Annotated in this window: 30 protein-coding genes, 3 tRNA genes and 2 pseudogenes; 18 read left to right on the top strand and 17 right to left on the bottom strand. The window is 60.6% G+C overall.

Annotated elements, in window-relative coordinates; all coding sequences use genetic code 11:
- Nucleotides 1–139: 139 nt before the first annotated feature.
- Both pbpG and folD read right to left on the bottom strand, forming a co-directional pair.
- A complete protein-coding gene (gene pbpG / locus CFII68_RS21970; protein ID WP_018602428.1) occupies nucleotides 140–1,078 on the bottom strand; it encodes a D-alanyl-D-alanine endopeptidase in 939 nt (312 codons plus the stop codon).
- 360 nt (nucleotides 1,079–1,438) lie between these two features.
- Nucleotides 1,439–2,293: a bifunctional methylenetetrahydrofolate dehydrogenase/methenyltetrahydrofolate cyclohydrolase FolD gene (folD, locus tag CFII68_RS21975; RefSeq protein WP_014339305.1), complete on the bottom strand. Its 855-nt coding sequence runs from the start codon at nucleotides 2,291–2,293 to the stop codon at nucleotides 1,439–1,441.
- 281 nt (nucleotides 2,294–2,574) lie between these two features.
- On the opposite strand from folD, the gene CFII68_RS21980 reads away from it, so the two are divergent.
- The 10 genes from CFII68_RS21980 (at nucleotide 2,575) to CFII68_RS22030 (ending at nucleotide 13,826) form a co-directional block, all read left to right on the top strand.
- Nucleotides 2,575–2,651, top strand: a tRNA-Arg gene (locus CFII68_RS21980).
- Nucleotides 2,652–2,692: 41 nt separating this feature from the next.
- A tRNA-His gene (locus CFII68_RS21985) sits at nucleotides 2,693–2,768 on the top strand.
- Nucleotides 2,769–2,826: 58 nt separating this feature from the next.
- Nucleotides 2,827–2,911, top strand: a tRNA-Leu gene (locus CFII68_RS21990).
- A 422-nt stretch (nucleotides 2,912–3,333) separates the two neighbouring features.
- Nucleotides 3,334–4,644: a trigger factor gene (gene tig / locus CFII68_RS21995; RefSeq protein ID WP_018602424.1), complete on the top strand. Its 1,311-nt coding sequence runs from the start codon at nucleotides 3,334–3,336 to the stop codon at nucleotides 4,642–4,644.
- A 93-nt stretch (nucleotides 4,645–4,737) separates the two neighbouring features.
- The gene (clpP, locus tag CFII68_RS22000; protein WP_018602422.1) at nucleotides 4,738–5,373 is read left to right on the top strand and encodes an ATP-dependent Clp endopeptidase proteolytic subunit ClpP; all 636 of its coding nucleotides are present in this window, start codon (nucleotides 4,738–4,740) and stop codon (nucleotides 5,371–5,373) included.
- Nucleotides 5,374–5,485: 112 nt separating this feature from the next.
- Nucleotides 5,486–6,769: an ATP-dependent Clp protease ATP-binding subunit ClpX gene (gene clpX, locus CFII68_RS22005; RefSeq protein ID WP_003183176.1), complete on the top strand. Its 1,284-nt coding sequence runs from the start codon at nucleotides 5,486–5,488 to the stop codon at nucleotides 6,767–6,769.
- A gap of 161 nt (nucleotides 6,770–6,930) precedes the next feature.
- Complete coding sequence (gene lon, locus CFII68_RS22010) at nucleotides 6,931–9,327, top strand: endopeptidase La (protein WP_014339302.1); 2,397 nt, start codon at nucleotides 6,931–6,933, stop codon at nucleotides 9,325–9,327.
- Nucleotides 9,328–9,475: 148 nt separating this feature from the next.
- Nucleotides 9,476–9,748, top strand: a complete 273-nt coding sequence (locus tag CFII68_RS22015; RefSeq protein WP_002552737.1) for an HU family DNA-binding protein — start codon at nucleotides 9,476–9,478, stop codon at nucleotides 9,746–9,748.
- A gap of 224 nt (nucleotides 9,749–9,972) precedes the next feature.
- Nucleotides 9,973–11,844, top strand: coding sequence for a SurA N-terminal domain-containing protein (locus tag CFII68_RS22025; protein WP_018602330.1), 1,872 nt, complete (start codon nucleotides 9,973–9,975; stop codon nucleotides 11,842–11,844).
- 1,121 nt (nucleotides 11,845–12,965) lie between these two features.
- Nucleotides 12,966–13,826, top strand: coding sequence for a DUF2242 domain-containing protein (locus tag CFII68_RS22030; protein WP_018602327.1), 861 nt, complete (start codon nucleotides 12,966–12,968; stop codon nucleotides 13,824–13,826).
- Between the two features lie 304 nt (nucleotides 13,827–14,130).
- Here the strand turns inward: CFII68_RS22030 and CFII68_RS22035 are convergent, their stop codons facing one another.
- The 3 genes from CFII68_RS22035 to CFII68_RS22045 all read right to left on the bottom strand — a co-directional run bounded on the left by CFII68_RS22035 (nucleotide 14,131) and on the right by CFII68_RS22045 (nucleotide 17,691).
- Nucleotides 14,131–15,168 (bottom strand): AraC family transcriptional regulator, encoded by a 1,038-nt coding sequence (locus tag CFII68_RS22035; protein ID WP_018602325.1) that lies wholly within the window; start codon nucleotides 15,166–15,168, stop codon nucleotides 14,131–14,133.
- Nucleotides 15,169–15,170: 2 nt separating this feature from the next.
- The gene (locus tag CFII68_RS22040) at nucleotides 15,171–16,301 is read right to left on the bottom strand and encodes a carbon-nitrogen hydrolase family protein (RefSeq protein WP_018602323.1); all 1,131 of its coding nucleotides are present in this window, start codon (nucleotides 16,299–16,301) and stop codon (nucleotides 15,171–15,173) included.
- Between the two features lie 172 nt (nucleotides 16,302–16,473).
- On the bottom strand, nucleotides 16,474–17,691 hold the full coding sequence (locus CFII68_RS22045) for a DUF3422 domain-containing protein (protein ID WP_024619705.1): 1,218 nt from the start codon (nucleotides 17,689–17,691) through the stop codon (nucleotides 16,474–16,476).
- Between the two features lie 239 nt (nucleotides 17,692–17,930).
- Between CFII68_RS22045 and CFII68_RS22050 the strand changes: the two genes are divergently transcribed.
- Entirely contained in the window at nucleotides 17,931–19,970 is a 2,040-nt protein-coding gene (locus CFII68_RS22050; RefSeq protein ID WP_018602319.1) for an FAD-dependent oxidoreductase, read from the top strand.
- Nucleotides 19,971–20,160: 190 nt separating this feature from the next.
- Nucleotides 20,161–21,069 carry a 1-aminocyclopropane-1-carboxylate deaminase/D-cysteine desulfhydrase gene (locus CFII68_RS22055; protein WP_018602317.1) on the top strand — a complete coding sequence of 303 codons (909 nt, stop codon included), beginning with the start codon at nucleotides 20,161–20,163 and terminating at the stop codon, nucleotides 21,067–21,069.
- A gap of 6 nt (nucleotides 21,070–21,075) precedes the next feature.
- Here the strand turns inward: CFII68_RS22055 and CFII68_RS22060 are convergent, their stop codons facing one another.
- Nucleotides 21,076–21,624 (bottom strand): cytochrome b, encoded by a 549-nt coding sequence (locus CFII68_RS22060; protein ID WP_014339294.1) that lies wholly within the window; start codon nucleotides 21,622–21,624, stop codon nucleotides 21,076–21,078.
- 126 nt (nucleotides 21,625–21,750) lie between these two features.
- The gene (locus CFII68_RS22065; RefSeq protein WP_018602314.1) at nucleotides 21,751–23,157 is read right to left on the bottom strand and encodes a type VI secretion system Vgr family protein; all 1,407 of its coding nucleotides are present in this window, start codon (nucleotides 23,155–23,157) and stop codon (nucleotides 21,751–21,753) included.
- 219 nt (nucleotides 23,158–23,376) lie between these two features.
- Here CFII68_RS22065 and CFII68_RS22070 point away from each other — a divergent pair, with 219 nt between their 5' ends.
- Nucleotides 23,377–24,081: a YebC/PmpR family DNA-binding transcriptional regulator gene (locus tag CFII68_RS22070; protein ID WP_018602312.1), complete on the top strand. Its 705-nt coding sequence runs from the start codon at nucleotides 23,377–23,379 to the stop codon at nucleotides 24,079–24,081.
- A gap of 189 nt (nucleotides 24,082–24,270) precedes the next feature.
- Here the strand turns inward: CFII68_RS22070 and CFII68_RS22075 are convergent, their stop codons facing one another.
- Together CFII68_RS22075 and CFII68_RS22080 are read right to left on the bottom strand one after the other, a co-directional pair.
- Nucleotides 24,271–25,596, bottom strand: a complete 1,326-nt coding sequence (locus tag CFII68_RS22075; protein ID WP_018602310.1) for a leucine-rich repeat-containing protein kinase family protein — start codon at nucleotides 25,594–25,596, stop codon at nucleotides 24,271–24,273.
- Between the two features lie 249 nt (nucleotides 25,597–25,845).
- Nucleotides 25,846–26,440, bottom strand: a pseudogene (locus CFII68_RS22080) (extracellular solute-binding protein); the annotation flags it as partial.
- Between CFII68_RS22080 and CFII68_RS22085 the strand changes: the two are divergent.
- Nucleotides 26,432–26,728, top strand: a pseudogene (locus CFII68_RS22085) (IclR family transcriptional regulator C-terminal domain-containing protein); the annotation flags it as partial. The pseudogenes CFII68_RS22080 and CFII68_RS22085 sit on opposite strands and share 9 nt — an antisense overlap.
- A gap of 142 nt (nucleotides 26,729–26,870) precedes the next feature.
- On the opposite strand, the gene CFII68_RS22090 reads toward CFII68_RS22085, so the two are convergent.
- On the bottom strand, nucleotides 26,871–27,623 hold the full coding sequence (locus CFII68_RS22090) for an anti-sigma factor (protein WP_018602304.1): 753 nt from the start codon (nucleotides 27,621–27,623) through the stop codon (nucleotides 26,871–26,873).
- Nucleotides 27,620–28,126 (bottom strand): sigma-70 family RNA polymerase sigma factor, encoded by a 507-nt coding sequence (locus CFII68_RS22095; RefSeq protein ID WP_018602303.1) that lies wholly within the window; start codon nucleotides 28,124–28,126, stop codon nucleotides 27,620–27,622. Before CFII68_RS22095 ends, CFII68_RS22090 begins: the two co-directional genes overlap by 4 nt.
- 168 nt (nucleotides 28,127–28,294) lie before the next feature.
- Between CFII68_RS22095 and CFII68_RS22100 the strand changes: the two genes are divergently transcribed.
- Complete coding sequence (locus tag CFII68_RS22100) at nucleotides 28,295–29,377, top strand: catalase family peroxidase (protein WP_018602301.1); 1,083 nt, start codon at nucleotides 28,295–28,297, stop codon at nucleotides 29,375–29,377.
- Nucleotides 29,374–29,910, top strand: a complete 537-nt coding sequence (locus tag CFII68_RS22105) for a cytochrome b (protein ID WP_003199979.1) — start codon at nucleotides 29,374–29,376, stop codon at nucleotides 29,908–29,910. The genes CFII68_RS22100 and CFII68_RS22105 overlap by 4 nt, the downstream gene beginning before the upstream one ends.
- Before the next feature lie 211 nt (nucleotides 29,911–30,121).
- Here the strand turns inward: CFII68_RS22105 and CFII68_RS22110 are convergent, their stop codons facing one another.
- Nucleotides 30,122–31,273, bottom strand: coding sequence for a M14-type cytosolic carboxypeptidase (locus CFII68_RS22110; RefSeq protein ID WP_018602293.1), 1,152 nt, complete (start codon nucleotides 31,271–31,273; stop codon nucleotides 30,122–30,124).
- 493 nt (nucleotides 31,274–31,766) lie between these two features.
- Nucleotides 31,767–32,108 carry a DUF6124 family protein gene (locus tag CFII68_RS22115; RefSeq protein ID WP_018602291.1) on the bottom strand — a complete coding sequence of 114 codons (342 nt, stop codon included), beginning with the start codon at nucleotides 32,106–32,108 and terminating at the stop codon, nucleotides 31,767–31,769.
- Between the two features lie 131 nt (nucleotides 32,109–32,239).
- On the opposite strand from CFII68_RS22115, the gene CFII68_RS22120 reads away from it, so the two are divergent.
- A complete protein-coding gene (locus CFII68_RS22120) occupies nucleotides 32,240–32,887 on the top strand; it encodes a LexA family transcriptional regulator (RefSeq protein WP_024616054.1) in 648 nt (215 codons plus the stop codon).
- Nucleotides 32,888–32,915: 28 nt separating this feature from the next.
- Here the strand turns inward: CFII68_RS22120 and CFII68_RS22125 are convergent, their stop codons facing one another.
- The 4 genes from CFII68_RS22125 to CFII68_RS22140 are packed head-to-tail and all read right to left on the bottom strand — an operon-like array spanning nucleotide 32,916 to nucleotide 38,475.
- A complete protein-coding gene (locus CFII68_RS22125; protein ID WP_018602287.1) occupies nucleotides 32,916–34,865 on the bottom strand; it encodes an acetyl/propionyl/methylcrotonyl-CoA carboxylase subunit alpha in 1,950 nt (649 codons plus the stop codon).
- Nucleotides 34,862–35,680 carry a gamma-carboxygeranoyl-CoA hydratase gene (locus CFII68_RS22130; protein ID WP_018602285.1) on the bottom strand — a complete coding sequence of 273 codons (819 nt, stop codon included), beginning with the start codon at nucleotides 35,678–35,680 and terminating at the stop codon, nucleotides 34,862–34,864. The genes CFII68_RS22125 and CFII68_RS22130 overlap by 4 nt, the downstream gene beginning before the upstream one ends.
- Nucleotides 35,681–35,692: 12 nt before the next feature.
- Nucleotides 35,693–37,300 carry a carboxyl transferase domain-containing protein gene (locus CFII68_RS22135; RefSeq protein ID WP_018602283.1) on the bottom strand — a complete coding sequence of 536 codons (1,608 nt, stop codon included), beginning with the start codon at nucleotides 37,298–37,300 and terminating at the stop codon, nucleotides 35,693–35,695.
- An 11-nt stretch (nucleotides 37,301–37,311) separates the two neighbouring features.
- Complete coding sequence (locus CFII68_RS22140; protein ID WP_014339274.1) at nucleotides 37,312–38,475, bottom strand: isovaleryl-CoA dehydrogenase; 1,164 nt, start codon at nucleotides 38,473–38,475, stop codon at nucleotides 37,312–37,314.
- A 211-nt stretch (nucleotides 38,476–38,686) separates the two neighbouring features.
- Here CFII68_RS22140 and CFII68_RS22145 point away from each other — a divergent pair, with 211 nt between their 5' ends.
- Entirely contained in the window at nucleotides 38,687–40,384 is a 1,698-nt protein-coding gene (locus CFII68_RS22145; protein WP_018602280.1) for an AMP-binding protein, read from the top strand.
- Nucleotides 40,385–40,930: the final 546 nt, after the last annotated feature.

Genomic DNA, 40,930 nt, shown 5'->3' with positions numbered 1-40,930 from the left:
TACCGCAGCAACGGATATACACACCAAAACAAGTACCGCAAAAAACCAAAAAAAACGACACTTCCCCATTTCTGAAAGAAGCGCCGCTTTTTCTAAGTGAACAGCATTACAACGGGTCAGAGCTTTTAGGGTTCGCGGATTACTTGGAAGCCTCCACCACACCACTCTGGCGGCTCTTGAGATTCTTGGCAGCCTTGTATTGCAGGGCCACTGACGGCACTGCGGCGCTTTTTCCGGTTTCCACCCAGCTACGAATCCGACTGGCATCGGCGAAGTGCGTGTATTTGCCGAACGCATCGAGAATCACCAGTGCCATCGGGCGATTGCCCATCTTCGTCACCAGCACCAGGCAGTGGCCAGCCTGGTTGGTGAAGCCGGTCTTGGTCAACTGGATATCCCAGTTGGCCTTGTGGACCAAGTGGTCAGTGTTGCGAAAGCCCAGGCTGTACGCCGGCTTGCGGAAGGTAACGGTCTTTTCCTTGGTGGTGCTCAGTTCGCTCAGCAGCGGATACTTGCGAGCAGCGATCAGCAGCTTGGTCAGGTCCCTGGCGGTCGAGACGTTGTGGATCGACAGGCCCGTTGGCTCGACGTAATGGGTGCTGGTCATGCCCAGCGCCTTCGCCTTGGCGTTCATGGCGGCAATGAACGCCGCGTAGCCGCCCGGATAGTGGTGGGCGAGGCTGGCGGCGGCACGGTTTTCCGAAGACATCAGGGCGATCAGCAGCACGTCTCTGCGCGACAGTTCGCTGTTGAGCTTGACCCGGGAAAACACGCCCTTCATCTCTGGGGTGTTGGCGATGGTGATGGAAATGTATTCATCCAGGTTCTGTTTGGCATCCAGCACGATCAGGCCGGTCATCAACTTGGTTACCGATGCGATGGGCACCACCACGTCCGGGTTGCTCGAATAGACGACTTTGTCCGTCTGCAGGTCCAGCAACATCGCGCTGCCCGAGGCGACTTGCAGCTTGGTCGTGTCCCGAGGGGCCGCGATGGTTTCCTGTGCAACGACATTTTGCGTGATAAAGCTGCCTGTGAAAGCGATGAATAGGCTGATGATGGAAAGACGGATTTTCACGCGAGTAGACTCGATAGAGTTGAAGGTGCCGTTGAGCAACGACTTTTAAAAAAAACGTCGCATTTTAGGAGTATGGGCGACAGCAGCGCTATATGCCTGTACCGCCGAGGGTTGTGAGTAAATAAAGTTTAATGAAGGGGGGTTTTGGCGGACCGAATCTGAAAAAGTTCGTAATTTGCGCGATCCAGGGAGTCGCGGCATAGGCCAGCGCCTGCCGATAAGGATCAGGCGACAAAAACTCTTGTGGGAGCGAGCCTGCTCGCGATAGCGGTGTTTCAGCCAGCATTGATGTTGGCTGATCCCAAGCTATCGCGAGCAGGCTCGCTCCCACAGGGTTTATGGCTGGATTGAAGCGGTGTGTCAGCTATGCAGCGTCTCGGCCGCGTACAAGGTGTTTTCCAGCAAGCAGGCGCGGGTCATCGGGCCTACGCCGCCGGGTACCGGCGTGATCCAGCCAGCGCGGGGCAGGGCGGTCTCGTAGACCACGTCGCCCACCAGCTTGCCATCTTCCTGGCGATTGATGCCCACGTCGATGACGATGGCGCCTTCCTTGATCCACTCGCCCCGTACCAGGCCGGGTTTGCCGGCGGCCACCACCACCAGGTCGGCACGGCCGACATGGCCGGCCAGGTCCTTGGTGAAGCGATGGGTCACGGTCACAGTGCAGCCGGCCAGCAGCAGCTCCATGGCCATTGGACGGCCAACGATGTTGGACGCACCCACCACTACGGCGTCGAGGCCATACAGGTCCACGCCAGTGCTTTCCAGCAGGGTCATGATGCCTTTAGGGGTGCAGGGACGAAGCAGCGGGATACGTTGGGCCAGGCGACCGACGTTATAAGGATGGAAGCCATCGACGTCTTTGTCCGGGCGGATACGCTCCAACAGCTTGGAGGCGTCGAGGTGTTCAGGCAGCGGCAGCTGGAGCAGAACGCCATCGATGTTCGGGTCATCGTTCAGGCGATCGATCAGATCGGCCAACGCTTGCTGGGTGGTTTCGGAAGGCAGGTCGTAGGCCTGGGAAAGGAAGCCGACCTCTTCACAGTCTTTACGCTTGTGCGAGACATAAACCTGAGAGGCAGGATCGCTGCCGACCAGGATCACCGCAAGGCCGGGCGTACGCAGGCCTTGCTCGCGGCGCTCGGTGACTCGTTGGGCGATCTGCTGGCGCAGGCTGGCGGCGATCGATTTGCCGTCGATAAGTTGTGCAGTCATTGCGCGTGGTTAACCATCGAGAGGGGAAAAAAAGAGAACGCATTCTCGCATGCCGGGGCGTGAGGGCAAAGGCGCTTGGTCTGCAAATTCCCCTAACCCCTTTAATTAAATGAATTTTTTTTAAAAAAGAGTTGACGACCTATCAGGCCGTCTATAACATTCGTCGCACTTGTCGGGCACAGCCTAGCACTGGTTAAGAAGGTGGAGCGGAGTTGGTTGTTTCAACTCGGCAAAACTGAAAGCACTTAGTTTGTAATCGTCCAAGAATACAGATTAAAAAGGCGCCCGTAGCTCAGCTGGATAGAGCATCCGCCTTCTAAGCGGATGGTCGCAGGTTCGAGTCCTGCCGGGTGCGCCAATTAGGCAGCTTTGGCACAAGTAAGGCAACAAGGCAATATGGTGGGCGTAGCTCAGTTGGTAGAGCACGGGATTGTGACTCCCGTTGTCGTGGGTTCGATCCCCATCGTCCACCCCATATTCTAGAGAGGCGCCAGATCTAACAATCTGGCGCCTTTGCTTTAAAAGCTTGATACGCGGATGTGGTGGAATTGGTAGACACACTGGATTTAGGTTCCAGCGCCGCAAGGTGTGAGAGTTCGAGTCTCTCCGTCCGCACCATACAAGTCGCTATTTAAATAGCAGAAAACGGCGCAGTACCTGAAAAGGGCTGCGCCGTTTTTGTTTTCAGTGGTTCTGTGTTTGGCATTGGCGCTGTTTTTTTGGGTGCGCGCTGCGGTCGGGTCCTCGCGAATGTGTTTCGTGATGATGCGCGGCATGTCCGTCGGTCTCCTTGTGGGGCTGGGCGCTGCGCGGCCGGGCCAGCCGCTTCTATATATAGAAGCGTTGGCGCAGAGCCTTGGGCTGAATCGACTGTATTTGCAATCCGGGTGGGGCATGACCGTTTGTCCCGTCCTAAATCCGGCGCCTGTTTCCAGCGCGTTTTCAGTAGGGTGACTTCTTGAGTTTGACCTACTAGAATGCATGCCCTTGATTCTGGGGTCGGAAACGCCCGGCCAACGTCTGTGCAACGAGGAATATCCATGCAAGTTTCTGTTGAAAATACTTCTGCTCTTGAGCGCCGCATGAGCATCACCGTGCCGGCTGAGCGCATCGAGACTCAGGTCAACAAGCGTCTGCAGCAGACTGCCCAAAAGGCCAAAATCCCAGGTTTCCGCCCAGGCAAAGTGCCAATGAGCGTGATCCGTCAGCGTTACGAAGCTGATGCGCGTCAGGAAGCCGTGGGCGACGTGATCCAGTCTTCGTTCTACGAAGCGGTCGTCGAGCAGAAGCTGAACCCGGCCGGCGCTCCGTCCGTCGAGCCTAAAGTGCTGGAAAAAGGCAAGGACCTGGAATTCGTCGCTATTTTCGAAGTGTTCCCTGAGTTCAAGGTTGCCGGTTTCGAATCCATCGCCGTCGAGCGCCTGAGCGCTGACGTGTCGGATGCCGACCTGGACAAGATGCTGGACATCCTGCGCAAGCAGAACACCCGTTTCGAAGTGACTGAGCGTGCAGCCCAGAACGAAGATCAACTGAACATCGATTTCGTCGGCAAGGTCGACGGTGAAGTGTTCGCGGGCGGTTCCGCCAAGGCTACCCAGCTGGTGCTGGGCTCCGGTCGCATGATCCCTGGCTTCGAAGATGGCCTGGTTGGCGCCAAGGCCGGTGAAGAGCGCGTTCTGAACGTGACCTTCCCTGAGGATTACCAGAACCTGGACCTGGCTGGCAAAGCCGCCGAGTTCACCGTGACCGTCAACACCGTTTCCGAGCCGAAACTGCCTGAGCTGAACGAAGAGTTCTTCGCCCAGTTCGGCATCAAGGAAACCGGTCTGGAAGGTTTCCGCACCGAAGTTCGCAAGAACATGGAGCGTGAACTGCGCCAGGCTATCAAGTCCAAGGTCAAGAACCAGGTCATGGACGGTCTGCTGGCCTCCAACCCGATCGAAGTGCCAAAGGCCCTGCTGTCCAACGAAGTTGACCGTCTGCGCGTGCAGGCTGTTCAGCAGTTCGGCGGCAACATCAAGCCGGACCAACTGCCGGCAGAGCTGTTCGAAGAGCAAGCCAAGCGCCGCGTCGTGCTGGGCCTGATCGTCGCCGAAGTGGTCAAGCAGTTCGAGCTCAAGCCTGACGAAGCCCGCGTTCGCGAGCTGATCCAGGAAATGGCCTCGGCCTATCAAGAGCCTGAGCAAGTCGTGTCCTGGTACTACAAGAACGACCAGCAACTGAACGAAGTCCGTTCGGTTGTGCTGGAAGAACAAGTTGTGGATACTGTTCTGCAGAAAGCTAGCGTGACCGATAAAGCGGTCTCTTACGAAGAAGCGGTCAAGCCGGTGGAAGCTCCACAAGCCGATTGATGGTTCTGCGGTAAGAAATACACACCCATAAGCCAGCCTTCGTGCTGGCTTATGCGTATTCAAGACATAACTATTTGGGAGTGACTGCGAGACATGTCCCGCAATTCTTTTTATCAGCATAGCTCTGACATCCAGGCCGCAGGCGGCCTGGTCCCGATGGTTATCGAGCAGTCCGCCCGCGGCGAACGTGCCTATGACATCTACTCGCGTCTGCTCAAGGAGCGCGTCATCTTTCTGGTGGGCCCGGTAGAGGACTACATGGCCAACCTGATCTGTGCGCAACTGTTGTTCCTTGAAGCCGAAAACCCGGACAAGGATATCCATCTCTATATCAACTCCCCTGGCGGTTCGGTGACGGCGGGCATGTCGATCTACGACACCATGCAGTTCATCAAGCCTAACGTTTCGACGACCTGTATCGGTCAGGCGTGCAGCATGGGTGCGTTTTTGCTGACTGCTGGTGCCCATGGCAAGCGTTACTGCCTGCCGAACTCGCGCGTGATGATTCACCAGCCACTGGGCGGTTTCCAGGGCCAGGCATCGGATATCGAAATCCATGCCAAGGAAATCCTCTTCATCCGCGAGCGCCTCAACACCTTGATGGCCAAGCACAGCGGGCGCACGCTTGAAGAAATCGAGCGCGATACCAACCGCGACAACTTCATGAGCGCTGAAGCCGCACGTGAATATGGCCTGATCGATGAAGTGATCAGCCAGCGCCCCGCTTAAAATAAGCAGCTCAAAATGAGGTTGATCGGCTGGTCCGATCACCTGCGGGCTTGAAAAAGCCCGCAATTGCCTTCATCTTGTGTTGCAAGCCTATCGGATTTGGATCGATCGAATGACTGACACCCGCAACGGCGAGGACAACGGCAAACTGCTTTATTGCTCCTTCTGTGGCAAAAGCCAGCATGAAGTGCGCAAATTGATTGCCGGCCCCTCGGTCTTCATTTGCGACGAGTGCGTCGACCTGTGCAATGACATCATCCGCGAGGAGGTGCAGGAAGCCCAGGCCGAGAGCAGCGCGCATAAATTGCCTTCGCCTAAAGAAATCAGCGGCATCCTTGATCAGTATGTGATTGGTCAGGAACGTGCGAAAAAGGTACTGGCCGTAGCGGTGTACAACCACTACAAGCGCCTGAACCAACGTGACAAGAAGAATGACGACGTCGAACTCGGCAAGAGCAACATCCTGCTGATCGGCCCGACAGGCTCGGGTAAGACCTTGCTTGCCGAAACCCTGGCCCGCTTGCTGAACGTTCCGTTCACCATCGCCGACGCAACCACCCTCACCGAGGCGGGTTATGTAGGTGAAGACGTCGAGAACATCATTCAGAAGTTGTTGCAGAAGTGCGACTACGATGTGGAAAAGGCCCAGATGGGTATTGTCTACATCGACGAAATCGACAAGATTTCCCGCAAGTCCGACAACCCGTCCATCACCCGGGATGTTTCCGGTGAGGGCGTGCAGCAGGCCTTGCTCAAGTTGATCGAAGGTACGGTCGCTTCCGTTCCACCCCAGGGTGGTCGCAAGCATCCGCAGCAGGAATTCCTGCAAGTCGACACCCGTAACATCCTGTTCATCTGCGGTGGTGCGTTCTCCGGCCTGGAAAAGGTTATTCAAAACCGTTCCACCCGCGGTGGCATCGGTTTCAACGCCGAAGTGCGCAGCAAGGAAGAAGGCAAGAAAGTCGGTGAGTCCCTGCGTGAAGTCGAGCCTGACGATTTGGTCAAGTTCGGTCTGATCCCGGAATTCGTCGGTCGTCTGCCTGTCCTGGCAACGCTGGACGAGTTGGATGAAGCAGCGTTGATGCAGATTCTGACCGAGCCGAAAAACGCCCTGACCAAGCAGTATGCCAAGCTGTTCGAAATGGAAGGTGTAGACCTGGAGTTCCGTTCCGACGCGCTGAAATCGGTCGCCAAACGTGCCCTGGAGCGTAAGACCGGTGCCCGTGGATTGCGCTCGATTCTTGAAGGCGTATTGCTCGACACGATGTATGAAATCCCCTCGCAATCCGAGGTGAGTAAAGTCGTGATCGATGAAAGCGTTATAGAAGGCAAGTCCAAGCCACTGTATATCTATGAAAACAGTGAGCCGGCTGCCAAGGCCGCACCGGACGCTTAAGCGTCCCGCTGCCGGAATAAAGAAGGGGCCTTCGGGCCCCTTTGCTTTTAGCGCGTTTTAGACGTGTCTTAGCGCTTGTTTTTTTTCAAGGCTGCCCCCATCTTGGTTTCAAGCTTACTTCCATCTGTTTCCGGCCCTAGGGCCGCCGTAGAGGCGAAATCATGAAGACAACCATCGAATTGCCTCTCCTGCCATTGCGCGATGTCGTGGTGTATCCGCACATGGTTATCCCGCTGTTCGTGGGGCGCGAGAAGTCCATCGAAGCCCTTGAGGCTGCGATGACGGGTGACAAGCAGATTCTTCTGCTGGCCCAGAGAAATCCAGCCGACGATGATCCCGGCGAAGACGCACTGTATCGCGTAGGGACGATTGCAACGGTTCTGCAATTGCTCAAGTTGCCCGACGGCACCGTCAAGGTCTTGGTCGAAGGCGAGCAGCGCGGTACTGTCGAGCGTTTCAGCGAAGTGGACGGCCATTGCCGGGCCGAGGTGTCGCTGATCGAAGAAGTCGATGCGCCCGAGCGTGAGTCGGAAGTGTTTGTCCGCAGTCTGCTGTCGCAGTTCGAACAATACGTGCAACTGGGCAAGAAGGTGCCTGCAGAGGTCCTGTCGTCGCTTAACAGCATCGACGAGCCGGGACGGCTGGTCGATACGATGGCGGCCCACATGGCCCTCAAGATCGAGCAGAAGCAGGAAATTCTCGAGATTATTGATCTGTCGGCCCGTGTCGAACACGTGCTGGCATTGCTCGACGGCGAAATCGATCTGTTGCAGGTCGAGAAACGCATTCGCGGTCGCGTCAAGAAACAAATGGAGCGCAGCCAGCGCGAGTACTACCTGAATGAGCAGATGAAGGCCATTCAGAAAGAACTGGGCGATGGCGATGAAGGCCACAACGAAATCGAAGAGCTGAAAAAGCGCATTGATGCCGCCGGCTTACCCAAGGATGCACTGGCCAAGGCCCAGGCCGAGCTGAACAAGCTCAAGCAAATGTCGCCGATGTCTGCCGAGGCCACCGTGGTGCGCTCCTACATCGACTGGCTGGTCCAGGTGCCATGGAAAGCCCAGAGCAAGGTGCGCCTGGACCTGGCGCGCGCCGAGGACATCCTCGACGCCGACCATTACGGCCTGGAAGAGGTCAAGGAACGCATCCTTGAATACCTCGCCGTGCAGAAGCGCGTGAAAAAGATTCGTGGTCCGGTCCTGTGCCTGGTCGGTCCTCCAGGGGTCGGTAAAACCTCCCTGGCGGAGTCGATTGCCCATGCCACCAACCGCAAATTCGTACGCATGGCCCTTGGCGGCGTGCGCGACGAGGCGGAAATTCGTGGTCATCGTCGTACCTACATCGGTTCGATGCCGGGAAGATTGATTCAAAAGATGACCAAGGTCGGCGTACGCAATCCGCTGTTCCTTTTGGACGAAATCGACAAGATGGGTAGCGACATGCGTGGCGATCCCGCCTCTGCGTTGCTCGAAGTCCTCGATCCTGAGCAGAATCACAACTTCAACGATCACTACCTGGAGGTCGATTACGACCTGTCGGATGTGATGTTCCTCTGCACCTCCAACTCCATGAATATTCCGCCAGCGTTGCTGGACCGGATGGAGGTGATTCGTCTGCCGGGCTACACCGAGGACGAGAAGATCAACATCGCGGTGAAATACCTTTCGCCCAAGCAGATCCAGGCCAACGGCCTGAAAAAAGGCGAGCTGGAATTCGACGAGGAAGCGATTCGCGACATCATTCGCTACTACACCCGCGAAGCCGGTGTGCGTGGCCTGGAACGGCAGATTGCCAAGGTCTGCCGCAAGGCGGTCAAGGAACATGCGCTGGAAAAACGCTTCGCGGTCAAGGTCACTGCGGACCTGCTGGAGCATTTCCTGGGCGTGCGCAAGTTCCGTTATGGCCTCGCCGAGCAACAGGACCAGATCGGCCAGGTGACTGGCCTGGCCTGGACCCAGGTCGGTGGTGAGCTGCTGACCATCGAAGCGGCCGTGGTACCGGGCAAGGGTCAATTGATCAAGACCGGCTCCCTGGGTGATGTGATGGTCGAATCGATCACCGCAGCGCTGACGGTGGTTCGCAGCCGCGCCCGCAGCCTGGGCATTCCCCTGGACTTCCATGAGAAGCGCGACACGCATATCCACATGCCCGAAGGGGCCACACCCAAGGACGGCCCGAGCGCTGGCGTAGGCATGTGCACGGCCCTGGTCTCGGCATTGACCGGTATTCCGGTGCGCGCCGATGTCGCCATGACAGGTGAAATCACGCTGCGCGGCCAGGTCCTGGCGATTGGCGGCCTGAAGGAAAAACTGCTGGCGGCACACCGGGGCGGGATCAAGATCGTGATCATTCCCGAAGAGAATGTCCGCGACCTGAAGGAAATTCCTGACAACATCAAGCAAGATCTTCAGATCAAACCCGTTAAATGGATTGACGAGGTCCTGCAAATTGCGCTGCAATACGCGCCGGAGCCCTTGCCGGATGTGGCTCCGGAGATTGTCGCGAAGGAAGAAAAGCGAGAGTCTGACTCTAAGGAAAGAATTAGCACGCATTAATACGCATTTGCCTGGGGGGCTTCCTTGACAGTTTTTTAGAGCCCTTGTTATAAAGCGGCTCTTAAGTGTCTGCAGGCCATTCAGCACTCGTTTTTGCTTTCACCAAAAAAACTTAGAATCATCTCAAATAGATATAAGGGGACTTAGAGTGAACAAGTCGGAACTGATTGATGCTATCGCTGCATCCGCTGATATCCCGAAAGCTGCTGCTGGCCGTGCGCTGGACGCTGTAATCGAATCCGTCACTGGCGCTCTGAAGGCTGGTGACTCCGTTGTTCTGGTCGGTTTCGGTACCTTCTCCGTGACCGATCGTCCTGCTCGTATCGGTCGCAACCCGCAGACCGGTAAGACGCTGGAAATCGCTGCTGCCAAAAAGCCAGGCTTCAAAGCTGGTAAAGCACTGAAAGAAGCCGTTAACTAAGGTTTCGTTGAGTTTATCCGGGTCGGGGTCATGCCTGGCTTGGCAGCGGAGCGGTAATACGGCCGGTTGCAACCGGTCTGGCACGCCAGGGCTTGCAGGTTCGAGCCCGGTCCGCTCCGCCAGTTACGAGAAGGCGCATCCTCGGATGCGCCTTTCTTCTATCCGGATTCTACCCACGCTCCACGGTTGCCTAAATTTGAAGTTCAACCGTTTCTGGGGGACGCATGCTGCAGAATATCAGGGACAATTCACAAGGCTGGATTGCCAAGACCATCATCGGGGTCATCGTCGCATTGATGGCGCTGACCGGTTTCGATGCCATTTTTCAAGCCACCACCAATAGCAACGAGGCGGCCAAAGTCAACGGCGAAAACATCAGCCAGAACGAGCTTAGCCAAGCCGTCGACATGCAACGCCGTCAGCTTATGCAACAGCTGGGCAAGGATTTTGACGCCTCCCTGCTGGACGAAAAAATGCTGCGCGATTCAGCGCTCAAGGGCCTGATCGACCGCAAGCTGCTGCTGCAAGGCGCACACGATGCGAAGTTCGCTTTCTCCGAAGCGGCGCTCGATCAAGTGATCCTGCAAACGCCTGAGTTCCAGGTCGATGGCAAATTCAGCGCCGAGCGTTTCGATCAGGTGATCCGCCAGCTGGGTTACAGCCGTATGCAGTTCCGCCAGATGCTGGCTCAGGAAATGCTGATTGGTCAGTTGCGCGCCGGCCTGGCAGGCAGCGGTTTTGTCACCGATGCCCAAGTGCTGGCATTTGCCCGCCTGGAAAAACAGACGCGTGATTTCGCCACCTTGAACATCAAGGCCGACCCGGCCTCCGTCAAGCTGACCGAAGACGAGGTCAAGGCCTACTATGACCAGCACGCCAAGGAGTTCATGACGCCTGACCAGGTGGTCATCGATTACCTCGAGCTGAAGAAAGCTTCTTTCTTCGACCAGGTCAGCGTCAAGGACGAAGACCTGCAAGCGGCCTACCAGAAAGAAATCGCCAACCTGTCCGAACAGCGTCGGGCTGCGCACATCCTGATCGAAGTGAACGACAAGGTGACCGAAGCCCAGGCCAAGGCGAAGATCGAAGAAGTCCAGGCTCGCTTGGCCAAAGGCGAGTCGTTTGAAGCCTTGGCGAAGGAGTTTTCCCAGGATCCGGGTTCGGCGAACAACGGTGGCGATCTGGGCTATGCCGGTCCAGGCGTCTACGATCCGGAGTTCGAAAAGGCCTTGTACGCCTTGAACAAGGACCAGGTCTCGGCACCGGTACGCACCGATTTCGGTTTGCACCTGATCAAGCTGCTGGGTGTCGAAGCGCCTGAAGTGCCTACGTTTGCCAGCCTGAAGGATAAACTGGTCCGCGAGCTGAAGACCCAGCAGGTGGAGCAGCGTTTCGTTGAGGCGACCAAGCAACTGGAGGATGCCTCGTTCGAAGCGTCCGACCTGGCGCAACCTGCCCAGGACTTGAAGCTGACCGTCCACACCTCGGCCCCGTTCGGTCGTGAAGGCGGCGAAGGGATTGCGGCCAATCGTGCTGTGGTTACCGCTGCGTTCAGCCCGGAAGTGCTGGAGGAGGGTGCCAACAGCACCGCCATCGAGCTGGACCCGGAAACCGTCGTGGTGCTGCGTGCCAAGGAACACCGCAAGCCTGAGCAATTGCCGCTGGAAAAAGTGGCGGGCCCCATTCGTGCTCAACTGGCCAAGGAACACGCCAGCGCAGCGGCCAAGACCCGCGCCGACGAGTTGATCGCCAGCCTGGGTGACGGCAAGACTGCACTGGACAAGCCGGTCGACGGCCAAGGCTGGAAAGCCATCCAGGCGGCCACCCGCAACCAGGAAGGCATCGACCCGGCGGTGCTGCAAGCACTGTTCCGCATGCCTAAGCCTGAGTCCAAGGACAAGCCGACGTTCAGCAGCGTGACCTTGCCTGACGGCAGCCTGGTGGTCGTGCGTCTGAACGGCGTGAACGAAGCGGCGGCACCGACTGACGAAGAGAAGGCGGAGTATCGCCGCTACCTGGCGTCCCGTGTTGGTCAGCAGGACTTCGCGGCGTATCGCAAGCAGTTGGAGAGTCAGGCGGATATCAAACGTTTCTAATGGCTTGATGTTTGGGTAAACCTGGCTGTAATGCTGTTCACTTAGAGAAAACGGTGCTTCTTCAGAAATGGGAAGCGCCGTTTTTTTTGGGCTTGGGTTTGGGTGTATATCCATTTCTTCGGTAACGGCTACTTATGGTTCCGCTCTTACAGCGGCTCACTTTTGAGAAGCCCGGAAGTCGGCCCAGTCAAAAGTAAGCAAAACGCTTTATGCCCCACCACTCGGTGCCTCGCCTAGGCTCGGCATGCCTGAACGAAGGCATTGCTCCGTGGGCCGCCGCGAAGGGCCATCCATGGCCAAGCGCGGCTAACCCGGCATCCATGCCGGGTTGCCCACTGCGCAATACCTTCGTTCAGCCAGCGTGGTTAACGGGGCGCCGAGATCAACGTCCACCGCGAGGCGGCCTAACAGCCGACCTGGCTCTCCCGGTCGTACACCCATTAGATCTGTGGGAGCAAAGCCTGCTCGCGAAGGCGGTGTTCCAGTCAACGATGATGTTGGATTTGCCAACGTCATCGCGAGCAAGCTCGCTCCCACAGGGGACGCGCGGTCCCGTCAAAATCAGGCCGGCTGTTAGGCCGCCTCGCTTTGGCTTTTGATCTGGGGCGCCCCGTTAAACCACGCTGGCCGAACGCAGGTATTGCGCAGTGGGCACCTCGGCATGGATGCCGAGGTAGCCGCGCTGGGCCATGGATGGCCCTTCGCGGCGGCCCACGGAGCAATGCCGGAGTGAGGGCACACCGAGCCTAGGCGAGGTGCCAAGTGGTGGGGCAAAGCGTTTTTGGTTACTTTTGGCGCTCTTCCAAAAGTGACCCGCCGTCAGGGCGGAACCACCAGTGGCCATCACCGCAGCAATGGATATACACACCAAACTACGCCGCTCTGAACGTGATATCAAAATCTTCATTAACGGCGCAACTGAACAGCATTAAGCTAAATCCCGGATTTTTTTGTGTCTGCTTGTTGCTCGGGGCGGGTATTCGTCGATCTACCGGATCAGCGTCTTTTTCCTGCAAACAACCCCCAGTAAACTTGTAACCCCCTTGAAACAAGATTAGCCACGCGGCCAGGCCGCGTTCTGTTGCACAATACGCCCCGGACCGTTTTTCTCAGGATGTTCAATGTTCAAATCAATTCACATGCGCACCGTCGGGCTTGCATTGGTGCTGGCCGCCGCAGCCGGTTGCTCGTCGAAGAAAACCGCCATCTACGAACACGAGAATTTCGATGACTCCGGCACGTTTTCGCGCACTTATCCAGTGAGCGACGCGGCGACCTGCGAGGCCGGGCGTCGGGCGTTGCTCAGCCAGGGCTACATCATCACCAGCAGCGATCCGAAGCTGGTCAGCGGTCACAAGAGTTTCCAGCAGACCGGCGACACCCACATGGAAATCAGCTTCAACCTGGTCTGTGCCGAAGACGGCGGTACTGGCCAACGTGCGACGATGTTCGCCAACGCCTTGCAGGACCGTTATGCCCTGAAGAAGACCAACAACTCCGCCAGCCTGGGCGTGGGCGTGTTGGGTTCGGTATCGATGCCGATCGGCTCCTCGGATGATTCGATGGTCAAGGTCGCCAGCGAAACCGTGTCGGCAGCCAAGTTCTATGAGCGTTTCTTTGCCTTGGTCGAGCTGTTCCTGCCTCCCGAAGCGAAGAAAGCTGCCGAGAAGACTGAGGAGACCGATAAGCCGAAAACTGAGCTGGGTATCCCGGAAACCAAGGCTGAACCGGCTGCCCTGATGCCGGCTCCTGCGCCTGCGCCAGCACCTGTGCCCGCAGCGGCCACGCCGGTAGAGGAGGCCGCACCGGCCCCCGTCGAAACCGCTCCCACGGTGTCGGAGCCCGTCGCACCGCCGAGCGAGCCAGCGCCAATTGCGCCCGAGTCGTTCGAGTCTGCGCCGACGACGGAAACCGTTACACCTCCACCGTCCAGCTCGTTACCGCCCCCGAGCGAGCCGATCCAGCCGCTGCCGGCATCCTGAGGTCCAGTGGCAGGGAGTTACGCCCTGTCACACTTCACGCGGTAATTTCCCGACCCTGTGCTACGTTTAATTCATGAAGCCTTTGCTTCATGTTTTGTTCATAAAGCAGCTTTATGCTGATGCCAGCGCCATCAGGCATTGGTTTCAATGACAGGGGAAGGACACGCAATGGATGATTATCAGGAAGAGCTGCTGGAATACCAGGCATATGAACTGGACCCGTTGGAACCCGCCGAAGATGCGACGGAGTTGTGAAAACCGCTACGAGCTACAAGTGGTAAGCGCCAAGCCAGGTTCTTGAAGCTCAAACCCCTCGGTGACTACGACGAAACTCCCCGGGCGTCTGGTCGTTCCAGCGCTTGAAGGCACGTTGAAAGGCCTCGGCTGAGGCAAACCCCAGCAGGTAGGCGATTTCGCCGAACGCCAGTTCGGTATCGCGTATATAGGTCATGGCCAGGTCGCGGCGGGTGTCGTTGAGGATGGCGCGAAACTGCGTGCCTTCCTCGGCCAGCTTGCGACGCAGGGTCCAGGTTGGCAGCTTCAGGCGGGCCGCCACTTCTTCCAGGTCGGGTTCCCGGCCGCCGTTGAGCAACGGCCCCAGCAGCTGGATGATGCGCTCACGCAGGCTGCGAGTGCGGGTCAGTTGTTCCAGTTCCCGTTCACACAACTGAAGCAGATGGTGCCAGGTGCTGGGGCAATGCTGTGGGTTGCGCTGGGCGAGGCTGTCCAGGCCCAGGCGCAGTTGATTCTGTTCGGCGCCAAACTGGATCGGGCAGTCGCCGAGCGTGCGGTAGGCCTCCAGGTATGCCGGCGCCTCAAATTCGATTTCGATGCGTTCGGGTCGCAGCGCGATGCCACTGACGCTGGACAGTTGGGCAAGCCAGCCGGCAATGATCGAATCCACGACGAAGCGGTTGTAGGCGTTATACGGGCTGATGGAATAGAACCGTAGCCAAGCACCCCGGGCATCCTCGTGGAAGCTCGACTGACCGCGATAGTTGGAGCCATACAGCGGTTCGAAGCGGATCATGCAGCGGGCGGCCTCGCGCACGGTCGGTGCCTGGGCGGCGGTAACGCCCGCCAGCCCGGCCTGGCTCAAGCGCCCGAGCTGACCCATGCGCAGGCCCAGGGCCGGGTCCTGAGTCTGTTGAATCGCAGCGTGGCCCAAGCGCATGTAGCGTGGAATCGACAGACGTGCCCCGGGCTCGGCCAGGCGCGCGGCATCAAGACCATACTGTTCGAGCAAAGGTCGAGGGTCTTGCCCATGACTGGCGACGGCGTCAGCCAGGCTATGGACGAAGCCCACTGACAAGTCCCCCAGGCGCATGGGCTGCGGTTTCATGTTCACAACCACAGGTTCAGCAGGCGGGCGCCACGGGCGTTGCCATCGGGGAAGTGTTGGCCGTTGTGGCTGATGAAGCTCTGGCCGGCGCTGCCGCTGTCCCAGAACTGGCCCCGTAGGAACACGCTGACGCCGCCCCGGGCCTGGCTGATGGGCAATTGGCCGGTCAGTGTCAGGCGATGCCAGGCTTGTCCCTCGCTCACTTCACCCGGTTTGAGGCTTACCTCGCTCGGCGTGGACAGGCCTTTGTAACCGCTCCAGGGTTTGTCCCACGTATCGCGACCGATGATGAAGGCGGGCACCGCAATGAGTTGCGCGCCCTGGTCGTTGAGTTGCCGGTAGTGGAGCGGGTACCAGCTGTCGCTGCCAATCAGCACGCCCAGGCGTCCGGCGGGGGTGTCGATGACGCGGGGGGCGCCCGGGTGGTCGGCGCCAAGCACATCCTGCTGTTCAAAGACGGGATGTCGTTGGCGTTGTGGCTGGCCGATTGGCCGGCCGTCGCTGCCGAACACCAGGCTGCTGTTATACAGCGCGCCGCGGCCGACTTTCAGTTCACCGTCGCTGACGCTGGGCTCGGGAAGTACGATGGAACCGGCCACCAGGGTGATGCCGAACTCCTTGGCCAGGCCACCGAACAGCGCTTGATAGTCATGGGCCATGCGCTCGGCTTTCATGCGCAGGTAGGCATCGCCCAGTCGGTTATCGCCTTGAGCGCTGACCAGCGCCTGGATAAACGCCAGCGGATTGCTGACCGCCAGCCAGTTCATGGCTTCCTTCAACGTGGTGGCCTGGTACAACTCGTCTTTTTCACCGCCGACCATCAACCAGGTGCCGATGTGCTCGGGCAGGACCACCACGGTCTTGGCATTGAGCAAGCCCTGGTCGCGAGCCGCCTGCAGATAGGCCGCCAGTTTGCGATGCAGGCGCTCGGGGCTCTGGTAGTCGGTGGGGAACAGTTCGGGCTGGATGCCCAGCAGATTGCCGCGGTCGGCGGGCGTGCCCTGGTTCACCGCCAGGTGGATGCGCAGGTCCGACAGGTAATGACCCACCGGACGATCCGTCGTCCACAGTGCGTAGGTGATCAGGGCGGCAATCAAGGCCAAGGAAAACAGCAGGTACAGAAATTTGCGCATGGGGAACAGTCAGCGGCCGTGTGCAGGTTCGTGATTTTTCATCAAGAGTTACGGGGCAGGGTACGGTAAAACAAGGGATTAGCGAAGGGCGGACGCTGATTTGTCCTCACGGCAGGCACACGCAAAGGCGTCCATGGAACCCTTGGACCGCGTGCTGCGCGGGCAAGGCGCGCTAGTGACTTTTGGCCTTCCTGATCCGGATCAGAATCAGCAGCATGATCAACAGCACCGGCGGCGTCATGCCCAGCAGCGCTTCGCGGGCCGAGAGGTTCGCGCCCAAGGTGTGCAGCCCGCTATAGACCAGTTTGAACAGATTGATCAGGTAGTAGGTGATGGCAATGATCGACAGGCCTTCCACCGCGCGCTGGATTTTTATTTGTGCATCGGCGCGGGCATTGAGGCTGCGCAGGATCTCGGCGTTCTGGTCTTCCATCTCGACTTGCACGCGTGCTTGCAGCAAGTCACCCAGATTGGCGACGCTCATGGCCAGTTGTTCGAGGCGCTGTTCGGTGGCTGCGCAATAACGCACCGTGGGTTTGAAGCGCCGTTCGATGAACACGCCCAGCCGTTGGCAATCGCCCAGGTGACTTTCGCGCAACTCCCCCAGGCGCTCGAACACCAGTTGGGCGTAGGCGCGGGTTGCGCTGAAACGGTGGCGATTCCTGACCGTGCTGCTGACCACCTGGCGAGACAGCAGGGCGATGTCCTCCAGCAAGGCCTTGGCATGCACGCCGCTGGCATTGGCGTTGCGCTCGGACAGGCTCACCAGGGTGCGATCGAATTCGTTCAGTTGCGGGTCCAGTGCCTTGGCGGTATTGAGCGACAAGGACGCCATCATGCGATAGGTCTCGATTTCCAGCAGGCGCCGGATCATGCGGCCCTGGCGATAAGCGTTGAGCCGTCGATTGATGAACAGCAGGCGATTGGTGCCGTCCTCGGTCAGGCGAAAATCGCTCCAGACCACTGCATCGCCGCCGCCCACGCACGAGCCGCAAGGGTCCTTGAAACCGTAGCTGGGCAGGTCGAGACCGGCTTCGGCGCGCACCACCACCTGAACGGCATTGATCAGGTGCTGGGAATGACCTTCGATACCCTGGGCAAGGCAGTCGGGCAGCGTTGTCCAGTGCAGTTCATTGGTGCTGGCGGGAACGACGAGGGTCAGGGTGAAGAACTCGGCGTGGCGCTCCCACTTGAGCGGGTGTCCTTCCAGGCGGGTGATGCCTTGTGCGGCTTCTGCTGCGTGGGTTTCAGGGCACAGTCGCTCGAGCAGCGCGTTGCACTGGGCGTTGTCGCCCAGAAACGCCAGGTGGAAGACGTGGGCCGGTTCGTCGAAATACAACGACGGGCGGGCGTGCAACTCGTTGTGCAGCATTTTTCGTTGGGGATGCATGCAAGGGCGACCGTGTGATTAGCGTATTGTTGGTTTGAGCACCTGGGCCAGCGTTGATAGGACTGGTCCATCCCGTCGAGAGTCACGCACGGTTGATCGGCACGCTGCACATTTGGATCATTAAGTTGTCAGTTACGGTCATTGAGCGCCAGCATCCGGACTCTTACGCTGGGGGCCATGACAGACGCAAGCCACAGAGCGTGCGCTTTTCCCCGTGATCGCCCGTTGTGGAGTTACCGATGACCACCTCTCATTACCCGCACCTGCTGGCCCCGCTGGACCTGGGTTTCACCACCTTGCGCAACCGTACCCTGATGGGCTCGATGCACACCGGCCTGGAAGAGAAACCCGGCGGCTTCGAACGCATGGCGGCGTACTTTGCCGAGCGTGCCCGGGGTGGCGTCGGCCTGATGGTCACCGGTGGGATCGGGCCGAACGACGAGGGCGGTGTCTACTCCGGCGCGGCCAAGCTGACCACCGAAGAAGAAGCGCTCAAGCACCAGATCGTTACCCGGGCCGTACACGAGGCCGGTGGCAAGATCTGCATGCAGATTCTCCATGCCGGGCGCTACGCCTACAGCCCCAAGCAGGTGGCACCGAGCGCGATCCAGGCACCGATCAACCCGTTCAAGCCCAAGGAACTGGACGAGGAGGGCATCGAGAAACAGATCAGCGATTTCGTCACCTGTTCGGTACTGGCCCAGAAGGCCGAATACGACGGCGTCGAGATCATGGGCTCGGAAGGTTATTTCATTAACCAGTTCCTGGCGGCCCACACCAACCACCGTACCGACCGTTGGGGCGGCAGCTATGAGAACCGCATGCGCCTGCCGGTGGAAATCGTGCGTCGGGTGCGCGAGGCGGTAGGCCCGAATTTCATCATCATCTTTCGCCTGTCGATGCTCGATCTGGTGGAAGGCGGCAGCACCTGGGACGAAATCGTCCAGTTGGCCAAGGCCATCGAGCAGGCCGGCGCGACGATCATCAACACCGGTATCGGTTGGCACGAAGCGCGAATTCCCACCATCGCCACCAAGGTTCCGCGCGCCGCGTTCAGCAAGGTCACGGCCAAGCTGCGTGGCTCGGTGAGCATCCCGCTGATCACCACCAACCGCATCAACACCCCGGAAGTGGCCGAGCAGATCCTCGCTGAAGGCGATGCCGACATGGTCTCCATGGCCCGGCCGTTCCTGGCCGATCCGGAGTTCGTCAACAAGGCCGCTGCCGGTCGCGGCGATGAAATCAACACCTGCATCGGTTGCAACCAGGCGTGCCTGGACCACACCTTTGGCGGCAAGCTCACCAGTTGCCTGGTGAACCCGCGGGCCTGCCACGAAACCGAGCTGAACTATCTGCCGGTGACCCAGGTGAAGAAAATCGCCGTGGTCGGTGCCGGCCCGGCCGGCTTGTCCGCTGCCACGGTGGCGGCCGAGCGTGGGCACCAGGTGACGCTGTTCGATTCGGCCAGTGAAATCGGTGGTCAGTTCAACGTCGCCAAGCGCGTGCCGGGCAAGGAAGAGTTCTTCGAAACCCTGCGCTACTTCAAGCGCAAATTGCAGACCAGCCATGTCGAACTGTGCCTCGACACCCGTGTAGATGTGGCGCAATTGGTGGCTGGCGGTTATGACGAGATCATTCTTGCTACCGGCATCGCCCCACGCGTGCCGGCGATTCCCGGGGTGGAGCATGCCAAGGTGTTGAGCTACCTGGACGTGATCCTCGAGCGCAAGCCGGTGGGCCGCAGTGTCGCGGTGATCGGTGCCGGTGGTATCGGCTTCGACGTGTCGGAGTTCCTGGTTCATCAGGGCGTTGCCACCAGCCAGGACCGCGAGGCGTTCTGGAAGGAGTGGGGCATCGACACCCACCTTGAGGCTCGCGGCGGCGTGGCCGGGATCAAGGCCGAACCCCATGCACCGGCGCGCCAGGTGTTCCTGCTGCAACGCAAGGCGTCCAAGGTCGGTGACGGCCTGGGCAAGACCACCGGCTGGATTCACCGCACGGGCCTGAAGAACAAGCAGGTGCAGATGCTCAACAGCGTCGAGTACCTGAAGATCGACGACGATGGCTTGCACATTCGCATCGGCGAAACCGGTGAGCCACACGTGCTGGCCGTGGACAACATCGTGATCTGCGCCGGCCAGGATCCGCTGCGTGAATTGCAGGAAGGCCTGGAGGCGGCGGGGCAGACCGTTCACCTCATCGGCGGTGCCGACGTGGCGGCGGAGCTGGACGCCAAGCGGGCGATCAACCAGGGTTCGCGGTTGGCGGCGCAGTTGTAACGTACAGCCCTGTAGACACCCGGATCCCCTGTGGGAGCGAGCCTGCTCGCGATGGCGGTTAGTCAGTTTCAGAAATGCTGGCTGACCCACCGCTATCGCGAGCCGGCTCGCTCCCACAAGTTTTTTCGATGTCAGGGAGTCCGCGACCAGCTGTTAAGATGCCGGCCTATTTCCCCACGGGCCTGCTGCCATGCTGCTTCCCGCCCTCGACTGGCATCCCCAACCCCGACTCGAACCCTTTCACCTGGACTGGCTCGCCCGTGCCGGTGTTGAAGTGGCGGTGTTGCGCCTGGACCGGATCGATCCGCTGATCAGCGGCAACAAGTGGTTCAAGTTGGTCCATCATTTGCGCGCCGCCCATGAGGCCGGCGCCGAGGGGGTCATGAGCCTGGGCGGGGCTTATTCCAACCATTTGCATGCGTTGGCCGCGGCGGGCAAGCGCTTCGGGTTTCCCACGGTGGGGTTGTTGCGTGGTCATCCCCAGGACACGCCGACAGTGCGCGACCTGAAGGCGTTTGGTATGGACCTGCACTGGTTGGGTTTTGGCGGATACCGAGAGCGGCACGCGCCGGGTTTCTGGGCGCCGTGGCAGATCCGCTATCCCTATTTGCATCCGGTGCCCGAGGGCGGTTCGGGGTTGCCTGGCGCACTAGGCTGCATGGCCTGGGCAGCCAATGTCCGTGAACAACTGGCAACGTTGGGATGGGCGGATTATCACGGCTGGTGGCTGGCCTGCGGCACCGGCACATCGCTGGCCGGGCTGGTGCTGGCCGAAGCGGGTGGGCGCCCGGTCTATGGCGTGCTGGCGGTGCCCCAGGACCATGGCGTGGCGCAGCAAGTCGAAAGCATCTTGGGGGAGGCAGGCCTTTGCCGTGCGCTTTATGAACTGTTCGACGGCAGCCGTGGCGGTTTCGCCCGGGTCGATGCCGAACTCGCCGAGTTCATCGAAACCACGGCGGCCATCGAACTGGAGCCGTTGTACACCGGCAAAGCCTTGATGTTGCTTAAAGCGCGGGTCGAGGCCGGAGGCTTTGCCCCCGGCACCCGTTTGATTTTCGTCCACACCGGCGGTTTGCAAGGCCGCCGAGGGTTCGAGTAACAGCGATCAGCCGCGTTTGGGCATCATCCGCAACAGCGTGTTGTCCCGTACCACATAGTGGTGGTACAGCCCCGCCAAGGCATGCAAGCCAATCAACCAATAGCCGATGGTGCCGCCCAGCACATGCCAGCCTTCCAGTTGCTTGGCAAACTCCTTGTCCTGATCGATGAGCAAGGGCAGATCGAAACCGTAGAACATCACTTGATGACCTTCGGCGCTGGTGATCAGCCAGCCCAGCAACGGCATGGCGATCATGAACAGGTACAGCGCCCAGTGCATCAGGCGAGCGAGGACGGTTTGCCACACAGGCGACGCCGGGAAAATCGCCGGTGTCTTACCCATGCTGCGGGCGAACAGGCGCAGCCAGACCAGCAGGAACACTGTCAGGCCGAGCATGAAGTGCGCTTCCTTGATCAGGGTCCGGCCGCCACTGCCCTTGGGGAAAATCCCCCGGAACTCGATGCAGGCATAAACCACGGCCAGCAGCACCAGCATCAGCCAATGCAAGGTCACCGTGACGGTACTGTAGCGGCTTTCTGAGCTTTTCCAGGGCATTGCGGGTATCTCCAACGATCAGGGTAGAGCGCCGTCTAAAGCGGCGTTGTCTATTTACTGTAAGCCCGTTTCGTTGAATTGGCATGAGCCAGATCAGTTTTGCCCGCATGAAGCCACAGGGATGTGTCAGGGTGTGAAGTCCGGCGGATTCAGCAGCCAGTCCAACAGCAACCCGGCATCAGGATTGCGCCGGGGCGGTTTCGGGGGCGCGGCGGTTTGTCCTGCGCCAGTATCGACAGCCCCCGGGCACAGCACCGGTCGATCAGGGTCGCCATCGAGAAAACTCACCAGCACTTCGCTGCCGGCCATCAGGCTGGGGCTGCCATCCAGCGTCAGCCGCGACACGGGCAGCGTGATGCCGTCCTGGTCCGGCGCCCATAGGCTGACACTCACCTGGCCACGCTCATCGGGGCTGGCCGGCTGGCCGGTGCGGCCGAGTACATAGGCCAGGTGGTACCCGGGGATGCAGGGCTTGGGGTGCTTGAGGGCCGGCCTGAACGTGGTGGACCAGGGAATGGCGGTGAACCGGTTGCGGTAGTCACGGGCCGACGGTGTGATGGGCAGGTCCGGTTCCAGGATCGAAAACTGTCGTCCGCGATGCTGGACCTCGGTGATCAGCCATTGATCGTTGAAGGTGGAAACCGGGTGTTCGCAGATCTGCACGATGTCGCCGCCGTGCACGGTCGGTTGGGTGCTGTGGCCATGGATTTCCCGTTGCCGGCAGCGCAATCGTTCAAGGTGGCGGCGACCGGCCTGGTAACGGTGAGCCAAGGCCGGGTTGCTGCGCATGGCTTCGTGATCGATCCGCTCAAGGGGTTGATTCGCTGCCGAGGCCTCGGTTTCGGGCTGGGCCCGGTCACTGAACCCGACAGGCAGGCCAGGCATCATCGGGTGGTGACGCAAATACAAGCGCTTGATGGTCGGTAGCTGGCTGTCGTTCGGGTGCAGAGGCAGCTCGACGGGGCGCGCGGGAAAGCTCTTCGGGTCTTCGGCAAACACCAGGACATGGCCCTGGGGCGCGTGTTCGAAGTGGTAATGGATGCCTTCCTCCTCGCACAGCCGTTGCAGGAGGGTCAGGTCGCTTTCGTCGTACTGGATGCAGAATGGGCGACACGGATACTGCCCATGGGGCAGTTCGAAACGGTAACTGTCGACGGGTAGCGCGTATTCTTCCAGCAGGCGTTGCAGCACCTGTACCACGCTGAGCCGATGGAAAACCCGGCGCCGCGGGCCTTGCTCCAGTTGCTGGAGGTAGGGAACCAACGTCAAGCGATAGCCGATGCGCCGTGGCGCAAGGGCATTGAGGCTAACGCTGTGGACAATCCCATGGACGCCCGATTCACCGTCCAGGCGCAGGAAGGCCGGTTCCCCCAAGAGCAGCTTGGGATCTATCGGTGGGGCCAGGCCGATCAGTTCGAGGTCAAAGCGGTATGGCTGGTTGAGGGCTTCGCGGCCGTTGAAGCGCAAGACTTGCAGTTGCAAGTCGCTTTGCGTGAGCGTCAGGCTGAAGGGACTTTCCGTGTCGTTGCGCATCGCAGCTCCTACTGGCGGGGAGAGAGGCGCAGAGGGTACGAAACCGCGGGGGAAAACGGTGCTTGTGAGGCGCTATTTCAGAAACGCCCTACAACACGCTGTGAAAATGTCGATCCGGCAGGGTGAATTTTTTGGTCGATCAGCCGGTTTAGGCCGTATAAACTTGCGCCACAGCGCCGGCCGGCAGATGTCTCGGCGCGTCAGACAAGAGAGTGAGTAATGGGCGCACAGTGGAAGGTTAAACACAAAGAAGCGGCTGCCAACGCCAAGGGCAAGATCTTCGGCAAACTGGTGAAGGAAATCACCATTGCCGCGCGCAACGGTGCGGATACCGCTACCAACGCGCACTTGCGACTGGTTGTCGAACAGGCGAAGAAGGCCTCGATGCCCCGCGAGACCCTGGAACGTGCGATCAAGAAAGGTTCTGGCCAGCTCGGTGAAACCGTGCAATACCACCGCGTCACCTACGAAGGGTTCGCGCCGCACCAGGTGCCGCTGATCGTTGAATGCGTGACCGATAACATCAACCGCACCGTTGCCGAAATTCGCGTCGCGTTCCGCAAGGGCCAACTCGGCGCCTCGGGTTCGGTGGCGTGGGACTTCAACCATGTCGGCATGATCGAAGCCGCGCCGGACAGCCCGGACGCCGATCCGGAAATGGCCGCCATCGAGGCCGGCGCCCAGGATTTCGAGCCGGGCGAAGACGACGCGACGTTGTTCCTCACCGACCCTGCCGACCTCGACGCTGTCCAGAAGGCCTTGCCGGAGCAGGGTTTCACCGTATTGTCGGCCAAGCTGGGCTACCAGCCGAAAAACCCGGTCAGTGGCCTCACCGACGAGCAGATGGCTGAAGTCGAAGCCTTCCTCGAAGGCCTCGACAACCACGATGACGTGCAGGACATGTTTGTCGGGTTGGCGGGTTAAGCAGTACACCCCTGTGACGAGGGAATTTATCCCTGGGTGCGGTTCATTCTGTGGGAGCAAGGCTTGCCCGCGATGAAGACGACGCGGTCTCTGAGAAAACGGGGTGTCCGCATCGCGGGCAAGCCTTGCTCCCACAGATAAATCCCCTCGCCACAATAGGCGGTGTGCTTGTTAGCTTGGGGTGCTGGTTTAGTCGATGTGTTTGAACTCGCTCAGCAACCTTTCAATCTCATCGAACCCTGGCCGTGCCAGCACCTCCGGCTGACAGCAGCGCGCTTGCAAATCCAGCAGCCACGCAAGATCCTGCGCACCGAGCCCCGGTTCGATCCGCGCCAGCAATTCCCCCAGCAGAATCCCGAAGGCCCGCACTTCGATGCGTTGCAGTGCGCGGGTTTGCAGGTTGTCTGTGGTGGCGTGGAACGACGCCGCGCCAAAATCCCCCAGCAGGCAATCGCCCTGGTCATCGCACAGAATATTGTGCCCGTAGAGATCCCCGTGGGTGATGCCCTGGCGGTGCAGGTGCGCCGCCACCGAGGCGATGCCATGGGCGATGCGCAGGGCTGCCGAAGCGCTCAGGCGCAGTTCATCGGCATAGACGTCGCGGCTGCATGACGCCAGGCTCGGCAGCCCGGCGAGGTTACGGTAGCTGGGCTCGACCAGCGCCATCACCAGCCCGGCCTGTTGCTCGGGGTGCCCGGCAACCTGGCCCAGCACCTCAATCAGGTTCGAGTGGCGACCGGCCGTGATGCAGGCATGCATCTCATGCAGGGGCGAGCCGTCGCTGGTCATCTGGCCTTTGTACAGCTTCACTGCGACCTTTCGTGCCGCCTGGCCGGGCGCCTGCCAGAGCGCCTGATGAATCACCCCCGACGCGCCTTCGCCCAGTGGTTGTTGCAGTTCCAGATGCGACCAGTCGATAGACGTCGTGGTATTCAGCGCCGCCGCTTCTGCCTGGGCTTCCAGCGGGTTGCCGGCGTAGGCCAGCCAACTGAGGCTCGGCAACGTGAGCAGCCATTGCGGCAGTTCGCTCAGTTGGTTGGCGGCGATGCGCAACAGTTCGAGGCGATGACACTGGCTCAGGCTCGCCGGTAATTGCCGCAAGCGGTTGCCGGCCAGCATCAGTTTTTGCAGATCGGGGCGTTGGCCCAGTTCATCTGGCAATTGGCTGACGCAGTTGTCGGTCAGGATCAACCAGCGCAGCTGTGGCGGCAGCGCGGCGCCCGTGACGTGCGCGATGCGATTGGCCTTGAAACCGACCATGGTCAACGCGCTGCAACGGCCCAGGCATTCGGGCAGTTCTGTGAAGCGGTTGTCCGAACAGAACAGCACGCGCAGGCGCGTCAGCCGATGCAGGTCGTCGGGCAGCGTGTCCAACTGATTGCCACTGAGGTTGAGAATCTCGAGGGAGTTGGCCAGGTCGAAGATTTCCCGGGGAAACTCCGTCAAGCCGCAGGCCAGGTCCAGCCGGGTAATGCCGCAGAGCTGGCCGGCGCGTAGTTGGGCGAGGGTGTGCATGGTGGGGGTCGCTGTTGATCAAGGGGAGGGTCTGGCGTCCGTAGCCAGACAGTTAACCAATAATCAGCTCAGTACAACACCCTGTGGCGAGGGGATTTATCTGTGGGAGCAAGGCTTGCCCGCGATGCAGGCGCCTCGTTTTCTCAGAGACCGCGTCATTCTCATCGCGGGCAAGCCTTGCTCCCACAGCATTTGTTCACAGCAGTTTTTCCCACAACAGTGTCGCTCCCCTTGCCACAGTCGATCGCGCTAGCGCTCGATACTGCGGTTCCAGCGGGCGTTCCAGGCCGGGCGTTGTTCGTTGACCTGGTCCCAATCCACGGCAATCGCCGTTTCCAGGTATTGCTTCATCGCCTCCACCTGACCGCGAGTCTTGTCGGTGGTCGGGGGTGTTGGGGTTGGACGGGATCTGGTCGCCTTCTTCCAGGGCGATGGCCTGGGCTTGCGGGGTCAGCAGGAAAGCCGCGAGCTTTTGCGCCAGTTCCGGTTGGGTGTTTTGCGCGATGGCGCATTCGGCGACGTTGAGGACCACGGCGCCTTCCTTCGGCTGGGCATATTCGACCGGCATGCCCTTGAGTTTCAGCGCGGTCACCTGGGTCGGCGTCAGCGGGAACAGCGCGGCTTCGTCGGTCTGCAGCATTTCGGATAGCTTCGCCGAGCTCGGGATGTACGCCAGCACGTTGCGCCCCACCGTGTTCGGCCAGGCCTTGAAGCCCGGCTCAACGTCGGTTTCGCTGTCGCCCTGGATCCGGTTGAACATCAAAAAGCCGTGCAGGCCGAACGTGGACGAGGTCATCGACTGGAACACCACTTTGTCCTTGAGGCGCGGATCGGCCATTTGTACGACGAAGTCTTCCTGCGTTCGGAAGTGGAGAACGTCCGTACGCTGGGCTACGCCGGGCGCAATACAGGCCTATTGCAAGGCATGGCCGGGGTGGCCGTGCCGATTCTCGATCGTGACGGCCGGGCCGTGGCCGCGTTGAGCGTGGCAACCGTGAGCGACCGCCTGGGGCCCGATCGCCTGCCGACGGTGGTGGACATGCTCAAGCGCGAGGCGGCCCTGATCGGACCGCGGATCAACCCGTTCGATCCGTTGCTGCGCAGGCCTTCGCAGGTGTTTGGGCAGGGCTGAACACACTCTCAAGAACAGCCTGTATCCCCTGTGGGAGCGGGCTTGCTCGCGATGGCGGTGGTTCAGTTAGAAATGATGTCGACTGATACACCGCCATCGCGAGCAAGCTCGCTCCCACAGAGATTCCCACCGGGTAAGGGGCTCAGAGCTTCAGGGTCTGCTTGAGCCGCTGCACCGTCGGCGTATCACTGGGGATGACCATCGCATAGTTGTAGCCCGGCCCGGACCAGTACTCGGCTTGCAACTCGCCCTCGCGGCGACTGCCCCGGGGCAGGAGGAAATTTTTCGGGCCGGGTGGGCGCACGTAGAAGCTGATTTTCTGACCGCTCGGGTCCTGATAGACCACCATCGCCGCCGCGCCTTGTTCGGTGCTGAGCAAGCGCCCGCTGACCGGCCTGAAGCCGGCACCCGACAGGTCAGGCAGTCGGTCGGCCTGGGTGAAGTAGCGGTCGAGCCAGCCTTGCATGCTCTGCTCGTCGCCGGTCTGGTAATCGGCCGGAAGGATGCCCTGCTGGGCAATCAAACGGTATGCCTGCAAGGCATCGGCCATGGGGGCTGCGGCGCTGAGCAGGGTCATTTGCCGCGCCTGCCAGCCACCGAAGCCACCCACGCTGACGGCCAGCAGCAACACGGCGGCGTTGGCCAAATGGCGGCGGGAGCGATGTTTCAGGCGCTGGCGAATCATGGCCGGGTCGAGGTCCGGGTTGGGCGGCTGTTGCAAGGCGCCGCTCAGGGCCGTGCGCAGGTGCTGTGCGTCCTGTTGCCAGGCGCGGACCCGGGCGGCGACTTCCGGCTGGTTGGCCAGGTAGGCCTGCACCAGGCGCTGGTCGGCCTCGCTCAGTTGGCGATCGACGTAGGCGTGCAGGTCGCTGTCGCTAGGGGGCATGTTGATCATTTGAGTATCCGCAGGGTAGGGCGGGTGATTTCGCCGTCGCTGAGTTGGCGCAGGGCCTGGCGAGCGCGGGACAGGCGGGACATGACCGTGCCGGTCGGCACGCCGAGGATGTCGGCGACTTGCTGGTAACTCAAGCCTTCCACCGACACCCACAACAACAGCGCGCGTTGTTCCGTCGTGAGTTGGTCGAAGGCCTGCAGGGACGATTGCGCGATCACGCTGCGCTCGGCCGAAGGGTGGGCATCGTCGCGGCCGGTGAAAAACTCCAGCATGCGCGCATACCGTCGGGAGCGGCGATGACCGTCGAGAAACTGCCGATACAGAATCGAAAACAGCCAGGCCCGCAGATCGCCGTCCGGACGCTTGTCGTTCCACTTGGACAATGCCCGTTCCAGGCACATCTGCACCAGATCGTCGGCGTTGCTCGGGTTGCGCGTCAGCGACACGGCAAAACGCCGTAGCCTGGGGATGAGCTCGCGCAACTGTTCGTCGAATGCGTTCATAAGGGTGTGGCTTCTGTGGGCAGTCACTGCGCCGGGACTGGAAAGACGACCCGCAAACGAGATTATTCCAGTGCAGGAAAAATAAATACGAGGCGTGGGAATAAACCTGTCACGCCTTCGTCTGACGGGTCCTTTCCAACAAATGGCCCCGAGCCCTGGAGCTTTCTCATGGTTGATCCTTCACCCTCGTCGAGCCGGCCACCCTTGAGTGCCGCCGGCCTGACATTGCGCCTGAGCGGCATCGCCGTGATTGTTGCCGCGCTGGCCGGGGCGTTTGCCTACGTCAATGGTAGCCTCGACCCACAGCGCCTGACACCGCAGGCATTGGTCAATGTGCTGGAAAAAAACAACGGCGTTCACCCAGGCTTTCGACGCAACCACTCAAAAGGTGTCTGCGTCGCGGGCTATTTCCAAAGCACGGGCGAGGCCAGCGCCTATTCCAGCGCCCAAGTGTTCTCGCAGCCGCAAACGCCAGTGGTTGGGCGTTTCGCCTTGCCCAGCGGCAACCCCTATGCACCGGACGGCGGTGTGCCGATTCGCAGCCTGGCACTGCGCTTTACCCAGGCCAACGGCCAGCAATGGCGCACCGGCATGAACAGCATGCCGGTGTTTCCGGTGGGCACGCCCGAAGCCTTCTACCAACTCCAGCAAGCCCAGTCGCCGGACCCTGCCACAGGAAAACCGAACCCTGCGGCCGTACCGGCGTTCTTTGCTGCGCACCCCGAAGCGGTGCCGTTCCTGCAATGGATCAAGAGCGCCAAGCCGTCGGCCAGCTATGCCACCGAAACCTACAACGGCATCAACGCGTTCTATCTGGTCAACCCTGCCGGGCAGCGCCAGGCGGTGCGCTGGGGCGTGGTGCCGATGAGCCAGGATGCTGCGGATGCGACGCCACCCCAGGGGGGCGACTTCCTCGAGCAGGACTTGGCCAAGCGTCTCGCCGCCGGGCCGTTGCGCTGGCAGTTGAACATCACCCTGGCCAACCCGGGTGACCCGGTGAACGATGCCAGCAAGGCCTGGCCCGCCGACCGCAAGGTACTCAATGCCGGCACGTTGGTGCTTGAGCGCACCCAGGCGCAGGACAACGGCGAATGCCGCGACATCAACTATGACCCGCTGATCCTGCCCCAAGGGATCGAAGGTTCCGAAGACCCGCTATTGGTTGCGCGTTCCGCCGCCTATGCCAGTTCCTACCTGCGACGTACCAGCGAAGTGAGCCAGTTGCCCGCCAAACAGGAGTCCCGCCCATGAGCGCCCCTCGTCACTTTGCACCGCTGGCCCGGCTGCTGCACTGGCTGATGGCAGTGATGATCATCGCCATGCTGTTTATCGGCGCAGGCATGGTCGCTTCGGTGTCCGAACGCCATGAATGGCTGCTGCAGTTGCACAAGCCATTGGGTATCGCGATTTTGCTGTTGGTGATCGTGCGCCTGGTGGTGCGTTTTACTACCCGCCAACCGCCGCTGCCGGCCGATCTACCGGCCTGGCAAGTGCTGGCGGCAAACGCCTCGCATGTGCTGTTGTACGCCCTGATGCTGGTCCTGCCGCTGTTGGGCTGGGGCATGATTTCGGCGGCGGGGGACCCGGTGATGCTCGGCGACTCGTTGCAACTGCCGTCGATTCTGCCAGCCCACGCCCAGACGTTCGCACTGCTGCGCAAGGCCCACGGGTACCTGGCTTACCTGTTGTTCGTGACGGTGCTGGTGCATCTGGCGGCGGCGTTGTTTCACGCTTGGGTGCGCCGGGATGAGGTGTTGGACAGTATGTTGCGCGGCAAAGGCTGATGAACCCTGTGGCGAGGGAGCTTGCTCCCGCTGGGTGGTGTCTGTAGGAGCTGCCGAGCGAAGCGAGGCTGCGATCTTTCCACTGGCGCTTGAGTTTCAAGTGAAAGATCAAAAGATCGCAGGCTTCGCCAGCTCCTACATCGCCGAGCGGGAGCAAGCTCCCTCGCCACAGGTGTTCACCCTAGACGAGGGACATGATCAGGTCGTTGGATCAGCGCAATTCGTCAACCATGGCCTCGATGGTGCTCAACACATCCTTGCCCAGTTGCATCGAGCGTTTGCCAGACCAGCCGGTGATTGGGTTCGGGTGATCGTTGTGGTCCTTGAACGGCATTTCCAGGGTCAGGGACAGGCAGTCATATTTCTGGCCGACCGCGTTACAGGCCAGGGTCATGTTGGCTTGGCCCGGTTCGTCGCGGGTGTAGCCGTAAGCAGTCTGGAAGTCTTTGGTCTGATGCTTGAGATGGCTGCGAAAGCGCTCTTCAAGTTCGGCAATGCGTGGCGTGTAGCCCGGGTTGCCTTCGCAACCGGCGGTGAAGACGTGGGGAATTTCCTCATCGCCGTGAGCATCGAGGAACAGATCGACGCCGTACTTTTCCATTTGCTGCTGGACGAAAAACACCTCGGGGCTGATTTCCGGACTGGCGTTCTGCCAGGCGCGGTTGAGGTCCTGGCCCATGGCGTTGGTCCGCAGATGCCCGTGGAACGCGCCGTCCGGGTTCATGTTCGGCACCAGGTACAGATCGGCCTTGGCGAGCAACTGGTTCAGTTGCGCATCGTCATGCTGCTGGAGGCGTTCGATCACGCCCTCCATGAACCACTCGGCCATGTGCTCGCCGGGATGCTGCTGGGCGATGATCCAGACTTTGCGCCGGCCTTCGGCACCGCTGCCCTTGCGCAGCAGTTGAATGTCACGGCCTTCCACGCTTTTACCGACGGCCAATAGTTCGGTGCCGGCCTTGTGTTGCGCTTGCTCGATCAGCCAATCATGTCGGCCGCGACTGTAGGGTTCGAAGTAGGCGAACCAGGCGTTGGTCTGTTCGGTCTCCAGATAAAAACGCAGGGCGTCGCCTTCAAATTGGGTCGGAACGCGGAACCAGTTGACGTGATCGTAGGAGGCAACGGCCTGATAGCCCGTCCAGGCCTTGTTGTAAGACGATTGACTGGCGTTGAGCAGCCGAAAGGAATACTCCTGGCCGACGTGCAGGCCGCTGGCCTTGAAGTGGAACCACTGGAAATGGGCGCTGCGGGTGTCGGGCCTGATCTTGAGCAACGACTGCAACGGGTTGCTGATGTCGACGACCTCGATGTTGCCGCTGTCGAAACTGGCACTGATATCAAAGGAAGATTTAGCCACGGTCACGATTCCTGGAGAGGATTTTCATGGCCATTACTGTACACGCAAGACGGGGGAACCGAGACGATTTACGTCACGTAAACGAGGGGGCGTCCTCCCTGGACGCCGAGCCAGCTTAGAGAGTCTGCAATTGATTCTCAAGCGCTGGTTGTCGATAGTTTTCGCCTGTGTGGCGGGGCGTCTCTTGCAAACGGATATTCATTTGCTATCATCGCCGCCACCGAATTGGCAGCACCCAAAAGACTTCATTAGCCTGAAGCCATAAGTCGAAAAATCGGCAAAAAAAAGACCCGGCAAAAAGCCGGGTCAAAAACCGTGATTAGCCTGATGAGGAGATATTCCAGAAGTCCGACCTAAGGTCTTCTGATCTATCGACTGATCTCGCGATCAGCTGATGCAATAATAATCATTATCATTTGCAAGTCAAATGGTTTTATCGCACCGATTGGAAAATTTTTCTCGTCGTCCGCGTTCGCGGCGACATTCCCAAGCGTTACCCCTAGCGAGTCGGGTAGCCATCCAGGGATCGGTCAAGCATCACCTTGACCAGATCAATCATGTGCACCACCGAAAATGCCAGGTCACGGCTCGAGCCGTTCAACTGGTTGGCAGACTCGTGGGCGGTCGCCGCTGCACAGCGCAGCAGGTCGCAGGCGTGAACAAGGGCTTCTTCTGCGCTGACGCTGTGGTTGACGTCGAAGAAGCGATGTTCTGACTGTGCCTGGGAAACACTTGGTTTCAAGTAGTAGTCGAGGGCGCGTTTGGCCGCCGGGCAATCCTGAAAGGAAGGGAACGTGCTGTCGAAAGGGCTGCTGGGCTGGTCTTTGTTGGGTGTATCCATGGTGAGGAAAATCTCCGTGTGTGGGGCTGAACTCCTGAATCCAGAATAGTACTTATCGTAATTGTGACGATAATTGAAATACTACAATTTGTGTTTTGAATGGTCGGAGTCATCCACGTATCGTGCCGCACATGGATAAATGGATAGAGTTGGTCAAGGCCAAGATGAAGGAGCTGCGCATCACGCAAGTGGTGCTCGCAGAACGGTTGGGAATGTCCCAGGGCGGCGTCGGCCATTGGCTGACCAGGCGCCGGCAACCCAGTGTCGATGACATGAACCGGGTCCTGCGGGAATTGGGGCTGGAGTTTCTGGAAGTGGCGATGGTGATTCGCGAGCCGGACACCTCCACGGACGAAGGCATGACCCTGGCGCAGAAGTACAACCCGTACTTCCGCTACCCGGTCAGTGAATGGCACGAGGTTGGCGAGGTTCGCGAAGGCGATCCTGGCGCCTACAGCCCGGCGCGCTACGAACTGACGGACTACCACGCCCTGGGGGCCGCGTTCTGGCTGGTGGTGGTGGGCGACGCGATGACCGCACCCAGCGGCTTGAGCATTCCCGAGGGCATGTCGATCCTGGTGGATCCGGCCGTCGAGGCGGTGCCAGGCAAACTGGTGGTTGCCTGCTTGCCCGGCAGCAGTGACGCGACCTTTCGCAAATTGATCGAGGAGAGCGGGCAGCGTTACCTGGTTCCGCTCAATCCGACTTACCCGAAAAACCTGTACACCGAGCAATGTCGCCTCATCGGTGTGGTGGTGCAGGCCACCATCAGGTTCTGACTGGATCGGCCCTGGGACGGGCCGACTCCTATTCTTCGAATGCCACCAGGGCGCTGCCTTCGCTGACCATTTCGCCTTCCTGGCAATACAGCGCCTTGATCACCCCGGCCTTGGGCGCACGAATGCTGTGCTCCATTTTCATGGCCTCCAGGACCACCAGTTGAGCGCCGGCCTCCACCGACTGGCCGACACTCACCAGTACCCGGACGATACTGCCGTTCATGGGCGCGGCCAGGCCACCTTGATGGCTGTGGCTGGCCTCGGCGGCGGCCAACGGGTCGTACAGGTCGATCCGGTGCAGGTCACCCGCCCATTGCAGATACAGGCTGTCGTCCTGGCGAATGGCCCGATGACTGCGGCGCAGGCCGTGGTGCTCGATCACCAGTTGCTCGCCCTCGAGTTCCGCGCAATGGGCGCTAATGTCCAGCGTCAGCGCGCGATCCTGGCCTTCGCAGCTCAGGTGCAAGGTGGTCTCCCTTGGCAGCCCCAGACGCAGCCCGGTGGTGCTGGCCCAGGGCGAGTCGGCATCATCGCCGCGCACGCGCGGTGTCAGGCTCAAGGCGAAGCCCTGGGCGGCTGCGAACCAGAATGCGTCATCCAATTCGCCCGGCTCTGGCAGCAATTGCGCCTGGTAACGTGGGATAAATCCGGTGTCCAGCTCTGCTGCCGCGAAGGCGGGGTGGGCCACGATTCGGCGCAGGAACCCGATGTTGGTTTTCAGCCCGCCAATGGCAAACTCGTCGAGCATGCTCAACAGCCGCAGGCGCGCCTGTTCACGGTCTTCACCCCAGGCAATCAGCTTGCCGAGCATCGGGTCGTAGAACGGCGAGATTTCATCGCCTTCTTCAACCCCGCTGTCGACCCGCCGGCCTGGGCCCTCGGCCGATTCTCGATACAACGCCAGGCGCCCGGTGGCCGGCAGGAAATCGTTGACCGGGTCTTCGGCATACAGCCGCACTTCGATGGCGTGACCGAGCAGCGGCACTTGCGCTTGAGTGATCGGCAAGGGTTCGCCTTGGGCGACGCGGATCTGCCAGGCTACCAGGTCCAGTCCGGTGATCGCTTCGGTGACCGGATGCTCGACCTGCAACCGGGTGTTCATTTCCATGAAGAAAAACTCGCCCCGCGCATCCAGCAGGAACTCCACGGTGCCGGCCCCGACGTAACCAATCGCCTGGGCTGCGCGCACGGCGGCTTCACCCATGGCCCGGCGTAGTTGCGGGGTCAGGCCGGGGGCGGGGGCTTCTTCCACGACTTTCTGGTGGCGGCGCTGGATCGAGCAATCGCGTTCGTTGAGGTACAGGCAGTTGCCGTGTTGGTCGGCAAATACCTGGATTTCCACATGGCGCGGTTTGAGCAGGTATTTTTCCACCAGCATCCGTGAGTCGCCGAACGAGGACTGCGCTTCACGCTGGGCCGAGGCCAGGGCTTCGGCCAGTTGGCTGACGTCCTCGACGACTTTCATGCCCTTGCCGCCACCGCCGGCCGTGGCCTTGAGCAATACCGGGTAGCCGATGCGCTCGGCGGCGTCGCGAAAGGTCTCCAGGTCCTGGGCTTCGCCGTGATAACCCGGCACCAGGGGCACCCCGGCGGTTTCCATCAAGGCCTTGGCCGCCGATTTGCTGCCCATGGCATCGATGGCCGAGGCCGGTGGGCCGAGGAAGATCATCCCGGCGCTTTCTATCGCTCGGGCGAACCCGGCGTTCTCGGACAGAAAACCATAACCGGGATGGATGGCTTGGGCGCCGCTGGCTTTCGCTGCGGCGATCAGCTTGTCGATTTGCAGGTAGCTGTCGGCGGCCTTGCTGCCGCCCAGGTCGACGCGGATGTCGGCTTCACGGCTGTGGCGGGCATCGCGGTCGGTGGCGCTGTGGACGGCAACGGTGGTCAGGCCCATGGCCTTGGCGGTGCGCATCACGCGGCAGGCGATTTCGCCACGGTTGGCCACCAGCAACGTGGTGAGGGCAGGGGCGCTCATCGACGCGGCTCCTTGTTATTCGATTCGGCTTGCCAGTTCGGCGCACGCTTTTGCAGGAACGCCCGCAGGCCTTCCTGGCCCTCCGGGCTGACGCGGATGCGGGCGATGGCATTTTCGGTGTAGCGCCGCAGCGCCGGGGTAAGGGCGCCGTTGCCGACTTCACGCAGCAGTTCCTTGCTGGCGCGCATGGCCGCCGGGCTGTTGAGCAACAGGTTGTCGATCCATTGTTCGACTTGATAATCCAGGGCCTCGGCCGGGTAACTTTCCGACAGCAAACCGATTTCTTTCGCGCGTTGCCCGTCGAAGCGTTCCGCCGTCAGGGCATAACGACGCGCGGCACGCTCGCCAATGGCCTGCACCACGAACGGGCTGATCACCGCCGGCGCCAGGCCAATGCGCACTTCCGACAGGCAGAACTGTGCTTCATCGGCGCCAATGGCCATGTCACAAGCGCTGATCAGCCCCAGTGCGCCACCGAACGCGGCGCCCTGGACGACGGCCAGCGTAGGAATTTTCAGCTTGGCGAGGTTGTACATCAGCTCCGCCAGTTCCCGGGCGTCATCGAGGTTGGTGTGGTAGTCGAGCTCGGCCGATTGCTGCATCCAGGCGAGGTCGGCGCCGGCGCTGAAATGCTTGCCGCGACCGCGGATCAGCAGGAAGCGCAAGCTTGGATCGCTGCTGACGTGGTCCAGGGCGAGGATCAGTTCGCGGATCATTTCGGCATTGAACGCGTTGTTTTTCGACTCGCGGCTGAGCCACAAGGTGGCAACGCCCCGTGGGTCGGTGTGCAGTTCGAGGGTGTTGAAGTTATCCATGGGCATTCCCGTTTACATCCGGAACACGCCGAAGCGGCTCGGTTCGATAGGCGCGTTCAGTGACGCGGACAAGGCCAGGCCCAGCACATCGCGGGTCTGGGCCGGGTCGATGACGCCGTCGTCCCACAGCCTGGCACTGGAATAGTAGGGGTGACCCTGTTCTTCGTACTGATCGAGGATCGGTTGCTTGATCTCGGATTCCTGTTCGGCGCTGAAGGGATGGCCGCTGCGTTCGGCTTGTTCACGCTTGACCTGTACCAGCACGCCGGCCGCCTGTTCGGCGCCCATCACGCCAATCCGCGCGTTCGGCCACATCCACAGGAACCGCGGGTCGTAGGCGCGGCCGCACATGCCGTAGTTACCTGCGCCGAAACTGCCGCCAATGATCACGGTGAATTTCGGCACTTTCGCGCAGGCCACGGCTGTCACCAGTTTGGCCCCGTGCTTGGCGATGCCGCCGGCTTCGTACTTCTGCCCGACCATGAAACCGGTGATGTTCTGCAAGAACAGCAACGGGATCCCGCGCTGACAGGCCAATTCGATGAAGTGCGCGCCTTTCTGCGCGGCTTCGGCGAAGAGAATGCCGTTGTTGGCCAGGATCGCGATCGGGTAGCCGTGCAAGTGGGCGAAGCCGCACACCAGCGTCGTTCCGAACAGCGCCTTGAATTCGTCGAACACCGAGCCGTCCACCAGGCGCGCGATCACTTCCCGCACATCGAATGGCTGCTTGGCGTCGGCCGAAACCACGCCGTACAGCTCCTCGCCCGAGTAGAGCGGGGCAATTGGCAGGCGATGCTGCAACTCGCCCTGTTTGCGCCAATTGAGGTTGGCCACGCTGCGGCGGGCCAGGGCCAGGGCATGTTCGTCGCTGTCGGCGTAATGGTCGGCCACGCCGGAGATCTTGCAGTGCACATCGGCGCCGCCCAGGTCTTCGGCACTGACCACCTCACCGGTGGCGGCTTTCACCAACGGCGGGCCGGCGAGAAAAATCGTCGCCTGCTGGCGGACCATGATCGCCTCGTCCGCCATGGCCGGCACATAGGCGCCACCGGCGGTGCAGGAACCCATGACCACGGCGATCTGCGGGATGCCCTGGGCACTCATGTTGGCCTGGTTGAAGAAGATCCGGCCGAAGTGCTCACGGTCCGGGAACACCTCGTCCTGGCGCGGCAGGTTGGCGCCGCCGGAGTCCACCAGGTAAATGCAGGGCAGGCGATTCTGCTGGGCGATGGTCTGGGCACGCAGGTGTTTTTTCACCGTCAGCGGGTAGTAGGAGCCCCCTTTGACCGTCGCATCGTTGGCGACAATCATGCATTCGACACCTTCCACGCGGCCGATGCCGGCAATCACGCCGGCCGCCGGCACGTCTTCGCCATAGACGTCGTGGGCTGCCAATGGGCTGATTTCCAAAAACGGCGAACCCGGGTCCAGCAGCCGGTTGATGCGTTCACGGGGCAGCAACTTGCCCCGCGAGGTGTGCCGTTCCTGGGCCTTGGGACCGCCGCCTTGGCGAATGTGTGCGAGCAGGGTTCGCAGGGCCTCGACGTGTCCGAGCATCGCATCGCGGTTGGCGATGAACTCCGGCGAGCGCGGGTTGAGCTGAGTGTGCAGCGTGGCCATGGTCAGCTCCGTTAGCGGGTTTCGTTGAACAGTTCGCGGCCGATCAACATCCGACGAATCTCACTGGTGCCAGCACCGATTTCGTACAGCTTGGCGTCACGCAGCAGACGACCGGCCGGGAATTCGTTGATGTAGCCATTACCGCCGAGGATCTGGATCGCGTCGAGGGCCATTTGCGTGGCGCGTTCGGCGCTGTAGAGGATCACCCCGGCGGCGTCCTTGCGGGTGGTTTCGCCGCGCTCGCAGGCCTGGGCCACGGCATACAGGTAGGCGCGGCTGGCGTTGAGCTGGGTGTACATGTCGGCGACCTTGCCCTGGATCAGCTGGAATTCGCCAATGCTCTGGCCGAACTGCTTGCGGTCGTGAATGTAGGGCACGATCAGGTCCATGCAGGCCTGCATGATCCCGGTTGGGCCGCCAGAGAGCACGACGCGCTCGTAGTCGAGGCCGCTCATCAGCACTTTCACGCCACCGTTGAGTGTGCCGAGGATGTTTTCCTCCGGCACTTCGACGTCATCGAAAAACAGCTCGCAGGTGTTGGAGCCGCGCATGCCGAGCTTGTCGAATTTGTTGCTGCGGCTGAAGCCTTTCCAGTCGCGCTCGACGATGAAAGCGGTGATGCCGTGGGGGCCTTTTTCCAGGTCGGTCTTGGCGTAGATCACGTAGGTGTTGGCATCGGGGCCGTTGGTGATCCAGGTCTTGCTGCCATTGAGCACGTACTTGTCGCCACGCTTGTCGGCGCGCAGTTTCATCGAGACCACGTCGGAACCGGCGTTCGGCTCGCTCATCGCCAGGGCACCGATGTGTTCGCCGCTGATCAGCTTGGGCAGGTATTTGGTTTTCTGTTCGTGATTGCCGTTGCGGTTGATCTGGTTCACGCAGAGGTTGGAGTGGGCACCGTAGGAGAGGGCGACCGAGGCCGAACCGCGGCTGATTTCTTCCATCGCTACCACGTGGGCCAGGTAGCCCAGGCCAGCGCCGCCGTATTCTTCCGGTACGGTGATGCCCAGCAGGCCCATGTCGCCGAACTTGCGCCACATGTCGGCGGGAAACAGGTTGTCGATATCGATCTGCGCTGCTCGCGGCGCCAGTTCGGCCTTGACGAAGGCCTGTACCTGGTCGCGCAACATGTCGATGGTTTCGCCGAGGGCAAAGTTCAGGGATGGGTAGCTCATGGGAACACCTTTGGCTTTTTTATCGGGTGCGGAGAGTGGCGGAATCGCTCTCACCTTTACGTTAACGTAAGCCTGCGACGAGAGGCTGTCAATCGGCCTTTACGTTAACGTCAACTTGGGCCAGAGTAAGTGCGCTTGAATCGCTTTACCAAAGGCATCTGTGCATGAGATTCCACCGCTACACCCACTAATAAAGACAAGAGGGGGCGTCATGGATCAACCCGGTTCGCATTCGCAGCTCAGCTACACCCGTGGTTCCGAGGACAAGGCCTTGCTGGCCCAAACCATCGGCGAAGTTTTCGACCAGACCGTGACGCGCTATCCCGAGGGCGAGGCGTTGGTGGTTCGCCATCAATCGCTGCGTTACACCTGGCAACAACTGGCCGAGGCCGTTGATCTGCACGCCCGAGCCTTGCTGGCGCTAGGCTTGAAAACCGGTGATCGCCTTGGCGTGTGGGCGCCCAATTGCGCCCAGTGGTGCATCAGCCAGTTCGCCAGTGCGAAGATCGGCGTCATTCTGGTCAATATCAATCCGGCCTATCGCGTCTCTGAGCTCGAATACGTGCTTAAACAATCCGGATGCCAATGGCTGGTGTGTGCCGGGGCGTTCAAGACCTCGGATTATCACGCCATGTTGCAAACGCTGGCACCAGAGCTGGCGGAGCAATCGATCGGCCATCTGCAGAGCGAACGCTTGCCGGATTTACGCGGTGTGATCAGCCTCGATTCCCAGCCGCCGGCAGGTTTCCTGCCCTGGTCGCAACTCGCCGCCCTGGGGGCGGCGGTGACGCCTGCACAACTGGCCGAACGCCAATCCAGCCTGCAGTCCGATCAACCGGTGAATATCCAGTACACCTCCGGCACCACCGGCTTCCCCAAGGGCGCGACCCTCAGTCATCACAACATTCTCAATAACGGTTACATGGTCGGCGAAAGCCTGGGCCTGACGGCTGACGATCGGCTGGTGATCCCGGTGCCGCTCTACCATTGCTTCGGCATGGTCATGGGTAACCTGGGCTGCATGACCCATGGCAGCACCATGATCTACCCCAACGATGCCTTCGACCCGTTGCTGACGCTAAAGGCCGTGGCCGAGGAAAAAGCCACGGCACTGTATGGCGTGCCCACCATGTTCATCGCCCTGCTGGACCAGCCGCAGCGGGGCGACTTCGACGTGTCCAGCCTGCGCACTGGCATCATGGCCGGGGCCACATGCCCCATCGAAGTGATGCGACGGGTCATCAATGAAATGCACATGGCCGAAGTGCAGATAGCCTACGGCATGACGGAAACCAGTCCGGTGTCATTGCAGACCGGTCCTACCGACGAACTGGAACTGCGCGTGACCACTGTCGGCCGCACCCAGCCGCAACTGGAAAGCAAAATTATCGATGAGGCCGGCAATATCGTCCCACGTGGTGCTATCGGTGAGTTGTGTACCCGCGGCTACAGCGTGATGCTCGGTTACTGGAACAACCCCAAGGGCACCACCGATGCCATCGACCCGGAGGGCTGGATGCACACCGGCGACCTGGCGACCATGGACGAGCAGGGCTACGTGCGCATCGTCGGGCGCAACAAAGACATGATCATCCGCGGCGGGGAGAATATTTACCCGCGTGAGCTGGAGGAGTTTTTCTTCACCCACCCAGCAGTGGCGGACGTGCAGGTGATCGGCATCCCGTGTTCGCGCTATGGCGAGGAAATCGTTGCCTGGATCAAGTTTCATCCCGGCCACAGTGCCTCCGAGCAAGAGCTGCAGGCCTGGTGCAAGGAGCGTATTGCCCACTTCAAGACGCCGCGTCATTTCAAATTCGTCGAAGAATTTCCCATGACGGTCACCGGCAAGATCCAGAAATTCCGCATGCGCGAAATCAGCATCGAAGAACTGCGCGATAGAGAAGGCTGAGCAAGATCCCCTGTGGGAGCGGGCTTGCTCGCGAAGGCGGTGTGCCAGGCGACATAAATGTTGGCTGTGCCGCCGTTTTCGAGCTCAAGCTGCAAGGGTAATAGCCCGACAGGGCCAACAGCCGTAGGGGGGTATATCCGTTGCTGCGGTAACGGCTGCTTAGGGTTTCGCCCTTACGGCGACTCACTTTCGGAGCGCGAAAGTAAGCAAAGCGCTTTTGCCCCACCACTTGGCACCTCGCTTAGGCTCGGTGTGCCCTCACTCCGGCATTGCTCCGTGGGCCCGCCGCGAAGGGCCATCCATGGCCCAGCGCGGCTATCCCGGCATCCATGCCGGGATGCCCACTCCACAATGCCTGCGTTCGGCCATCGTGGTTAACGGGGCGCCCGAGATCAACGTCCACCGCGAGGCGGCCTGATAGCCGACCTGGTTCTGGGTGACCGCATTCATCCTGTGGGAGGCTCGCTCCCACAGGTTTTGCGGTGCACATGGGCTTTGGGTCTGCTGAAGATCCAGTGTGGGAGATTCTATGGTACGGGGCTACCC

The sequence above is a fragment of the Pseudomonas sp. CFII68 genome, from assembly GCF_000416195.1.
GTDB classification, from domain to species: domain Bacteria; phylum Pseudomonadota; class Gammaproteobacteria; order Pseudomonadales; family Pseudomonadaceae; genus Aquipseudomonas; species Aquipseudomonas kilonensis.
This window is presented reverse-complemented; position numbering and strand designations above follow the sequence as displayed.

Bases quoted from the DNA above. Each gene is read 5' to 3' on its own strand.
- CFII68_RS22135 (WP_018602283.1), bottom strand. From the start codon at position 37,300: ATGGCCACGCTGCACACTCAGCTCAACCCGCGCTCGCCGGAGTTCATC.
- CFII68_RS22120 (WP_024616054.1), top strand. From the start codon at position 32,240: ATGGATAAATGGATAGAGTTGGTCAAGGCCAAGATGAAGGAGCTGCGC.
- tig (WP_018602424.1), top strand. From the start codon at position 3,334: ATGCAAGTTTCTGTTGAAAATACTTCTGCTCTTGAGCGCCGCATGAGC.
- CFII68_RS22130 (WP_018602285.1), bottom strand. From the start codon at position 35,680: ATGGATAACTTCAACACCCTCGAACTGCACACCGACCCACGGGGCGTT.
- CFII68_RS22070 (WP_018602312.1), top strand. From the start codon at position 23,377: ATGGGCGCACAGTGGAAGGTTAAACACAAAGAAGCGGCTGCCAACGCC.
- CFII68_RS22055 (WP_018602317.1), top strand. From the start codon at position 20,161: ATGCTGCTTCCCGCCCTCGACTGGCATCCCCAACCCCGACTCGAACCC.
- CFII68_RS22105 (WP_003199979.1), top strand. From the start codon at position 29,374: ATGAGCGCCCCTCGTCACTTTGCACCGCTGGCCCGGCTGCTGCACTGG.
- CFII68_RS22030 (WP_018602327.1), top strand. From the start codon at position 12,966: ATGTTCAAATCAATTCACATGCGCACCGTCGGGCTTGCATTGGTGCTG.
- CFII68_RS22095 (WP_018602303.1), bottom strand. From the start codon at position 28,126: ATGAACGCATTCGACGAACAGTTGCGCGAGCTCATCCCCAGGCTACGG.
- CFII68_RS22115 (WP_018602291.1), bottom strand. From the start codon at position 32,108: ATGGATACACCCAACAAAGACCAGCCCAGCAGCCCTTTCGACAGCACG.
- CFII68_RS22090 (WP_018602304.1), bottom strand. From the start codon at position 27,623: ATGATCAACATGCCCCCTAGCGACAGCGACCTGCACGCCTACGTCGAT.
- CFII68_RS22145 (WP_018602280.1), top strand. From the start codon at position 38,687: ATGGATCAACCCGGTTCGCATTCGCAGCTCAGCTACACCCGTGGTTCC.
- CFII68_RS22060 (WP_014339294.1), bottom strand. From the start codon at position 21,624: ATGCCCTGGAAAAGCTCAGAAAGCCGCTACAGTACCGTCACGGTGACC.
- CFII68_RS22025 (WP_018602330.1), top strand. From the start codon at position 9,973: ATGCTGCAGAATATCAGGGACAATTCACAAGGCTGGATTGCCAAGACC.
- CFII68_RS22035 (WP_018602325.1), bottom strand. From the start codon at position 15,168: ATGAAACCGCAGCCCATGCGCCTGGGGGACTTGTCAGTGGGCTTCGTC.
- CFII68_RS22100 (WP_018602301.1), top strand. From the start codon at position 28,295: ATGGTTGATCCTTCACCCTCGTCGAGCCGGCCACCCTTGAGTGCCGCC.
- CFII68_RS22125 (WP_018602287.1), bottom strand. From the start codon at position 34,865: ATGAGCGCCCCTGCCCTCACCACGTTGCTGGTGGCCAACCGTGGCGAA.
- CFII68_RS22065 (WP_018602314.1), bottom strand. From the start codon at position 23,157: ATGCGCAACGACACGGAAAGTCCCTTCAGCCTGACGCTCACGCAAAGC.
- lon (WP_014339302.1), top strand. From the start codon at position 6,931: ATGAAGACAACCATCGAATTGCCTCTCCTGCCATTGCGCGATGTCGTG.
- clpX (WP_003183176.1), top strand. From the start codon at position 5,486: ATGACTGACACCCGCAACGGCGAGGACAACGGCAAACTGCTTTATTGC.
- CFII68_RS22075 (WP_018602310.1), bottom strand. From the start codon at position 25,596: ATGCACACCCTCGCCCAACTACGCGCCGGCCAGCTCTGCGGCATTACC.
- clpP (WP_018602422.1), top strand. From the start codon at position 4,738: ATGTCCCGCAATTCTTTTTATCAGCATAGCTCTGACATCCAGGCCGCA.
- CFII68_RS22040 (WP_018602323.1), bottom strand. From the start codon at position 16,301: ATGCGCAAATTTCTGTACCTGCTGTTTTCCTTGGCCTTGATTGCCGCC.
- folD (WP_014339305.1), bottom strand. From the start codon at position 2,293: ATGACTGCACAACTTATCGACGGCAAATCGATCGCCGCCAGCCTGCGC.
- CFII68_RS22045 (WP_024619705.1), bottom strand. From the start codon at position 17,691: ATGCATCCCCAACGAAAAATGCTGCACAACGAGTTGCACGCCCGCCCG.
- CFII68_RS22140 (WP_014339274.1), bottom strand. From the start codon at position 38,475: ATGAGCTACCCATCCCTGAACTTTGCCCTCGGCGAAACCATCGACATG.
- CFII68_RS22050 (WP_018602319.1), top strand. From the start codon at position 17,931: ATGACCACCTCTCATTACCCGCACCTGCTGGCCCCGCTGGACCTGGGT.